This window comes from Serratia sp. LTN-2, assembly GCF_059740205.1.
Genome location: NZ_JCAXDO010000001.1, coordinates 491,362 through 546,878 on the forward strand (window position 1 = coordinate 491,362; position 55,517 = coordinate 546,878).

A 55,517-nucleotide genomic window follows, 5' to 3' on the forward strand; every position below is an offset into this window, starting at 1 on the left:
CATTGCAAAAAACTCCAAAACCCACTTAAAGCACATCGCATCCATAATGCTCCGTACTGGGGAAGGATGAGAAGCTTCGACAAGGTTCGAGTCTCACGCAGTGAGACAACGCGCTTCAGCGCGGCCCGCAGGGTGAGTCGCGCAGCGACGAATCATCCTTCCCCCACCACCATCCATTGCAAAAAACTCCAAACCCCACTTAAAGCACATCACATCCATAATGCTCCGTATTGGGGAAGGATGAGAAGCTTCGACAAGGTTCGAGTCTCACGCAGTGAGACAACGCGCTTCAGCGCGGCCCGCAGGGTGAGTCGCGCAGCGACGAATCATCCTTCCCCCACCACCATCCATTGCAAAAAACTCCAAACCCCACTTAAAGCACATCACATCCATAATGCTCCGTATTGGGGAAGGATGAGAAGCTTCGACAAGGTTCGAGTCTCACGCAGTGAGACAACGCGCTTCAGCGCGGCCCGCAGGGTGAGTCGCGCAGCGACGAATCATCCTTCCCCCACCACCATTCCTTGCACAAAACTCCAAAACCCACTTAAAGCACATCGCATCCGATGCCCTCATATCAATAAAACTCAATTTATCTTTCCTTATTCACCGCTTTCACCCAGACGTTTTGTTTCTTCGCCCCCAGCGCAGCTTGAACTCTGGCCGACAATTCGCTATACCACTGGCTTCTTTAGTGCAGTAAGGAACAGGTGGATGCGAAACAATATTTGCGTTTTTTGTGGCGCCAGCGAAGGCGTCAACCCCGCTTATGCCGAGCAGGCCCGTCAACTGGGGCAACTGCTGGCCGGACAGGGGCGCCGGTTGATCTACGGCGGCGGCAAAAAAGGGTTGATGGGCATCGTGGCGGACGCCGTGCTGGCCGCAGGCGGTGAAGCTGTCGGCATTATCCCTGAGCGCCTGGTTGAAGCGGAAACGGCGCATCGCGGCCTGACCGAGTTGGAAGTGGTGCCTGACATGCATACGCGCAAAGCCCGTATGGCAGCGCTGGCGGACGGTTTTATCGCCCTGCCCGGCGGCATCGGCACGCTGGAAGAGCTGTTTGAAATCTGGACCTGGGGACAGATCGGCTATCACAACAAACCGGTCGGCCTGCTCAACGTTAACGGGTTCTACCGCCCACTGAGCCAGTTCCTCGAACATGTCGCCGATCAGGGCTTCATGCGCCACGACTATCTCGGTACGCTGCACATCAGCGAATCGGCGCAAACGCTGCTGCAACAGTTTGACGACTATCAGCCTAAAAATTACGACCGCTGGGCGAAATAACCGGCTGCGCAGTCAGCGGGCCCGCCGCTGTCTGCGTTACATTTCCCGCCAAACTCTGCTACTATCACAGCACATTTTTCTCGTGAAAACGGCACCGCTCATGAAGTTTGTCTCTTTTAATATCAATGGACTGCGCGCGCGTCCGCACCAGCTAGCGGCAATTATCGAGCAGCACCAGCCCGACGTGATCGGTCTGCAGGAAACCAAAGTTCACGACGACATGTTCCCGCTGGAAGAAGTCAGCCAGCACGGCTACCACGTGTTCTATCACGGGCAAAAAGGCCATTACGGCGTGGCGCTGCTGACCAAAGCGGAACCGTTGGCTGTACGCCGCGGCTTCCCGACCGATGAAGAAGACGCGCAGCGTCGCATCATCATGGCCGATCTGGCGACCCCGCAGGGTACGCTGACGGTGATCAACGGCTACTTCCCACAGGGAGAAAGCCGCGACCACCCGATCAAGTTCCCGGCTAAGACGCGTTTCTATCAGGACCTGCAAAACTACCTGGAGCAACAGCTGTCGGCTGAATCCCCGGTGTTGATCATGGGCGACATGAACATCAGCCCCAGCGATTATGACATCGGCATCGGCGAAGACAGCCGTAAACGCTGGCTGCGTACAGGTAAGTGCTCCTTCCTGCCGGAAGAGCGCGCATGGATGGATCGCCTGCTGAACTGGGGCCTGGTGGACACCTATCGCCACGCCAACCCGGAACGCAATGACGAGTTTTCGTGGTTCGACTATCGCTCAAAAGGCTTCGACGACAACCGCGGCCTGCGCATCGATCTGCTGCTGGCCAGCACCCCGCTGGCTTCGCGCTGCATCGCCACCGGCATCGACTATCAAACCCGCGGCATGGAGAAACCTTCCGACCACGCGCCGGTTTGGGCGGAATTTACGCTGTAACCCATCACCCCGGCGCTCGCCGGGGTTTTACTTTGTGAAGCCAATGAAAATTATCGACGTGGTAGCCGCTATTTTGGAACAGAACGGCCGCATTTTGCTGGCCCAGCGCGGCCCAGGCAGCGATCAGGCCGGTCTGTGGGAGTTTCCCGGCGGCAAGGTTGAGCCGGGCGAGAGCCAGCCAGAGGCGCTGGCGCGCGAGCTGGATGAAGAATTGGGGATTTGCGCCCGTGTCGACGCCTACGTGGGCAGCAATCAGTGGCAGCAAGGCGAACGCGTCATCCGGCTGCACGCCTGGCGAGTCGTGGATTTCTCCGGCGAACTGCAACAGCGTTGCCACTCGGCGCTGGTCTGGGTCACGCCGCAACAGGCACAGGAATTCGCCCTGGCACCCGCCGACGTTCCACTGCTGGCGGACTATATCGCCGCGCAAAGCGATGCACGCTGAGCGCGGCAACAGGTTACATCGTCACTTCTTCAGGCGCACCCAAATCAAGGGGTTGGTGCCGATGGTGTTGGGCTCACGCACACACTGCAGCACTTCCCCCTCCACTTTGAGCACCGCGCCTTCGGAATAGTTTTGATTCTGGTAGACGCAGCAACGGTTGCAGGGCTGCGCCGGCGGCGGATTGACGCCGTTTTTCGCCGTACCCCAGATTTCTGGAGAGACCGGCAACACCACGTCCACATCGCCACGGTTGGCGGCGGCCTGGCCGGAAAACGCCAGCGCAGCGGCGGCCAGCAATCCCATGAGTCCGTGCTTCATTCACTCTTCTCCTGCGCCTTACCGGCGCTTTTTCTGCGTTTTTTGCCCCCGCTGGCAGGCGGCGGTGGCAATCCACGAAACGCCATGCTCGCCCGGCTCTGCTTGGCCTGATAAATCAGCTCTTGCAGCGTGCCGACCAACGGCTGCATAAAGTCCTGATAACGACAGGATTTCTCGCTGATTTGCGTCAGCGTAGCCTCCCAGTTGGCCGTCATATCAGGACGAGCAGCAAGATCCGGCAGCGAGTGAATCAACGCGCGCCCGGTTTCGCTGGAGTGAATATAGCGCCCCTTCTTGTACAGAAACGCCCGCTTGAACAGTAATTCGATGATCCCCGCTCGCGTCGCTTCCGTCCCTAAACCATCGGTCGCTCGCAGGATTTTCTTTAGCGCTTTATCTTGTACGAACCGCGCGATGCCGGTCATGGCCGACAGCAGGCTGGCGTCGGTAAACGGCCGTGGGGGCTGGGTCTGGCGTTCCACCACTTCACCGCGCTCGCACAGCAGCTCATCATCTTTAGCCACCACCGGCAGCGGCGCACCTTCGTTTTCCTCGTCGCGCTCCTTGCTGCCCAACAGCGTACGCCAGCCGGCTTCCGCCAGGAAACGCGCCTTGGCGATAAATTTGCCGCCGGCGATATCCAGCTCGATCACGCATTTGCGGAATACCGCATCCGGACAAAACTGCATCAAGTACTGACGTGCCACCAGCCCATACACGTTCCGCTCATCCTGCGTCAGGTTGACCTTGCCGGCGCGGGCGGTGGGAATAATGGCGTGGTGGGCATCGACCTTTTTATCGTCCCAGCAGCGGTTGCGGCGATCGCTGTCGATCACCGGCTGCGGGTACAGCTCAGGTTGATGTACGCTGATTGCGTTTAGCACCGCGTGACGGCCGGCGAAATGCTCTTCCGGCAAGTAACGGCAGTCGGAACGCGGATAGGTGATCAATTTGTGGGTTTCATACAGCCGCTGGCAAACATCCAGCACCTGCTGCGCACTGAGGTTATAACGCCGGGCCGCTTCGATTTGCAGCGTAGAGAGCGAAAATGGCAGCGGTGCGGTATCTGATTCCCGTTTATCATTATAGGCGGTGACCAGGGCCGGTTGGCCTTCGATGCGCTTAACCACGTGCTCCGCCAACGGCCGATGCAGCAAACGCCCCTCTTCATCCTGATAAGGCTCGCAGGATTCGCTGGGCTGCCACAGCGCCACAAAGCGCTCTTCTTTCGGCGTGACGATGTGCGCTTTGACCTCGAAGAAGTCTTTCGGCACAAAGTTTTCTATCTCTTCGTCGCGCCGCACCACCAACCCCAGCACCGGCGTCTGCACCCTGCCCACCGACAGCACGCCGTCGTAACCGGCATTGCGGCCCAGCAGCGTATAGGCGCGGGTCATATTGATGCCATAGAGCCAGTCGGCGCGCGAACGCGCCAGTGCGGACACGCACAGCGGAATGAAATCACGGTTGTCGCGCAGGCGTTCGACAGCACGCTCCACCGCCTGCGGGTTGAGATCGTTGATCAGACAGCGGCGCACGTTCTGGCGCTTTTCTGCCGTCAAATCCAGATAGTCCAGCACCTCATCCACCAGTAACTGCCCTTCGCGGTCCGGGTCTCCGGCGTGCACCACTTCATCGGCTTCGAGCAGCAACTTTTTAATCGCATTGAGCTGTTTGCTGACCGAAGGGCGCGGCTGCAATCGCCATTTTTCAGGAATGATCGGCAGATCCGCCAACGACCAACGCGCATAGCGGCTGTCATAGGCGTCAGGCTGGGCCTGCTCCAACAGGTGACCGACGCACCAGGTCACCACATCGTTGTTGCCGCAGGCGATATAACCGTCGCCGCGGCGATGCGGCTTGGGCAATACGTCGGCAATGGCGCGCGCCAAACTCGGTTTCTCGGCTATGAACAGTCGCATTATTCACCGTTTTTCTGGCTGAACGTCATCAAGAATTCTCTTACTTCTGCATAGTTCCCGCGGAAGACGATCCGCTGGGCTTTCTTTTCCAACTGATAGCAATACATCGGATCGTAGTACTGCTGCAACAGGGGCGCCAACCATTCGCGGTGCGCGTCGCCCTGGCCGCTGAGGCGCTGTATCCGCAACGCCGCTTCGAGCCGCAGCGTCAACTGCTGGAAACGCTCCAGCCCCAGACGACGGCGTATGGCGAACAGGCCATGGTGCAAATAGTCGTCGTATTGCCGCCAACCCTCTTCTGCGCCATAGGTTTGTTCGAACTGTTCGCGCATGCCGTCGATATATTCAGCTTGCAAGCGCGCGAGGCGAATGTCGAACGGATCGTCGATCACCGCTACCGGCGCCTGCTGCATGCCATTGAACAACGGCAACGGCAGATTGTTGCTGCCGATGATCCGCCCTTCGTCTTCCAGCACCCAACGGCGGCTGCCACCATGCTGTTTTTTCAGCAATAACACAGCCAGACGATTCTCAAAATCGATCTGCGAGCTCTGGCCCGCCAGCGTTCGGCCAAAAGATGAACCGCGATGGCGCGCCGCGCCTTCCAGATCGACGCCGTCGGCCAGTTCGTTGACCAGCAGCGTCTTGCCGCTACCGGTATTGCCGCCGACCAGGGCCATCGGCAGCTCGGCGCTTTGCGCCAGCACGCCGAGCAGATAATTGCGCAGCGCCTTGTAGCCGCCGACGATGCGCGGGTAGTCCACGCCGGCCTCATGCAACCATTGCTGCACCAGTTGCGAGCGCAACCCGCCGCGGAAACAGTAAATATAGCCTTCGGGCCGCTGCGCGCAGGCCGTCAGCCAGGCGGTAGTGCGCTGTTCGCGCAGTTTGCCGTTCACCAGACTGTGGCCGAGCGCAATCGCCGCTTGCTGGCCATGCTGCTTATAGCAGGTACCGACCGCCTGCCGCTCGCTGTCGACCATCAGCGGCAAATTCAGCGCCTGGGCGAAGGCGCCCTGCTGGAATTCAATCGGCGCACGCACGTCAATCAGCGGCACGTCCTGCAGGAAAATGCGTGGGTAATCGTCGCTGTCCGGCCTTCCTTGCACGTTGGACACTACTCGACCTCGATCAGCGGCTTACCGGCCGAGGCCGCATGCAACTCGCCGATGGCGTTGAGCGTGATGCCATGCTGCTCGGCAATCGCCAACACCTGCGCTTCCGCCCCGGGCAGCACCGCCAACAGCAGGCCGCCGGAGGTCTGCGGATCGCACAGCAGTTGGCGCTGCAGATCGCTCATCTCACCCACCAGATGGCCGTAGCTGTCGAAGTTGCGCCCGGTGCCGCCCGGCACGCAGCCCTCGGCGATGTACGCCTCGACGTCCGGCAGTTTCGGCACCCGATCGAACCAGACCGTCGCCTGCAGACCGGAGCCCTGACAAACTTCGCTCAGGTGGCCCAACAGGCCAAAGCCGGTGATGTCGGTCATCGCCGTGACGCCCGCCACTTCGGCAAAGTCGGCGCCCGGTTTATTCAGGCGGCACATCACCTCCGTCGCCAGGCCCTGATGCGCCGGGCGCAGCTTGCTTTGTTTTTCGGCGGTCGTCAGCACGCCGATGCCGAGCGGTTTAGTCAGATAGAGTTTCGCCCCGGCCTGTGCGGCGCTGTTTTTCTTCACCCGCTCGGTATTGACCACGCCGGTGACCGCCAGGCCGAAAATGGGCTCCGGCGCATCGATGGAGTGGCCGCCGGCCAGCGCGATCCCCGCCTGCTGGCAGGCGAAACGGCCGCCGTCGATCACCTGCTGCGCCACCTCCGGCGGCAGTTTGGCGATCGGCCAGCCGAGAATGGCGATCGCCATGATCGGTTTGCCGCCCATGGCGTATACGTCGCTGATGGCGTTAGCGGCGGCGATGCGGCCGAAATCGAACGGATCGTCGACGATCGGCATGAAGAAGTCGGTGGTGCTGATGATGCCGACGCCGTTGCCGATGTCGTACACCGCCGCGTCGTCGCGGGTTTCATTGCCGACCAGCAGGCGCGGATCGACAAATTTTTCCCGCTCGCTGTGCAAGATGGTTTCGAGAACTTTCGGTGAGATTTTGCAGCCGCAGCCAGCGCCATGGCTGTACTGGGTTAAACGGATCGCTGGCGATGTCATAGTCCACTCCCTTCGATAACGGCACTCAAGATAACATAGGGTAGCGCTTGCCGAGGGGATTGATAAGAGCGGGCCGCCGATAAGCGAACGGCCTGCTCAGAAACCATGCAATTTTGCGGGGTTTGGCGCATTTTCACCGCGCCCCGCGGGGAACAAACTCAGAAATAGCTGACGAAAGGCGCGCTGTCCGGCGGCGTCACCTTGGTGGCGGCCTTCAGCTGCGGCGTACCCAGATAGAGGAAGCCGACGATCTCGTCCTGCTCGCGGCAACCGAAGGCTTCGCGCACCAGCGCATGCTCGGTCCAGGCGCCGGTGCGCCAGATACCGTTAAAGCCCTGCGCCAGCGCCGCCATCTGCATCGCCTGCACCGCGCAACCGGCGGAAACCACCTGCTCCCAGCGCGGCACCTTGGTCTCTTCGGTGCAGTGCGCGATGACGGTGATGATCAGCGGCGCGCGGAACGGCGCTTTAGTGGCCTTCTCGATCGCCGCGTCGTCCAGTTGATCCTGCTTCGCCGCCGCCTGTAGCAGCAGGCTGAAACGCTCCAGACCCTGATTCTCGATCATCACGAAACGCCACGGCTGCAGCGCGCCGTGATCGGGCGCACGCAGGCCCGCGTTGATGATATTTTGGCGCACTTCCCCCGCCGGCGCCGGTTCCGCCAAGCGCGAAGCCGAGCGGCGATTCAATAAAAGATCCAGAGCATCCATCGTAAACTCCTGATAACAATTTTCATTCCGGCCACGTTAACATAGCTAAACGACGAGTTACAGCCTCGGCGATAGCGTCCGTGTGCCACGATTTAAAGCTGACATTTACCCGGCCGCTCATTAGGATAGCGGAACATTCTCGACTCTTGTTGGAGAGCACATGCGCACATTGTGGCAAATTATTGCCGGCATTTTCCGGTGGACATGGCGTCTGCTGAATTTTATCAGGGAACTGATCCTTAACCTGTTCCTGGTATTGCTGATCCTGGTTGGGGTCGGCATTTATCTATCCTTCCAAAGTTCTTCCACCTCGACGGCTCCGGCGCGCGGCGCACTGCTGGTCGATTTAAGCGGCGTAGTGGTCGATCAGCCTTCGGTCAACAACCGGGTACGGCAATGGGGCCGCGAACTCTTGGGCGCCTCCAGCAGTCGTCTGCAGGAGAATTCGCTGTTCGACGTGGTGGACAGCATCCGCAAGGCCAAAGACGACAAAAACATTACCGGCATGGTGTTGCAGCTGAATGACTTCGCCGGCGCCGATCAGCCGTCGCTACGTTATATCGGCAAGGCGCTGCGCGAATTCCGCGACAGCGGCAAACCGATCTTCGCCATCGGCGACAGCTACAACCAGACGCAGTACTACCTGGCCAGCTACGCCAACAAGGTCTACCTGTCGCCGCAGGGCGCGGTCGATCTGCACGGCTTTGCCACCAACAACCTGTACTACAAGTCGTTGCTGGACATGCTTAAGGTCACCACCAATATCTTCCGCGTCGGCACCTATAAATCGGCGGTAGAACCGCTGATCCGCGACGATATGTCGCCGGCGGCGCGTGAAGCGGACAGCCGTTGGATTGGCGGCCTGTGGCAGAATTACCTGGAGACCGTGGCAGCCAACCGTCAACTGACGCCGCAGCAGCTGTTCCCGGGCGCGGCCGGCGTGTTGAGCGGCCTGCAGGCTGCCGGTGGCGATACCGCCCGCTATGCGCTGGACAATAAGCTGGTGGATGAGCTGGCGTCGCGCACCGCGATTGAAAATCAGCTGGTCAAAACCTTTGGCTGGGACAAACAGGCGAACGATTTCAACGCCATCAGCATCTATGATTACCAGCCGAAACCGGATGCCAACCAGGGCGGCAAGATCGCCGTGGTGTTCGCCAACGGCGCCATCATGGACGGCCCGCAGACGCCGGGCAACGTCGGTGGCGACACCACCGCCGCCGAACTGCGTCAGGCGCGCCTGGATCCGGCCATCAAGGCCGTGGTGTTCCGCGTCAACAGCCCTGGCGGCAGCGTCAGCGCGTCCGAAGTGATCCGCTCCGAGCTGGCCGCCGTGCGCGCCGCCGGCAAGCCGGTGGTGGTTTCCATGGGCGGCATGGCCGCATCGGGCGGCTACTGGGTCTCGACGCCGGCCGACTACATCATCGCCAGCCCGAGCACGCTGACCGGCTCCATCGGCATTTTCGGCATCATCAATACCTACGAGAAAACCCTGGATACGCTGGGCGTGCACACCGACGGCGTGGCGACCTCGCCGCTGGCCGACATCGCGGTCACCAAGGCGCTGCCGCAGGAGTTCTCGCAGATGATGCAGCTGAACATCGAAAACGGGTATAAGAACTTCCTCGATCTGGTCGCCAAATCGCGCAAGATGACCCCGCAACAGGTTGACCAAATCGCGCAAGGCCACGTGTGGCTCGGCAGCGACGCCAAGGCCAACGGCCTGGTCGATCAGTTAGGTGATTTCGACGACGCGGTGAAGAAAGCCGCCGAGCTGGCGAAACTGCAACAGTGGCAGCTCGACTGGTTCGTCGACACCCCAAGCCTGAGCGATATGGTGCTCAGCCAGTTCGGCGTTTCCATTCACGGCATGCTGCCGGCGGCGATTCAGGCCATGCTGCCCGCCCCGCTGGCGTCGGTCGCCAACGCGGTGAAAGAACAGCCGGGCTTGTTCAATAACCTGAACGATCCGCAAAACCGCTATGCGATCTGCCTGACCTGCGGAGAAGTCCGCTAACAAATAATTCTGCAGCCCGGCCATCGCCGGGCTTTTTTTCTGCCGCCATGCCCCTATAATTCAGCCCATCTTATCTTTGTTAAAATCATGACCATGCAAAAGAAATCCATTTACGTCGCCTACACCGGCGGCACCATCGGCATGCAGCGTTCCGATCACGGCTATATCCCGGTTTCCGGCCACCTGCAGCGCCAGCTGGCGCTGATGCCCGAATTCCATCGGCCGGAGATGCCGGATTTCACCATTCATGAATATGCGCCGCTCATCGACTCTTCGGACATGACGCCGGAAGACTGGCAACACATCGCCGACGATATCAAACAGAACTACGACCGCTACGACGGCTTCGTGATCCTGCACGGCACCGACACCATGGCGTTCACCGCCTCGGCGCTCTCCTTTATGCTGGAAAACCTGGCCAAACCGGTGATCGTCACCGGTTCGCAAATTCCCCTGGCGGAACTGCGTTCCGATGGCCAAACCAATCTGCTGAACGCACTGTATCTGGCGGCCAACCATCCGGTGAATGAAGTCAGCCTGTTCTTCAACAACAAGCTGTTCCGCGGCAACCGCACCACCAAAGCGCACGCCGACGGCTTCGACGCCTTCGCTTCCCCCAATCTGCCGCCGCTGCTGGAAGCCGGCATCCATATTCGCCGCCAGCACGGCATCGACAGTCCGGCGTGTGACGGCGCGCTGCAAGTGCACGACATCACGCCGCAGCCGATCGGCGTGGTCACCATCTATCCGGGCATTTCCGGCGCGGTGGTGCGCAACTTCCTGCTGCAGCCGGTCAAAGCGCTGATCCTGCGCTCCTACGGCGTCGGCAACGCGCCGCAGAAAGCCGAGCTGATCGACGAGTTGCGCGCGGCGTCCGAACGCGGCATCGTGGTGGTCAACCTGACGCAGTGCATCTCCGGGCGCGTCAATATGGAAGGCTACGCCACCGGCAACGCGTTGGCGCACGCCGGGGTGATCAGCGGTTTCGACATGACGGTGGAGGCCGCACTGACCAAACTGCACTATCTGTTGAGCCAGCCGCTGACGCCGGAACAAATCCGCACGCTGATGCAGCAAGACCTGCGCGGCGAACTGAGCATCAACGGTTAATCCACTGACCTAGGGAGTGGCGATGAAAACGGCCTTGTTGTTGATCGATCTGCAAAACGATTTCTGCCCCGGCGGCGCGCTGGCGGTCACGGAGGGCGACGCCGTCATTCCGGTCGCCAATCGGGCGATCGCCGCCTGTTTGGCGCGCGGCGAGCCGGTGGTGGCCAGCCAGGACTGGCACCCGGCCAATCATCGCAGCTTTGCGGTGAACTCCCATGCGCAAGTCGGCACCCTCGGCGAGCTGGAAGGCCTGCCGCAGGTGTGGTGGCCGGTGCACTGCGTGCAAGGGAGCCACGGCGCCGATTTTCATCCCCAGTTGCAGCGGCAACACATCGATGCCGTTTTTCGCAAAGGACAGGATACGGATATCGACAGCTACAGCGCGTTCTTCGATAACGGCCACCGGGCGCAGACCGAACTGCACGATTGGCTGCAATCGCAGGGTGTCCGACAGTTGGCGATCATGGGCCTGGCGACCGATTACTGCGTGAAGTTCAGCGTGCTGGATGCGCTGGCTGCCGGCTATCCAACGCAAGTGATCGTCGACGGCTGCCGCGGCGTTAATCTGCAGCCGGGCGACAGCGAAAAGGCGCTGCAAGACATGGCGCACGCCGGCGCACAACTGGTTACCCTGTCACAGTTCCTCGCCAGCTAAATCCTCTCGGGTGCCATCGGCGCCCTTTTTGCGCGGCGGCGAAAATATCGACGCCGCTCACAATACCGCCCTTCTTCTCCGCCAGCCGCTTGTGACCGACAGACGCTTTTGCTGTTATGACTGCGACGCTTTTGACGTCAATCGGTTATACGCATCCGGGGCCCGCTGAGCCCGGCTTTATTGTGACCGCCGCTGGCGGTACGGTCGGCCTTGCCGACCCAAGGAGACAAACATGAAATTAACCCGAAAACTGCTGCCTTTGCTGGCAGCGGTGCAGTTGGCTATGGCCGGCGTCGGCTCGGCGCAGGCAGGCTATCTCTCCGTCGGCTACTTCAACGGCGGTGGCGACGTCACCGCCGGCCCCGGCGGTGATATCGACAAACTGGACGTGACGCAAATCACCCACCTCAACTATTCGTTTGGCCTGATCTACAACGGTGAGAAGGATGAAACCAATGCGGCGTTGAAAGATCCCGCGCGCCGGCACCAGATCTACCTGTCGCCGAAGGTAACGGCCGATCTGCAACGGCTGCCGGCGTTGCGTAAACAGAACCCCGAGTTGAAAGTCCTGTTGTCGGTCGGCGGCTGGGGGGCTCGCGGCTTCTCCGGCGCGGCCGCCACCGCAGAAAACCGGGCGATATTCATCCGCTCCGCGCTGCAGGTGATTGCACAGCATCAGTTGGATGGCATCGACCTGGACTGGGAATACCCGGTGAACGGCGCCTGGGGGCTGGTGGAAAGCCAGCCGGCAGACCGCGACAACTTCACCCTGCTGCTGAAAGAGCTTCACCAGGCACTGGGTAAAGGTAAACTACTGACCATCGCCGTCGGTGCCAACGTCAACAGCCCGCAGGAATGGGTCGATGTGAAAAGCATTGCCCCTTACCTCAACTACATCAATCTGATGACCTATGACATGGCTTACGGCACGCAGTACTTCAATGCCAACCTGTACGATTCAAAGCGCTGGCCAACCGTGGCCGCCGCCGACCGCTACAGCGCCGATTCCGTGGTAAAACATTATCTTGCCGCCGGATTAAAACCGGCGCAGATGAACCTCGGCATCGGTTTTTATGGCCGGGTGCCGAAACGAGCGACCGAAGCAGGCATCGACTGGGACAAGCCGGACGCCGCCAAACATCCGGTGACGCAGCCTTATTTCAGTGCGCGAGAAACCGCTCTGTTCAACGCGCTGGGGCTGGATCTCAGCAAAGACACTTACTTTAAATACCACGACATCGTCAGTAAACTGCTCAACGATCCGCAGCGCCGTTTCCGCGAGCACTGGGATGACGACGCCAAAGTGCCTTATCTGACGCTGCAATCCGCCACAGGCAAACCGCTGTTCGCTATCTCCTACGAGAACCCGCGTTCGGTGGCCATCAAAGCCGAATACATCAAAAGCCAGGGATTGGGCGGTGCGATGTTCTGGGAATACGGCGCGGACGACAACAACCGGCTGGCGCAACAGCTGGCGGAATCGCTTGGGGTTAAGGGAGAGAAACGCTAAATCGACGGGGCGATGGCGACATCGCCCCGCTTTAGGAACAGCTTACTGCGGTTTGAGTTTGACCAGCGGCTCGGCAACGAACTGCTGCTTCAGTTCTTGCTTGCTCTTCATCACGATCTGCCCGTCGGTGCCAATGCTCATGTGCTGCGGATCGACGTTGTTCATCGACTGCCACAGCATCACCGCCTGCAGGCTGTTTTCCTTCTGCTCAGGTGTCAGCGCCACGCCGTCCGGCCACTTGCCCAGCTCAACCGCCCGCACCAGGCGCTGGTATATCTCGGGCGTCATCGCCGCAATCAGATCTTTCACGTCCATCAGAGCCCTTCTCGCTTACGGATGAATAATTAGCTGAATCGATTTTGTTGGTTAAATTACCACTTAACCGGCCGTTTGGTCGCCATTCTCACCGTCGGTGAAGCTCAGCGAAGCGGAGTTGACGCAGTAACGCTCGCCGGTCGGCTGCGGGCCGTCGGGGAAAACGTGCCCCAGGTGCGCGTCGCAGTGGCCGCAGCGGATTTCAACACGATGCATATTATGAGAGTTATCATCGAGATAACGAATCGCATCGGCGGAAACCGGCTCATAAAAGCTCGGCCAGCCGCAGCCGGAATCGTATTTGGTTTCGGAATAGAACAGCGGCTGGTTACAACACAGACAATGGTACACGCCCTCACGCTTATTGTGCAGCAATTTGCCGCTGAACGGCGCTTCGGTGCCGCGCTGTTGCGTCACATAACGTTGGATTTCATTCAGTTCCGTGACCGGATGACCGGGGGTTGTCTCTTTAGCCATTTGTGCTTATCTCTGAATGTGGATAATGTCAACGAAAACAATGATTAATAATAACAAAAAATTAACACCGCTGCAGGGTTTTTTGGCCTAAACTGTAGCCCATAAAGGCCACGTCACGATGATATGTGATAACGATCACACATCTTGCGCATGCTGACTTTATACTTGGCGGCTTGTCCCCATATAACGGATAAGGCCGAGCGCAAATGGACTGTGCAATAAGCGTGCAAAACCACCCTTCCGGTTTGACTTGCCGCAAGAATTGACACGATTCCGCTTGACGCTGGGTAAGGTTTTTGTAATTTTACAACCAACCTTTTATTCACTAACAAATAGCTGGTGGAATATATGACTATCAAAGTAGGTATCAACGGTTTTGGCCGTATCGGTCGCATTGTTTTCCGTGCTGCTCAAGAGCGTTCTGACATCGAGATCGTTGCAATCAACGACCTGTTGGACGCAGAGTACATGGCTTACATGCTGAAGTATGACTCTACTCACGGCCGTTTCAACGGTACGGTAGAAGTTAAAGACGGCCACCTGGTTGTTAACGGCAAAACCATCCGTGTTACCGCAGAGAAAGACCCGGCTAACCTGAAGTGGAACGAAGTGGGCGTTGACGTGGTTGCTGAAGCGACCGGTATCTTCCTGACCGACGAAACCGCACGTAAACACATCACCGCTGGCGCTAAGAAAGTCGTTCTGACTGGCCCATCCAAAGATGCGACCCCAATGTTCGTGCGCGGCGCTAACTTTGACAAATATGCCGGCCAGGACATCGTGTCCAACGCCTCTTGCACCACCAACTGCCTGGCGCCACTGGCTAAAGTCATCAACGACAACTTCGGTATCGTTGAAGGCCTGATGACCACCGTTCACGCGACCACCGCTACTCAGAAAACCGTTGATGGCCCGTCCCACAAAGACTGGCGCGGCGGCCGCGGCGCATCCCAGAACATCATCCCTTCTTCTACCGGCGCAGCGAAAGCGGTTGGCGTGGTTCTGCCAGAGCTGAAAGGCAAACTGACCGGTATGGCGTTCCGCGTACCAACTCCTAACGTATCCGTTGTTGACCTGACCGTGCGTCTGGAAAAAGCGGCTACCTACGAAGAAATCAAGAAAGCCATCAAAGACGCCGCTGAAGGCTCGATGAAAGGCGTTCTGGGCTATGTTGAAGACGACGTGGTTTCCACCGACTTCAACGGCGAAGTGCTGACTTCCGTATTCGATGCCAAAGCCGGTATCGCACTGAACGACAACTTCGTGAAACTGGTTTCCTGGTACGACAACGAAACCGGTTATTCCAACAAGGTTCTGGATCTGATCGCTCACATCTCCAAGTAATGGCATGATGTTAAGCTGATAATAAGGGCGACATTTTTGTCGCCCTTTTTTATTTGTCTCTCCGGCAAACAATAAGGTAATGAAATGAACGAGAAAATTTTCACCCTGCCCGTTTCCGAACAGATTTCTCCTTACATCAGCCAACGTCAACTCGACGAGCTGGGTGTGGTTGTGGTGTCGCATCCGAAAGTGCGCGCAGCCGTCGCGCTGCAGGGTGCCCATTTGCTGGCCTGGCAGCCCAGCGGCGAGCAGCCGGTGATTTGGCTCAGCAGCAATACCCCTTTCGCTAAAGGCAAGGCCATCCGCGGCGGCGTGCCGATCTGCTGGCCGTGGTTCGGCCCAGCCGGGCAACCTTCGCACGGTTTTGCCCGCAACCAGCCCTGGAGCCTGACGGCGCACGATGAAGATGACAACGGCGTCATCCTGACCTTTACGTTGAAAGACAACGAACAGACCCGCAAACTGTGGCCGCACGCCTTCACGCTGATCGCCCGCTTCAAGCTGGGTGCAGAGTGCGAGATCGAACTGGAATCGCACGGCGATTATCAAGCCACTGCGGCGCTGCACAGCTACTTCCAGGTCGGCGACATCGATCGAGTCAGCGTAGCGGGCCTGGGCGAGCCGTATATCGATAAGGTGGCGGGCGGCGCCGAAGCGCGCCAGACCGGTGAAGTGACCTTCGTCGGCCAAACCGACCGCGTCTATACCCGCCCCGAGGCCTTCAGCCTGATCCGCGATCCGGCGCTCGCTCGCACCATCGAGGTTCACCACCACCATATGAGCGACGTTATCGCCTGGAACCCCGGCGTAGAGCTCTCTTGCAGCATGGGGGACATGCCGAATGACGGTTATAAAACCATGGTTTGCGTAGAGACCGGGCGCGTGAGCAAACCGCTGATCGCCCCCGGCGAACAACCTGCTCGATTGGGCGTCACCTTCCGCAGCCGCAAGAAGGCCTAATACACCGAGCGCGGCGGCGCACTACAGATGTGCAAAAGGGGCGCCAGCGCCCCTTTTTGATGCACGCGATGCACGATAATCGTGCAATGCATGATTAGAAGGTGTAGCTCACACCCGTCATCAACAAACCGGTGTAGGATTTATCCACCATCGGGCTGTCTTTCACTTCATCCGACAACTTCACATAGCGACCGACGAAGAAGGCGTTCCAGCTCTTGTTGATCTGGTAATTGGCGCTCAGCTCGAGGTACGGCGCCCAGCTATCGCCCGGGGTGTAGCTGTCAAGGCCGCTGCGACGGGATTCATTGGCGCTGACGCCGTAGTAATATTTGTTCTGGTTCTTGCTGTTCCACATCACGCCTACGCCCGGTACCAGCGTCAGCGCGTCCAGATCAAACTTGTACAGATAGGCCACATCGCCCACCAGCCCGTTGCTGTTGTTCAGCGTGTCGCCGGTAAAGGTGGTGCGGAGGGTACCCCACTCGGCGTTGTGCGAATAGGCCAGGCCAGCCATCAGCGTGCCGCGGCGCTTGTCGAGACGCTTCATGCGATCGTCGTCGCTGTCGCCCGGACGGTAGCCCCATGGCGTGTAGTAGCCCATGACGCTCAGCTGGTTTTCCTGATCTTTCCACAGGTAGTAACCGGCGGTCAGCGTACGGAAGTAGAAGTCGTCACCTTCATAGTCGATGACGGGCACCGGATAAACGCGGTCCTGATAACCACGATACGCGTCCGGGCTAACCAGCGCGGCAGCGCCGAGTGACCAGGTTCCCGCCTGAGCACTTTGCGCACAAACCATTGCGGAAGCGATAATTGCTAGCGTTTTGAGTTTTGAAATCTTCACTGGTTCTTTTTCCATAAATTACAGGGTTAATAGCCGCAACAGTTTATGTGAAAATTTAGTTACGCGCCTAATCTTTACAATAGAAAACGACCAAGATCGAATAACTTATAGCGGAATTATGAATTAATCATGGCGGAACGATGACGATTCAAGCCGCAGGCCGCGCCAGACAAGGCATTTGGCTCCCAGAGTAATAACTGAGTCATTGATATGACTTAAAAAAAGCTTTTTCTACGGCAGGAAATTTTCCGGCAAGCAAACTAAGCTTAAATCAGAAGGTGAATTTATCCTGAGCCCAGTGGCATACAGCGCAACTCGCGATAATAAGCGCACCAAGTTGGCATACGGGTTGCTGTACTTAGGCGTATTCTCATCTTTCGGGAGCCAGAACACTATCACACGCTCTCTTTAACCTGTGCTAATAACGAAAGGACGGGCATCATGAACATATTTGACCACTATCGCCAGCGCTATGAAGCTGCCAAGGACGAAGAGTTCACACTGCAGGAATTTCTTACCATTTGCCGGCAAGATCGCAGTGCCTATGCCAACGCGGCCGAACGTCTGCTGATGGCTATCGGTGAACCTGTGATGGTCGACACTGCGCTAGAATCACGCCTGTCGCGCCTGTTCTCCAACCGCGTGATCGCACGCTATCCGGCCTTCGAAGAGTTCTACGGCATGGAAGAGGCCATCGAACAGATCGTCTCTTACCTGAAACACGCCGCGCAGGGCCTGGAAGAGAAGAAACAGATCCTTTATCTGCTGGGCCCGGTGGGCGGCGGTAAATCCTCGCTGGCGGAACGTCTGAAGGCGTTGATGCAGCGCGTGCCTATCTATACCCTTAGCGCCAATGGCGAACGCAGCCCGGTCAACGATCATCCGCTGTGCCTGTTCAATCCGCAGGAAGACGCCACGATCCTGGAAAAAGAGTTCAATATCCCCAGTCGCTACCTCGGCACCATCATGTCGCCGTGGGCGGCGAAACGTCTGCATGAGTTCGGCGGCGACATCACCAAGTTTAAAGTGGTGAAAGTGCGCCCTTCCATTCTGGAACAGATCGCCATCGCCAAAACTGAGCCGGGCGATGAAAACAACCAGGACATCTCGGCGCTGGTCGGTAAAGTGGATATCCGCAAACTGGAGAACCACGCGCAGAACGATCCGGACGCCTACGGTTACTCCGGCGCCCTGTGCCGCGCCAACCAGGGGATTATGGAATTCGTCGAGATGTTCAAGGCGCCTATCAAGGTGCTGCATCCGCTGCTGACCGCAACCCAGGAAGGCAACTACAACGGTACCGAAGGCATCTCCGCCCTGCCCTTCAACGGCATTATTCTGGCGCACTCCAACGAATCCGAGTGGGTGACCTTCCGCAACAACAAGAACAACGAAGCGTTCCTCGACCGCGTCTATATCGTCAAGGTGCCTTACTGCCTGCGCGTGTCGGAAGAGATCAAGATCTACGATAAGCTGCTGGATCACAGCGAGTTGACCCACGCGCCGTGCGCGCCGGGCACCCTGGAAACGCTGGCGCGCTTTAGCGTGCTGTCGCGACTGAAAGAGCCTGAAAACTCGAGCATTTACTCGAAAATGCGCGTGTACGACGGCGAAAGCCTCAAAGACACCGATCCGAAAGCCAAGTCCTATCAAGAGTACCGCGACTATGCGGGGGTTGACGAAGGCATGAACGGCCTCTCCACCCGTTTTGCCTTTAAAATCCTCTCGCGGGTGTTCAACTTCGATCACGCCGAGGTGGCGGCTAACCCGGTTCACCTGTTCTATGTGCTGGAGCAGCAGATAGAACGCGAGCAGTTCCCGCAAGATTTGGCGGAGAAATACCTGGAACACCTGAAAGGCTATCTGATCCCGAAATACGCCGAGTTTATCGGCAAAGAGATCCAGACCGCCTATCTGGAATCCTACTCGGAATACGGCCAAAACATTTTTGACCGCTACGTGACCTACGCAGACTTCTGGATCCAGGATCAGGAGTATCGCGATCCCGACACCGGTCAACTGTTCGACCGCGAGTCCCTGAACGCCGAACTGGAAAAAATTGAAAAACCGGCCGGCATCAGCAACCCGAAAGATTTCCGCAACGAAATCGTGAACTTCGTGCTGCGCGCCCGCGCCAACAACAACGGCCGCAATCCGAACTGGACCAGCTACGAGAAGCTGCGCACCGTGATCGAGAAGAAAATGTTCTCCAATACCGAAGAGCTGTTGCCGGTGATCTCGTTCAACGCCAAAACCTCGACGGACGAGCAGAAAAAACACGACGACTTCGTCGATCGCATGATGGAGAAAGGTTATACCCGCAAGCAGGTGCGCCTGCTGTGTGAATGGTATCTGCGGGTCAGAAAATCCTCATAACGCCTCAGGTAAGCGGCATTATCAGGGCCATGTCCGCAGTTATGGCCGTAGCAGCGCAGCCCACGGAGGGGCTGCACATTGCGCTGTCGCGGTCGGGACATGAAGAGTTGGCAACGTCGTTTGGGGGAAGTATGGCCTATTTCATTGACCGACGGCTGAACGGCAAAAACAAGAGCATGGTGAATCGCCAGCGCTTCTTGCGCCGTTACAAGTCGCAAATCAAACAGTCGATTGCCGAAGCCATCAACAAGCGTTCGGTCACCGACGTGGACAGCGGGGAGTCGGTATCCATCCCCACTGACGATATCAACGAACCGATGTTTCATCAGGGGCGCGGCGGCACGCGCCATCGGGTTCACCCGGGCAACGACCATTTTGTGCAGAACGATCGCGTCGAGCGGCCTCAGGGCGGATCGGGCGGTGGCGGCGGCCAGGGTAACGCCAGCCAGGACGGTGAAGGCCAGGATGAATTCGTTTTTCAGATCTCCAAAGATGAGTATCTCGATCTCTTGTTCGAAGATCTCGCCCTGCCCAACCTGAAAAAGAACCAGTACAAACAGCTGACCGAGTTCAAAACCCATCGCGCCGGTTATACCGCTAACGGCGTGCCGGCCAACATCAGCGTCGTGCGCTCACTGCAAAATTCGCTGGCGCGGCGTACCGCCATGACCGCCGGCAAAAGACGCGCGTTGCACGAGCTGGAAGAGGCGCTGACCCAGCTGGAAAACACCGAGCCGGTGCAACTGCTGGAAGAGGAACGGCTGCGTAAAGAGATTGCCGAGCTGCGCAAGAAAATCGAAAGCGTGCCGTTTATCGACACCTTCGACCTGCGTTACAAAAACTACGAGCGCCGGCCGGAGCCCTCCAGCCAGGCGGTGATGTTCTGCCTGATGGACGTGTCCGGCTCGATGGATCAGGCCACCAAAGACATGGCGAAACGTTTTTACATTCTGCTTTATCTGTTCCTGAGCCGAACCTACAAAAACGTCGACGTGGTGTATATCCGCCATCACACTCAGGCGAAAGAAGTGGACGAGCAGGAGTTCTTTTATTCGCAGGAAACCGGCGGCACCATTGTCTCCAGCGCGCTGAAGCTGATGAGTGAAGTGGTCGAAGAGCGTTACGACCCGGCGCAGTGGAATATCTACACCGCGCAGGCGTCTGACGGGGACAACTGGGCAGACGATTCACCGCTGTGCCATGAGCTGTTGGCGAAGAAGCTCCTGCCGATGGTGCGTTACTACAGCTACATCGAAATCACCCGTCGCGCCCACCAAACGCTGTGGCGCGAATACGAGGATCTACAGGCGAAATTCGACAACTTCGCCATGCAGCATATCCGTGAACCGGACGATATCTATCCGGTATTCCGCGAACTGTTTCGCAAACAGACCGTTTGAATAATCTGCAATAACGCCACCACAGCCGGAGAACCACGTTTCCCGGCTGTTTCTTTTTCGCCATGATATATCGCCGAGCCTGAGCGTATAATTTTTGACCGCCACCCGAGAAATAATAAGCCGCGTTATCCCGAATGGCGCTGCCTATTATTCTTTCTTCTGAGGTTATTCCTAAACATTCGCCGTCGCGTCCGCACGGCTTGATGGGAATATTCCCATTCAGTTATCGTTATCTTATCGCTTAAGCCCTTTCCTAAGCGAAATTTGCCTTACTTTATTTTTCTATGGCTTCTCTGTCCGCCGTGGCGGGCTTTTACCGGTCAGCAGGTTAGACATCATGATCGATTACACCCTCTATGGCCTCAACCAGCACGATGTTGACGAATACCATAAGCAAATATGCTGCCTGCTCGGCAAAAGCGTGTTGCTGGCGCTGATCGCCAACAAACCGATAACCAAACAGAACCTGCTCAGCTGTCTTGTTCAGGAGGCGGAAAAGCAACCCGATGATTATTTCCAGCGGTTGCACCGCGCAGCCATCGAAATGATCGGCGTTAACGGACGCTAGGGCGATATGCGCAAGGCGGAAATCTACGCCATTATTGCCACCGTCGTGGTGTTGATTGCGCTGTTAATAATTAGCTACGATAGCGATATCCCTGTTTATCCCTGACGGCCAACCTGCTTGCGCCGGTTTTTCACCCGGCGCAAGCAGGATGCGCAGAAACAATTTGCCGCCAGAGCCGCTTTACAGCCCGGATAACATTCCCGCCCTGGCGTTATTTCGAACCGGCCGCTTCGTCAATCAACCTCGCCACCTCATCGGCGTGGGAGGCCAGCGAGGCGTGACTGGCATTCAAGGTCAACACTTTCCTGGCCTGCAACCGCTGCGCCATTCGCCGCTGATTCTCCGGCGCTATCATGCGATCGTCGCTGGAGAGTTGATACCATGACGGTTTATGTTTCCAGGCGGGGTCGCCGATAGCGTTGCCAAAGGTGCCGGCCAGCGGAGCCTTCTGCGCCACCGCCATCACCAGCGCCTCGTCAGCAGTCAGATCCTGGCAAAAGCTTTCATGGAACTTGTCGGCCTTGATCCACAGGTAACCGTCGCTGTCCGGCGCCAAATTCGCGACTGCCGCCGGAGGATGTTCTTGCGTAATGCCGCCGGGACTTTCACCGGCATCCGGCGCAAACGCGGCGATATAGACCAGCCCAATCACGTTGGGCTGGTTGCCCATTTCCGTGATCACCGCCCCACCGTAAGAGTGCCCGACCAACAAGACCGGCCCCGCTTGTTGCGCGACCATCTTGCGCGTGCGCTCCGCATCTTCGGCCAGTGACGTTAGCGGCATTTCCACCGCATGGATCGCCGAATATCCCCTGCGCGACAACGCGATAATGACTTTACTCCAGTGCGCCGCACCGCCCCAGAATCCATGTACCAGCACGATAGTGGGTTTTAAGCTCATTGCCGACTCCTTTATCTCATAGGGAAGCGCGGTACACCGATAGGCAGGCGCCCTTTACGCAGGCGCCGTACTGCCAGCGACGCTGCGCGCACTCCCCATTTTATATAGTCAGCCTCGCGACGTTCGACAATAGCTACGACGGGTTAACACGCCCGATTTTCCGGCATCGCCGTGAACGGCCGCAGCGGCGCAGGCCGCAATGGCCGAGCGAAAGATGGGATTAAAACTAGGATTTTTACCCATGACGATCTAAAATCTCGCGCAAAAACAAAGAGAAGTAAATTTGAATCACCGGGAAAAGGAATGAAGTTGTGAAGGAAATGATCTCCATCGTATTGATGACGTGCCTGCTGGCGCTGCTGTTTTCGTGGCTGTTCGTCTACGGTCTTAACATTCATTAAACCTACGGCGGCTACCCACGCCCCTTCCTGACTGGCAGGCAGCGCATCCGCACGGTGCGCTCAAAACCGCCGAATCGCGTCATGCTTTCATCCAACAACACGCCCCCTGCAACTGGCAAGAACACGCGCCCACCGAACCCGGCTTCCTCTCACCCAAACCCTTCGCAAATACATCATAAATTTTTATCAATTACAGTTTCACCGCGTTCCTCTGTGACTCACCGCCCCTTTTCTTGCCTAACCGTGTCTCACTCTGGCGAAGGCTTGTTCACCCACCAATGTTACCGGTAACTATATTGTTGATTTCTTTTCGAAATAAACAGAAAGCTGTTAATAACCCTACGTTCTTTATAGAAATAAATTATGTATTCTTATGGATAAAGGTTTGAATTAACGGCCGTGGGTCATTGATTATCGTCCGCCAAGCTCCTAGAATTCGCGCGTAAAAATACAACTGGGATCGGGTTTCATGTCGTCGCTGTGGGTTGCAACGCAATACTGTTATTTTATTGGTCTGTTAGTTTCTATGGTTTTCACCTATCTGGTTAGCAGGGACACCGTCAAGATTCGATGCATCAGTGCATTGACCATCGGGTTGACCTGGCCGTTGAGTCTGCCGGTCGTGTTGCTGTTTTCGCTGTTCTAACGCCTCGCTGCGCTTTCGCTTTAAACAGCCTGCTCATGAAAATAGATTGATCGCCGCGATTGCGGCTGCTGGCGTGGAATAAAAAAACGCCAGCACGAAGGCTGGCATGAAAAAATTGGAAGCAATGTGAGCAATGTCGTGCCGGCTTGGGGGGCACAGAAGGAGACAACCCTTTTCCCCTCACCGGCGACACGGATGATAATACGTCTCATTATTAAATGTAAAGTCATTTCCCTGCGCAACTTTTTCCGTTTGGTAAAATATCAGCCGCGCGGCGTTCGCCAGCGCCGATACATCCGCACCGCCCCCCATACCAGCAACCACAGCAAAATATTCACCCCCAACCACAGCATCAGCAAGTAGCAGAAGGTCTGGTAACCGGGTATGCCCCGATCGGCCAAAAACGGGTTAAAGTGAAAAAATTTGACGATCGCGAACGGATTAAGATTGAAACGGTTGAATACGGCCGCCGTCAACAACGGTGGCAACAGGGTGTAAAACGCCAGGCTGAACAGCAGCAGGATCTTTGTACCCGAAGTGTTTTTATAATCTTTCATATCAATGTATTACGTCTTTCGCTGTGATGTAAAAACCGCCGAACATTCGCACGTCGATCGACCCCGAGCGCGAAAAAGAGTTCCCGGCCAACGCGGAAATAAAGCCGATCCTGTGTTTAATCGTCATTTAGCGCCCGGGTGATATATACCCTGTGGATTTTAAATTACGATGCCGGCGCACCGCCCTCATTCGCAACATTTGCGTGGCGTCATCAGGAGGCCTTAATGAAACCGGACGCACTCTCCCTGCCGCCGAACTCAAAAAAACTTAAAGTGATCTACGGCTGGTATATTTACGTAGTCTATATCCTGCTGGTTTTTAACATCTACATGGCGGTTTACAACGTCTGCGTTCGGCATCCGTTCGAAGCCCCGCTGCTGTCGCTGTTTCACAGCCTGTTCCTCGCGCTGATGCTGCAGCAGGTGCTCAAGAAAAACGTCATTTTCGCCTGGATCTTGCTGAGCTATTTTATTCTGATGCGTCTGTATTACGCCAATGTGCTGCATGTCGAGTTTACGCTGCTGAGCCGCAGCCTGGTACTGCTGATTCTGACGCTGTTGCTGACCGGCTCCGTGGCCGTCGGGCAACTGGCCACGCCCCCGCAGCGGCATGACTGGCTGGCGCGGTTGGGCTGGCGTCAGTGGGCTGCGCTCACGGCGCTGGCGGCGATTCTGACCCCGCTGATTACCACCGACTATCTGGGGTAAACAGGGCGTTATTTGGGGATATGAGGCTCGGATATGTCTACGATGCGGCATATTTTGGTGTAGTTACCCGCCTTCTCACAGATTTTGTCTGTGACGAACACGCTAAGGTAGCCCAGCAACAGCAAGTAGCCGACCATGCACAAAATAAAGATAAGCGTTCTCACCGATAGCGACCAACCAGACAAGAGTATCCCGAGCATCATAACCTGAACGCGGCGCTTTAAAAGGATTTCATGTGCGCACCAGCCGCATCAACGCACGTTCTGTAGTAAGATTAGGCAACCTCACCCACCACCGGAAACGCCGATGCACCATCTGATGTTAGACATTGAAACCCTGGATATAAAACCCAGCGCCGTCATTTTGGTGGTTGCGGCGGTGTTTTTCGATCCCCGCACCGGGGAACTGGGCGCCGAATTCGAAACCGCCGTCAGCAGTCAGAAAGACCAACCGGGCAGAACCATCAGCCTGGATACGGTCGCCTGGTGGGCGAAACAGTCCGATGAAGCGCGCAAGCAGGCCTTCGGCGGCACCGAGAGCCTGAAACGCGTGCTGAGCAGCCTCAGCCGCTTTATCCATATGAACAGCACCGACACGGTGAAAGTCTGGGGCAACGGCAAAGAGTTCGATTGCGCGATCCTCGAACACGCCTTCCAGCAGTTGGAAATGCCCTGCCCGTGGAAATTCTGGAATACACAGGACGTGCGCACAGTGATCACGCTGGCGGAACTGCACGGCTTTAACCCGAAAAAGACCCGCCCATTCGAAGGCATGCCGCATCGCGCGCTGGACGACGCCCGCCATCAGGCCCGCTACGTGGCCGACACCGTCTCGGCGCTCTATTACCGCCCGGCAGCGCAGCGTTGACCGCGCTTTGCCCCTTTTCATTTGCCGCCAGAATCTCTACTCTAGCCCTCTTTGTCACTCGGACGTGCCTTTCTTGTTATGCAAAAGTTTCTGTTTATGCTTCTCAGCCTGGTGCTGCTTGGCCCATTAGGCATCGACCTTTATCTGCCGACCATTCCCGCCATCGCCGTCGGCCTGGGCAGCAGTGAAGCGCTGATACAATCCACCATTTCACTGTTTATTTTGGTGCTCGGTCTCGGCCAGGTCATCGCCGGTCCGTTGGTGGATAACTACGGCCGCAAACCGGTGGCGCTGGCCGGCATTATTCTCTACATGCTCGGTGCGGCGATGGCGGCGCTGGCCAGCAACCCGACCGTTTTCATCGCCTCGCGTCTGCTGCAAGGGGTAGCGGTCTGTTGCACCGCCGTCGTCGCCTTCAGCGGCGTACGCGATCGCCTGAATGGTGACGATGCCGCTCGCGCGTTCGGCTTCCTCAACGGCACGCTGAACATCATCCCGGCGCTGGCGCCGCTGCTCGGCGGTCTGCTCGCCGAGGCCTTCGGCTGGCGCGCGCCTTTCTGGTTCCTGGTCGGCTACGCGCTGCTGGTATTGGCGATCATCGCGCTGTATCTGCCTGAAACCCGCCCCGTCGATACCGTGCCGGTCAAAGGGCTGCCGGTGCGCCAATACGCACGCATCCTCAGCGAACGGCGTTTCCTCTCCTTTGCCGTGGTGAATTCCGGGGCGATGGGCATGGCGTTGACCTACGTTTCCCTGGCCCCCAATGTGCTGATGGGCACCGCCGGCCTGACCCCGCTGCAATTCTCGCTGGTGTTCGGCGCCAACGGCTTCTGGATCATGTTGGTCAGCTTCTTCGCCAACCGCATCATCCACAAAGTCGGCCGCCCGGTTTGCCTGGCGATCGGTGGCATGCTGATGGGATTGGGCTGTCTGGGGCTGCTGCTGGGCGTCATGCTGCTGCCTGCGGCGGCGCAAGCGCATTGGCTGGCATATATGCTGCCAGTCGCCAGCGCCTGCGCCGGATTGGCGTTCGTGATGGGCCCGGCCACCAGCTATGCGCTGGAACCCTACTCCAATGAGGCCGGCGTCGCGTCTGCGCTGGTCGGCTTCGTGCAGATGGCGGGCGGCGCCGCGCTGGGTCTGGTGGCGATGGCGTTGCCGCTGCAACCGAAACTGTCGCTGGCGTTGGTCATGCTGGTAGGCTGCCTGCTGGCGCTGCACGCGCGGCGTCTCAGCAAGCAGATTAAAGGACAGATCAGAAAAGTCGCCTGAGCCCGTCTCAGGCTTCGGTGACGACCGGCACCCGCGCCGCTAACGCCGACAACAGCTCATAACCTAACGTCCCTGCCGCCGTGGCTACTTCGTCCACCGGCAGGCGTTTCCCCCACAGCTCGACTTCGGCGCCCAATTCGGCTTGTGGACAGGGCGTTAAATCTACCGCCAGCATATCCATCGATACTGTTCCCAGGGTGCGCGTCAGTACGCCATCCACCCATACCGGCGTACCGGTCGGCGCATGACGCGGATAGCCGTCGGCATAACCGCAGGCCACCACACCGATACGCTGCGCGCCGGCGGCGCTGTAACGGCCGCCATAGCCGACGCGATCGCCAGACTTCAGTTGCTGAATGCCGATGATTTCACTGCTCAGCGTCATCGCCGGCTGCAACCCCGTCGACGCCACATCACTCCAGCAACCGCTCGGCGAGGCGCCATAGAGAATGATCCCAGGGCGCACCCAGCTGCCGTGGGTCGAAGGATGCCACAGCGTGGCGGCCGAGTTGGCCAGGCAGCGCGGCAGCGGTATATCGGCGGCGGCCGCCTCGATGGTGGCCATCTGCCGGGTCACTCCTTCCGGGCCGTCGGCGGTGGCGAAATGGCTCATCAGCGTCAGCTCGGCGATGTTGGCAACCGCCTGCGCCCTGCGCCACACCTCGTGCAGCCGTTCGGGTGCGAATCCCAGCCGGTTCATACCGCTGTTCACTTTCAAATAGACGTCGAGCGGCGCGCTCAGCCTGGCGTCGGCGATCGCCGCCAACTGCCAGTCGCTGTGCACCGCCGTCGTCAGGCGATAACGGTCGAGCAGCGCCAGATCCTGCGGTTGGAAAAAGCCCTCCAGCAGCAGAATCGGCCCCTGCCAGCCGGACTCACGCAGCAGCACCGCTTCGGCCAGATCCAGCATGGCGAAACCGTCGGTTTGCGCCATGCTGCGCCAAACGTGTTTGATGCCGTGGCCATAGGCGTTGGCTTTAACCACCGCCCAGACTTTGGCGCCGGGGGCGAAACGGCGCACCACCTGCAGGTTGTTTTCAATCGCGCCGAGATGCATCGTGGCGGTTATCGGACGGGGCATCGCTTCTCCTTGGGGCAGCATACAGCGGCCACGCGCGCCTGCGCGTGGCCAGGAAAGTCTATAATCGAATCGGGCGATTAGCGTGCGGGATGCACGTCGCTCAGCGGAACCGCGTGTTGCTGGCGAAACCCGGCGCTGTAGCGCGCCACCGCCAGATCATCGGAAGGGATCGCCGGCGTAATGCCAGACATCAGATCGGACAGCAACTGCCCGGAACCGCAGGCCATCGTCCAGCCCAACGTGCCATGCCCGGTGTTGAGGTACAGATTCTTCAGCGAAGTGCGGCCGACGATCGGCGTTCCGTCCGGCGTCATCGGGCGCAGCCCGGTCCAGAACGTCGCGTCCTCCACTCTGCCGCCGTTCGGATAGAGATCGCGCACCACCATCTCCAGCGTTTCGCGCCGTTTTTGCTCCAGCTGAGTATTGAAACCGACGATCTCCGCCATACCGCCGACGCGAATACGCTGGTCGAAACGGGTAATGGCGATTTTGTACGTCTCATCCAGTACCGTAGAGAATGGCGCCGCCGTTTCATCAGCGATCGGGATGGTCAGCGAATAGCCCTTCAACGGGTAAACCGGGATAGACACCAGGCCGCGCAGCAGCGCCGTAGAGTAAGACCCGAACGCCACCACGTAGCTATCGGCTTTGAACACCTCTTCACCGCACTGCACGCCGGCGATCTTGTCGCCCTCCACCAGCAGGCGATCGACGCTGCGGTTGAACAGGAAGGTCACGCCCGCCTGCTCTGCCATCTTCGCCAATTGCTGCGTGAACAGCTGACAATCGCCGGTTTCGTCGTTAGGCAACTGCAAACCGCCCGTCAGCTTGTGCGCCACCTGCGCCAGCGCCGGTTCGACGCTGGCGAGCTGGTTGGCCTCCAGCAACCGGTAAGGCACCCCGGCATCTTCCAATACCGCGATGTCTTTCGCCGCGTTTTCAAACTGTTGTTGGGTACGGAACAGCTGCAACGTGCCGCCCTGACGCCCTTCGTACTGGATGCCGGTTTCCTGGCGCAGCGCTTTGATGCAATCGCGGCTATATTCCGCCAGGCGCACCATGCGGCCTTTGTTGGTCATGTAGTGTTCGGTATTGCAGTTTTTCAGCATCTGCCACATCCAGCTCAGCTGGAAGCTGCTGCCGTCGAGGCGGACCGCCAACGGCGCATGGCGCTGGAACATCCACTTGATGGCTTTCAGCGGCACGCCCGGCGCCGCCCAGGGGGCAGCATAGCCCGGTGAGATCTGCCCGGCGTTCGCCGCGCTGGTCTCCAATGCCGGGCCGGGCTGACGATCGATCACCGTCACCTCATGCCCCGCTTTCGCCAAATACCAGGCACTGGCTACGCCCACCACTCCACTACCTAAAATTACCACTCGCATCGCTGACTCCAGCTCAAGGCTTCACAAAGCATAATCTTCTGCTCACAGGAAATTAACTCAGTGAAAAAATCCGTCCAACAACTTCATCATCAAACGTGACAATATTCACAATTAATTTATCGTCGATAGGCCAGGCATTTGCAATAGCCGCCAGTAAATAGCGATAAGATGCGGTTCATGGGGGATTATAACGCGAGGTCGACGCTGAATCGCTAGCAGTGCTGTCAGTGACAGCACCAAATAAAGGCGTGATAAGCAACATGGTTTTAACAGAATATAAAAATATCAGCCAACATATAAACAGAATAAAACACCAATAAAATACGAATAACCAACACAACAGACAGAGCCAGACTCTTGCCTCCGCAGCAGAAAAGTCGCGTAAAATTTCAGCCAATAATAGCCACATTGTTGCTATTGAATTGAGCAGCCGCTCACCCCGGCGCCAATCCCCCTCTTTTCATCGCTCAGCACGATATGAACCGTTATGCCGTCGAGCAGATCCTAGAGTTCACATTATCGCTATTCTGGAGTGCCTATTATGTTTATCGCTATCTACCGATTCTCAGTCAAAACCGGACACGAATCAGCCTTTCGCCAGGCCTGGCTTGAGTTGACTCAGGGTATCTATCTGCAGCGCGGCAGTCTCGGTTCGCGCCTGCATCGCGATGCGGGCGGGCAGTTTATCGGCTATGCGCAGTGGCCAAGCCGCGCCGCATGGGAAAGCGCCGGTGCCGTTCAATTGGAGGAACGCTATCGGCAAGCCCGGGAGAGAATGCGCGCAGCGTTGTTGACGGATGAAACGTTATTTGAACTGGAGGTTACGGATGATTATCTGCAAATCAGGCCGTTTGACTGAGCACAAGCCCACCCGTGCGGGCTTGTGACTGTGAGACAGACCGGCGTCAGTGATGCAGCATCTCGTCCACGACCTCTTTGGTCTGTAGCTGGAACGGGTAGTAGGTCGGCCAGTTATCCATTTCTTTCAGCAGCGCCTCCTGCGACGTGTTGCCCATAAAGATATGGAAATGCGCCGATTTGCGCGGGCCGATAATATGATCGCTGAACTGCACGAATTTTGGTGCCTGGCTGTCGGCATCCTGGCATTCGAACAGATAGCGCACGCCCTTTTTACCGGAGACATAAGTCAGGATCTTATGCCCGGCGTACTTATACTGACAGGCGCTGGATTGATCTCCGCGGTGAAACTCCATGACGCCGTTCTCAATGCCGATGGTATCCACATCAGTGGCGTACCCTTTGCGGTAATACGCCTTCACTTCGGCGAAGCTCTTGCTGTTATCCTGCGTCGCTTTCTTCTTGAACACCGGGTCAAGCTCCCCATTGAGCAAATAAGGATAGACGGATTGCCATACCCCCTCCCAGTCGGCCAGGTCGCGATCTTTGACGTCCTTGTCGTCGAACACGCCCGCTTCCGCCCTTTTTTCCACTTCCGTCAGCGGTTTGCCATGTGAATGATGCCCGTGGGCGACCGCCTGTCCGCTTATGAACATCGCCGCCAGCGCCACCGCCAGTTTGCCAAAATGCCTCGCCAAAATGCGCTCCTTGTCCGTCATTGAGAATTGAGAAAAACGGGAAGTTACAATATAACATAACAGTTTTCAATCCTTCTGGCGCTGTAAGCAAGCTATTGCGCCCCCATGCCGCAGGGCTATACTCGGAGAAGAAGCGCGGGGCTTCTGCCGGGACGGACGCGGCGCCGGATCGACCGCCGTTCGCTCCCTTGCGTACCGGCATTTTTATTTCACTGATTTGCAACGGTTAATTATGACTTGAACTATGCTTGTTACAGGGCCTGCCGTTTGAGCGAGGCCCGTGAATAATGAGGGTGCGCTGATGACTACTTCAACACATGAAAAGGTTAAGGATGATAAACGGCTGAGCGATGGACCGGACTGGACGTTCGAACTGCTGCAGGTGTATTTGGAGCAGATCGACCGCGTCGCCAAGCATTACCGGCTCGACACCTACCCCCATCAGATCGAGGTGATCACCTCCGAGCAGATGATGGACGCTTATTCGAGCGTCGGCATGCCGATCAACTATACCCACTGGTCCTTCGGCAAAAAGTTCATCGAAACCGAGCAGCGCTACAAGCAAGGCCAGCAAGGGCTGGCGTATGAAATCGTCATCAACTCCAATCCCTGCATCGCCTACCTGATGGAAGAGAACACCATCACCATGCAGGCGCTGGTGATGGCGCACGCCTGCTATGGCCACAACTCGTTCTTCAAGAACAACTACCTGTTCCGCAGCTGGACTGATGCCAGCTCTATCGTCGATTATCTGCTGTTTGCTCGCCACTACATCAGCCAGTGCGAAGAGCGCTACGGCGTCGATGAGGTGGAACGGCTGCTGGATTCCTGCCACGCGCTGATGAATTACGGCGTCGACAGGTACAAACGCCCGCAAAAGATTTCATTGGTGGAAGAGAAAGCGCGCCAGAAAAGCCGCGAAGAGTATCTGCAGAGCCAGGTGAACACGCTGTGGAAGACCTTGCCGCGCGTCGAGCGCGAAGAGTCGCCGGAGCAGGCGCGCCGCTATCCGAGCGAACCGCAGGAAAATATCCTCTATTTTATCGAGAAGAACGCGCCGCTGCTCGAGCCTTGGCAGCGTGAGGTGTTGCGCATCGTGCGCAAAGTCAGCCAATATTTCTACCCGCAAAAACAGACTCAGGTGATGAACGAGGGTTGGGCCACCTTCTGGCACTACACCATCCTCAATCATCTGTACGACGAAGGCCGGGTGACCGAACGCTTTATGCTGGAGTTTTTGCACAGCCACACCAACGTGGTGTACCAGCCGCCGTACAACAGCCCGTACTATAACGGCATCAACCCTTACGCGCTGGGCTTCGCCATGTTCCAGGACATCAAGCGCATCTGCCAATCACCGACCGAAGAAGATCGCTACTGGTTCCCGGACATCGCCGGCAAAGACTGGCTGGACACGTTGCATTTCGCCATGCGTGACTTTAAGGACGAGAGCTTCATCAGCCAGTTCCTGTCGCCCAAAGTGATGCGCGACTTCCGCTTGTTCACCGTGCTGGACGACGATCGCAACAACTATCTGGAAATCGCCGCGATCCACAACGAAGCCGGCTACCGGGCGATCCGCCAGGAGCTGTCGGCGCAATACAATCTGAGCAACCACGAACCGAACATTCAGATCTGGAACGTGGACCTGCGCGGCGACCGCTCGCTGACCCTGCGTTATATTCCGCAGGAACGCGCGCCGCTGGATAAAAGCCGCCGCGACGTGTTGAAACATCTGCATCGCCTGTGGGGCTTCGACGTGATCCTCGAGCAGCAAAACGAAGACGGCAGCGTAGAGCTGCTCGATCGTTGCCCGCCGCGGCCTACGCCGCAGTAACCGCTGTGCCATAACGACAAAGAGCGCCGAAAGGCGCCCTTTATTATTTCGCTCGCACGCGATCAGCGGCGCGCTTCGGTCAGATCGCTTGGCATGGTGCCCTGCATGCTCTGCCAAATCGCCCCGCTGTCTTTACCGTAATTACGCACGGTATCCATCACCTGGTCGTACATCTTCTCATGGCACAGCGTGGACAGTTTGCTGTAGAAGGTCAGCGCCAGCTTGCGCGCTTCCGGGTTGGAGAAGTAGTAACGGCCAACGCGGGTATACAGCCCTTTCAACCCGTTGAAGATCAGGCCGTAGATCGGGTTGCCGGAAGCGAACGCCAGACCGCGGAAGATTTCATAATCCAGCACATTGAACGCATCCGCCTGATCTTCGACTTCGGCGGCCTTCGCCAGCACTTCCTGCGCCTGCTCCGGATGATTGCGCACCGCGGCGCGAATAAAGATCGACGCGATATTGGTGCGTACCGACAGCAGATTATCGATCAGCTGCGGGACGCTTTTGTGATCGAGACGGGCTACGGTCTCAAGGATGTTGAGGCCAGACGTTTCCCAGAAATTGTTCACTTTGGTCGGTTTGCCATGCTGAATGGTCAACCAGCCATCGCGGGCAAGACGTTGCAACACTTCACGTAATGTGGTGCGCGTGACGCCAATCAACTCCGAAAGCTCACGCTCCGCGGGCAAAATAGAGCCAGGGGGGAAGCGATTATTCCAAATACTCTCAATAATGTACTCTTCCGCGAAACCGGCAGGACTCTGCGCCTTTATGACCATGTGTTTGACGTTCCGTTGCGACGATAAATTCAGTAAAAGTAATCAGCTCATCATACCAGATCACACAGACATGACATAGCGTGAGCGAAAAACAATAAACGAAAGTGTGCATAAAGTGGCAAAAAACGCGCAAAAACACCGGTTGCAAGAAATTTACCGCCGTAAAACAAGCTCCGGTTGCGCCCGCCCCCGCCGCGTTGTTAGGGTACGTGCTACGACTGATTTAAGGATGCATAAAGGACAATGGAAACAACCTTGCGCAGCGCCCTGCTCAAAAACTTCCTGGGGCAATCTCCCGACTGGTACAAACTGACCATTATTATTTTCCTGGCGATCAACCCGCTGGTGTTCTTTTTCGCCAGTCCGTTTATCGCGGGTTGGCTGCTGGTGGTGGAGTTCATCTTTACCCTGGCGATGGCGTTGAAGTGCTACCCGTTGCTGCCGGGCGGCCTGCTGGCGCTGGAGGCGGTAGCCATCGGCATGACCAGCCCGGCCCAGGTCTCGCAGGAAATCGAACATAATCTGGAAGTGCTGCTGCTGCTGGTCTTTATGGTAGCCGGCATCTACTTTATGAAGCAGCTGCTGCTGTTCGTATTTACCAAGCTGCTGCTCAACATCCGCTCGAAAACGCTGTTGTCGCTGGCATTCTGCCTGGCCGCCGCCTTCCTTTCCGCTTTCCTCGACGCGCTGACGGTCGTGGCGGTGGTGATTAGCGTCGCCACAGGGTTCTATTCCATCTATCACAACGTGACCTCAAATCGCCCCGACGGCGACATCGGCGACGACAGCGATTTCACCGGCGAAGAGCGCAAACAGACGCTGGAACAATTCCGCGCCTTTCTGCGCAGCCTGCTGATGCATGCTGGCGTCGGCACCGCGCTTGGCGGAGTCATGACGATGGTGGGCGAGCCGCAGAACCTAATCATCGCCAAGAGCGCGGACTGGGGCTTTATCGACTTCTTCCTGCGTATGGCGCCGGTCACCTTGCCGGTGCTGGTGTGCGGCCTGCTGGTCTGCTGGCTGGTAGAGCGTTTTCGTCTGTTTGGCTACGGCGTGCAGTTGCCGGACGCAGTGCGCGAGGTGCTGAAAGAGTATGACCGCAAGGCCACTGCAGGCCGCAGCAAGCAAGAACGTCTCAAGCTGGTGATGCAGGCGTTGATCGGCGTTTGGCTGGTGTTGGCGCTGGCCTTCCACCTGGCCGAGGTCGGGTTGATCGGCCTGTCGGTGATCATTCTCGCCACCTCGCTGTGCGGCGTGAACGATGAACACGCCATCGGCAAAGCGTTCCAGGAAGCGCTGCCGTTCACCGCCCTGTTGACGGTGTTTTTCACCGTCGTTGCGGTGATCATCGAACAGCACCTGTTCAGCCCGGTGATCCAGTTTGTGCTGCGCGCCGAGCCCGCCTCTCAGCTTTCGCTGTTCTACCTGTTCAACGGTCTGCTGTCGTCGGTTTCCGACAACGTGTTCGTCGGCACGGTTTACATCAACGAGGCGCGTGCCGCGCTGGAGTCTGGTGCCATTGCGCTGAAACAGTTTGAACTGCTGGCGGTCGCCATCAATACCGGTACCAACCTGCCTTCTGTCGCTACCCCGAACGGCCAGGCGGCGTTCCTGTTCCTGCTGACGTCGGCGCTGGCGCCGCTGGTACGCCTGTCGTATGGACGCATGGTGTGGATGGCCCTGCCGTATACGGTGGTGCTGACCGTGGTCGGCCTGCTGTGCGTACAGTTCACGCTGGAGCCGGCGACCGAACTGTTGACGCAGTGGCACTGGCTGACGCTGCCTCCTCTCGACGCTATCGGCCACTGATGCGGCGCCGGCAGAGTAAACCGACTATTTTTACGCGGAAACCGGCCCAGGTGGCTGGCAGCGAAGATGAATTGGTTTACACTGCCGGTTCAATTGCTTACTGCATGGAAGAATCTAGATATGTTGCAATTCTTTAACCGCTGTTCACAAGGACGCGGCGCCTGGCTGCTGATGGCCCTGACAGCGTTGGTGTTGGAACTGGTCGCGCTCTATTTCCAGCACGTGATGCTGCTGCAGCCCTGCGTCATGTGCATTTACGAACGTTGCGCACTGTTCGGCATCCTCGGCGCCTCGCTGGTGGGCGCCATCGCGCCGAAAACCCCGCTGCGCTACGCGGCGATCTTGCTGTGGATCTACAGCGCCTGGGAAGGCGTTCAGCTGGCGTGGAAGCACACCATGATCCAACTGCACCCTTCGCCGTTCAATACCTGCGATTTCTTCGTCAGCTTCCCTTCGTGGCTGCCGCTGGACAAATGGCTGCCGGCGGTGTTCCACGCCTCCGGTGACTGTTCCGTGCGCCAATGGCAGTTCCTGACCCTGGAAATGCCGCAATGGCTGGTCGGCATCTTCGGCGCCTACCTGCTGGTGGCGCTGATCGTGTTGATCGCACAGTTTGTTCGCCCACGCCGCCGCGATCTGTTCGGCCGCTGATCGGTACATAAACCAAAAACGGCGCCTGAAGGCGCCGTTTTTTTTAGGGTATTGCTGTCAAATTCAGAGATAACCCCATTTCAGGTATGTGTGAGGAAATAAACGAGCACGATCAGCGCTCCAGCCACGGCAAACAGACGAACCATTTTCATTGTTATGCTCTCGAACTTGCGGGAGAGCGGCCAAATTACCCAACTTATCGCTTAAAAAGAAGCATCCTGGCTCGATTACGCGCGTAATTTACATAACATTAAACTTCTGTGATACCGGCAGGCAAAAACAGGCGATGTCGGCGCAATCCTCTCGGCTTTCAGGCGACAATAAATTACCGTTATTTATGAACGACTGCGCCTTTGTCACATTCAGAGCACAATATTTTGGTGAACTTTGCCCATAAAATCCTTATAGTATCGGCAAAGTGAGTACTACCGATTTCCCTGGTGTTGTTGTGTGTCTTGCCCCTCATCTATGTAGGGGCTTTTTTCCCCCTTCCCCCTGACTTGCAAAAATTCTCCCTTATCCCGCAATGCTGATAGCGCGCATCGAGTCTCGACTCACCGTTCGCGCACTAATGATTAAAATCGTTCCTGATTCTTTACCTATGCTGATGACGTTTGGATTTCCACACTTTTTCTCTAGTAAGCCGGGCCCAGTCTTTGGCTGACTACAGCAAATGATATCAAGGACACGATCTATGCCGGATACCGCATTGCCTCCCTCGTCTCAGCGCCCGTTCCTGCGTCGCCTGCTGCTTAAAGCAGGGAAAAGATTCCTGCGCTGGAACGGCGAGTTTCAGACTCGCCATTCGCTAATCTCCACCACGCCGCAGATCGGTAATCATGAATTTAATTGGGTGACGTCGCTGGAAGCCCGTTGGCCCGCCATTCGGGAGGAGTTGGATCGCCTGTTGGAGCATCCTGAAGATATTCCCGCATTCCACCAAATATCACCGGATCAGAAACGCATCTCCAAAGGGGATAACTGGAAAACCTTCGGGCTGTTTGTCTATGGGCAACGCGTTGATGAAAACTGCGCCATTTGCCCGCGTACCGCGCAAGCGGTCAGCGAGATCCCCGGCATGCGCACCGCCATGTTCTCTATCCTTAAGCCGCACTATCATATCGTGCCGCACAAAGGCCCGACGCGTGCCGTGGTACGCGCTCATCTGGGATTAATCGTGCCAAAGGATCGGGAAAAGCTGTGGATCCGCGTTGACGATCAAATCCTGCACTGGGATGAAGGCAAAGTGATTTTGTTTGACGACTCTTATGAGCACGAAGTGCGTAATGATACCGACGAGCTGCGCGCGGTGTTGTTTCTCGATATCGACCGGCCGATGGACAAGGTGGGTACGGCGGTGAATAAGCTGCTGTTCAGCCTGATCAAAGCCAGCCCTTATGTGAAACAACCGCTAAAAAACCTGGCGAACTGGCACCGGCGCGATAAAAAAGAGTGAAATGACGGCTTATGCCATGAGCCTCACGCCAGCGGGTTAGCTCAACAACGCAAAGGGGGAGTGCCCAACCACTCCGCCCTCTTGCATCGCGCCCCGCCTTGATCCGCAAGGGTTCCGATTTTACCTGGCCCAGTCCGGCTTGTTGAGGATATGGTCCTGCCAGTCCACCACTTCGCTCTCACGCACCGCGATATGCCGCACCGTGATGCGCTCACCGTGCATCGCCGCCTTGGAGCCGCTCAGCAACGGGTGCCAGGGGAACAGCGGTTTACCTTCGCCAATCAGACGGTAGGCGCAGGTAGGTGGCAGCCAATCGAAGGTGGTGAGGTTCTCGCGCGTCAGTTTGATGCAGTCTTCTTCCAGCTCGAAGCGCCGCTCGTAGTTGCGGCATTGGCAGGATTTGATGTTGAGCTGGTTGCAGGCTACGTTGGTAAAATAAATCTCGTCGGTATCTTCGTCGATCAGCTTATTCAAACAGCATTGCCCGCACCCATCGCACAACGACTCCCACTCTTGTTCTGACATTTCCGCCAGCGTTTTCTGTTGCCAAAAAGCGAGTTGTGACATGTTAGCGTCCGGTTTAGGTAAAGGGAAAAGTCACCTGCGCACAGGTTCGAGGGGGGACTATATAGACATTTTAGCCGCGAGATGCAAGTTTTGCCGCCGACGATGCCGGCGGCGAGGAGAAATCAGATCACCCGGGTGCTGAGGGTTTTGCCGTTCAGGCTGATTTTCAGCATGTCGCCGGAAGCCATCGGGCCCACGCCCTGCGGCGTGCCGGTCAGAATGATGTCGCCGGCGCGCAGCGTGAAGAAACGGCTCATGTAGCTGATAAGCGGCAGGATCGGCGTGATCATGTCACGCGTATTGCCCTGCTGGCGCAGCTGGTCGTTAACGGTCAACGACAGCTCGGCGTTTTGCGGATCGCCGAACTCGGCTACCGGGATAAATCCCGACATCGGGCAGGAACCGTCGAAGGCCTTGGCCTTTTCCCACGGCTGACCGGCTTTTTTAAAGCCCGCCTGCAGATCGCGCAGCGTCAGATCGAGCGCCACGCCGTAACCGGCGATCGCCCGCGCCACGCGGTCTTCGTTGGCCTGTTTCAGCGGCGTGCCGATCAGCACCGCCAGCTCGACCTCATGGTGCACTGAGCCGAACTCTTTAGGGATGGCCACCGGCTGGCGGATATCGCACAGCGCCGTTTCCGGTTTGATAAACACCACCGGCTCGACGGAAACCGCGCTGCCCATTTCCTTGATGTGATCGGCGTAGTTGCTGCCGACGCAAACCACCTTGTTCACCGGGAAATCGAGCAACGAACCCTGCCAGTCTCTATGTTGATACATACCGCTTCTCCCAAACTGTAGAGGCTTGGCGCGCCAAGCCGATTATTGGTGTGCCGAATCAATGTCCGATCGCGTCCGCCATCATACCCACGGCGATAGCGAAATAGTAAGAGCGATTCCAGTGCATCAGGGTGCGGAAATTATCATAGACCAGGAACGTCCGCCCCTGCAGATCGTCCGGCGCGATGATCCAGCCGCGCTGAATGGCGTGCGGCAACGCACTGCCATCCGCACGCCGCACGCCGCGTTGTTGCCAGGCGTTGACGCTGCGCGCCTGCGCGTCTTTCAGCCCCAGTTCGGCCCGGTTGAAACCGGCGGGCAGCTTGACCTCGCGCCCCCAACCGATGCCGGGCTGCCAGCCCTCTTTGGATAAATAGCTGGCGGTAGAGGCAAATACGTCATCGATGTTATTCCAGATATCGATGCGCCCGTCATCATCGCCGTCCGCCGCATAGCGCAGGAAGGAACTCGGCATAAACTGGCATTGCCCCATCGCGCCGGCCCAGGACCCTTTCAGCGACGCATCGCCAACGTGTCCCTGCTCGATTATCTGCAGCGCCGCCAGCAGCTCCTGACTGAAAAAAGCCTCGCGGCGCCCTTCGAACGCCAGCGTCGCCAGCGCAGACACCACGTCTTCCCGCCCCTGAATCTTGCCATAGGCGCTCTCCATGCCCCACAGCGCGATGATATAGCGCCCCGGCACCCGATAGCGCTCGCTGGCCCGCGACCATTGCGTATGGCGCTGCCGGTACAGTTCGCGCCCCTGGCGCACCTTGACGGGCGACATCACCCGCCGCAGGTAGTCGTCCAGGGTTACCTTCTGCTCCGGCTGATTGCGATCGGCCTTGATCACCCGATCGACGAAATGGATTTGCGCAAAAGCGCGGTCGAGCGTGCCCTGACTGATGCCCTGCTCCCGCGCCTGCCGCTTAAGCTGCTCGACATACGCCGGAAACTGCGCCGGATCGCGGCCGCTCGCCGCCAGCGTCGTCCCCTGCGCCGCGTGTGGCGTGCCCGGTATCAACGCACCGCCCAGCGCCAGCCAAACGGCCAGCGCGGTTGTTCTCACCGAACGTGTCATCGCGCCTCCCCTGGCCGCAGCGCCTGCCTCAGGCCTTGTCGCCCGCCAGATGCTGGTTGAGCAGATTTTCAACCGGCGGCGGGAACTGCAGGTAATAGCCTTCGTCTTTCAGCGCCTGCTTCACCTTTTCGATATCCGCCGAAGCCAATTTCTTGCGCTCATCGAGCGAAAGCATCATGGCGAATTGCGGCACGCCGAAACTTTTCATCAGTTCTTCCGGCACACGAGAGAAATCGTCTTTTTTTTCGACATAAAGATAAGTTTGATCGCGTTTCGGGCTTCTATAGATCACACAAAGCATTTTTTTAACTCTATTTAATTGAGGGAGCGTCTTGCCTGGATATAACTCTGACTATAACATGCTTATAGTACATCGGAATATCGCACCCCGAGTGGTATTCCGGGGATTTAAAGTTGCTGAGACTGAGTCAGGATAGATGTCACAATCGCCAATTGAGCTAAAAGGCAGCAGTTTTACCCTATCGGTTGTTCATTTGCATAATTCGCAGCCCGAGGTAATACGTCAGGCGTTACAAGAAAAAGTTGAGCAAGCGCCCGCTTTTCTGAAAAACGCCCCTGTTGTTATCAACGTCGCAACGCTGGATGGCGATGCGAACTGGAAAGAACTTCAACAGGCTGTCGCGGCGGCAGGTCTGCGCGTTGTGGGTATCAGCGGTTGCAGAGATGAGCGGCAAAAGCGCGCGATAGCCCGCGCCGGGCTGCCGCTGCTGAGCGAAGGCAAAGGCCAGAAAATGGCGGCGCCGGAGCCTGCCCCTGCGCCAGTGGTGGCGGATAACGCCCCCGCCAAAACGCGCATCATCAGCACGCCTGTCCGTTCCGGCCAACAGATTTACGCCCGCAACTGCGATCTTATCGTGACCAGCAGCGTCAGCGCCGGCGCCGAATTGATTGCCGACGGCAATATTCACGTCTATGGCATGATGCGCGGCCGCGCACTGGCAGGCGCGTCAGGCGACACGCAATGTCAGATTTTTTGCACCCACCTGGCGGCTGAGCTAGTCTCTATCGCAGGGCAGTACTGGTTGAGCGATCAAATCCCGTCCGATTACGTCGGGCAGGCCGTACGACTCAGCCTGTTGGATAACGCTTTAACCATACAACCTTTAAACTAAGCCCTTTTGACAAGGAATCCATTTCATGGCACGCATTATTGTTGTTACATCGGGTAAAGGGGGCGTTGGCAAGACCACTTCGAGCGCGGCCATCGCTACCGGCCTGGCCCAGAAAGGCAAGAAAACCGTGGTGATCGATTTCGATATCGGTCTGCGTAATCTTGACCTGATTATGGGCTGCGAACGTCGGGTAGTTTATGATTTCGTGAACGTGATTCAGGGCGACGCCACGCTGAATCAGGCGTTGATCAAAGACAAACGCACTGAAAACCTCTATATCCTGCCTGCTTCGCAGACGCGCGACAAAGACGCGCTGACCCGAGAAGGCGTTGAAAAGGTCCTCAACGATCTCGGTGAGATGGATTTTGACTTCGTGGTGTGCGACTCGCCGGCCGGTATCGAAACCGGTGCGCTGATGGCGCTGTACTTCGCCGACGAAGCTATCATCACCACCAACCCGGAAGTCTCTTCGGTACGTGACTCCGACCGTATTCTGGGGATCCTTTCTTCCAAGTCGCGCCGTGCCGAGAAAGGCGAATCGCCTATCAAGGAACACCTGCTGCTGACCCGTTACAACCCGGGCCGCGTCAGCCGTGGTGACATGCTGAGCATGGAAGACGTGCTGGAGATCCTGCGCATTCCGCTGGTGGGTGTGATTCCGGAAGACCAGTCAGTGCTGCGCGCTTCCAACCAGGGTGAGCCTGTCATTCTGGATGCCGAGTCAGACGCCGGTAAGGCGTATGACGATACCGTTTGCCGCTTGTTGGGGGAAGAACGCCCATTCCGCTTCATTGAAGAAGAGAAGAAGGGTTTCCTGAAACGCCTTTTTGGGGGATAAACCATGGCCTTATTAGACTTCTTTCTGTCCCGCAAAAAACAGACAGCCAATATAGCCAAGGAACGGCTGCAGATTATCGTCGCAGAGCGTCGTCGCGGGGACAGTGAGCCCCCGTATCTGCCTGATCTGAAACGCGATATTCTGGCGGTTATTTGCAAATACATTCAGATCGATCCTGAAATGCTGCATGTGCAGTTCGAGCAGAAAGGGGACGATATTTCGGTACTTGAACTTAACGTGACATTACCGGAATCGGAAGAAGCAGCTAAATGATTGCGACGCATTAATTACCCCCTGTATATTTTATGCAGGGGGTAACTGTATGTGCATCCAGTTAATAAGCATCATCGGCAGCAAAAAAGCGATTTTTCCCTTTGGGACAATTCCCAATTAACTTTGCCGCCACCTCGTTTAAAGTAAATTCTGGCCAGATTTACCTTCAACGCATTATTTCCTGCCTATATTCACCCGAGCAGAGTTTCCTTACCCTGCCCTGGTGAGTGCCAGCGATTAATATTCTTTCAGGATCTCCTGCAACGGCGCCATTAATAAATCGCCACGCCAGCCACTGATTAATTCAGGGCGACTCTCGCCGTCCTTCAGTTTCCAATGCCAGTTCAGCAGTTGGTTAATTTGGCGACGGGACGCCAGCAGCTCGCTGCTCAACCCGCTTTGCTCGCTGACGGTGGCGATCGCCGCCTTGATGTCTTTAAACACCTTCTTGTAGCCCGGCTGATCGATAAGGTTGGCCAACGGCGCCGGCAGCTCGCCTTCGTCCAAGGCTTCGGCCTCGGCCACCAGCGCCAGCAGCGTTTTACCGTGATAACGGATCTCCGGCCCGCTCAGACCCAGCGAATCCAGTTCTCCCAGCGAAGAAGGCATATAGCGCGCCACCTGCCACAGGTTTTCCTCCCGCACCACGAAGTTCACCGCCAAATCGCGCTCGCGCGCCTGGCGCAACCGCCACTCCGCCAGCTTCTGCAGACAACCCAGCTGGCGCGGACGCAGCTGCCAGGCATTGCTGATTTCACGATAGGCCAATTCCGGCGCCAGCGTCTCGCTGCGGCGTTGGCACAACAGCAGGCACTCGTTATTGGCCGCCGCGGTCCAACCGGCCTCTTCGGTCTCCTGCACCAGCTGTTTGGCCATCGGCAGCAGATAGAACACGTCGGCCGCCGCGTATACGCACTGTCTTTCGGTCAGCGGGCGCGCCAGCCAGTCGGTGCGCGACTCGCTTTTGTCCAGCTCAACCTTCATGTACTCCGCCACCAGCGTCGCGAAACCGCAGGAGAGCGGCCGACCGGTAAAGGCCGCCAGGATCTGGGTATCGACCATCGGCGTCGGCAGCGTTTTAAAGGCGTTGAGAAACACTTCGAGATCTTCGCTGCCGGCATGCAGGAATTTCACCACGGCGGTATCGGCCAACAGGTCGACAAACGGCTGCCACTGCTTGATCGGCAAAGGATCGATAAGGGAGAGTTGTTCACCGTCGTAGAGCTGGATCAGGCCCAGCTGCGGATAGTAGGTGCGCGTTCTGACAAACTCGGTGTCCAGCGCTATCTGGGCATGCTTTCTCGCCTGCTCGCAGACCTGCTGCAATCCGGCATCGGTAGTGATCAACTGATAATTCAAAACATCATTCTCTTGTAGGATTCAAACACAACAACGCCGGCATTCACCGGCGTTGTCGATAGTCAGGCGCAAAGGCAAAACCTAGACGGCATCGGCCGGCTTCGGCGTTTTTTGCTCCTCGCGCAGTTCTCGCCGCAATATCTTGCCGACGTTCGACTTCGGCAGCTCATCGCGGAACTCAACAATTTTAGGCACTTTATACCCGGTCAGGTGACGGCGGCAATGGGTCAACAGCTCTTCCTTGGTCAGCGAGGCGTCTTTCTTCACCACGCAGATCTTCACCGTTTCACCGGAAACCTCACTGGGCACGCCGATCGCCGCACATTCCAGCACTTTCGGGTGCTGGCTCACCACATCCTCGATCTCGTTCGGATAGACGTTGAAACCAGAGACCAGGATCATGTCTTTCTTGCGGTCGACGATGCGCACAAACCCCTGCTCGTCTACGGTAACCACATCGCCGGTCGCCAGCCAGCCGTCTTTCAGCACTTCGTCGGTGGCTTCCGGGCGCTGCCAATAGCCTAACATAACTTGCGGCCCTTTGACCCACAGTTCGCCCGGTTCACCCGGCGGCACATCCTGACCGTTGTCATCCACCAGTCGAATATCCGTCGACGGCACCGGCAGACCGATGCTGCCGCTGTAGTGTTTCAGATCGTAAGGGTTGCCGGCCACCAGCGGCGCGCACTCCGTCAGGCCGTAACCTTCCAGCAAATGCTTGCCGGTGGTTTTCTCCCATTTCTCGGCCACCGCCTTTTGCACCGACATACCGCCGCCAACCGAGAAGCGCAGCGTGGAGAAATCAAGCTTGTGGAAATCTTCGTTGTTCAGCAACGCATTGAACAGCGTATTCACCCCGCTCATGGCGGTGAACGGATATTTTCCCAGTTCTTTCACCAGCCCTGGAATGTCGCGCGGGTTGGTGATCAGCAAATTGCGCCCGCCCAGGTCGATAAACAGCAGGCAGTTCACCGTCAGCGCGAAAATGTGATACAGCGGCAACGCCGTCACCACCAGTTCCTGCCCTTCACGGAACAGCGGCGAATAGGCGGCTTTGGCCTGCTCGAGGTTGGCCTGCATGTTGCGGTGCGTCAGCATCGCGCCCTTCGCCACGCCGGTCGTGCCGCCGGTGTATTGCAGGAAGGCCAGATCGGCATTAATGATGTCCGGTTTTACATACTGCAGGCGGCGGCCACGCTGCAGCGCGCTGCGGAATGAAATGGCATCCGGCAGGTTGTATTTCGGCACCAGACGCTTGACGTATTTGACCACGAAGTTGACCAGCGTGCCTTTGGCGGCCGAAAGCTGATCGCCCATGCGCGTCAGAATCACGTGCTTGACCTGGGTGTTGAACACCACTTTTTCCAGCGTATGGGCGAAGTTGGACACGATGACAATGGCGCTGGCGCCGCTGTCGTTTAACTGGTGCTCCAGCTCGCGCGGGGTATACAGCGGGTTGACGTTGACCACCACCATACCGGCGCGCAGAATGCCAAACAAGGCGATGGGATATTGCAGCAGGTTAGGCATCATCAGCGCGACGCGGTCGCCCTTCTTGAGGCCCAGTTCATTTTGCAGGTAAGCCGCGAAAGCCCGGCTGCGTTCTTCCAGTTTGCGGAAGGTCATCACCTCACCCATATTGATAAAGGCGGGCTGATCGGCATAGCGCTGCACGGCATGCTCAAACATTTCGATCAACGACGAATAGCGATCGGCATCAATCTCTGCGGGCACATCTGCCGGATACCGTTTTAACCAGACCTTATCCAAGGTATTACTCCTGAAATCATTACTAATTATCATCGCAGCCCTCAAACTCGCAGCCTAACCATAACAATATTTTAACTCAGCAGACCAGTTCGGGTTTTAAACATTATTCAGGTTGCGATGTACGTCACTAATTGTCGGATATTCCTTATCCCAAAAAGCAAAAGGGCGGCCTGAGCCGCCCTGTCAAATTTGTTCACATCAAGCGTATGCTACTCGGTTACGATGGTTTGCACCTGTGCCGGGCCAGGGTTGTACCAGCCATAGCCAGCCCCCCAACCGGGTCCCCACGGACCACCGCGCCAGCCCCAGGGCCCCATCGGCGCCGGCGGCATCACCACCTGCTGCACCAGATGCCAGCGTTTGAAACCGGTGACGTTCATCGTCACGAAGCGATACGGCGTCATGCCGATCCGCCCCTCTTTCAGGCCGGTAATGGGGCCGACAACGGTCACCAGTTGGCCTTTGAAATCAACCGGCTCGAGGAAGCCGTTTACCGTGGCCAGCAAGCGGCCGCGCGAGGGTTCACCCAATATCGGCCGCGCACCGCTGTCGAGCGGCACTGCCGCGATCTCCAGCACCGTACGCCCCTGTTCGTTGGCGACGTTCACCACGGTGCCGCCGAAGCGGGCTTCCGCGCCGGTAAACAGGTTCGGTGCATTTTGTACCGAGGAAAGCTGAGTCACCGGCGAAGGGCTGGAGCCTTTGATCGCATCCGGTACGGTGACGCACCCGGTCAGAACCAGCGCGCCGCAGGCGATGGCCAGCAGCGACAGCTTTTTACTTGCAGTGCGGATTAACATGGTCGCAATCTCCTGAAATGCCTGTAACTTTGACCGCGTTTCATCGTTCAAGTTGCAGGCCTTCATCGCCCGGCATCAACAACAGCACAATACGCCGCGATTACTCACGGCCCGGCAGCTTTTTCCAGGTCACTTCATTGCGCAGGTAGGTCGGCTCGGCGTTTTCTACCGCCACCGCCAGCCCCTGTTGCCAGGCGTGCAGCGCCAGCGGCAGCATGTCTTGCGCCTGCGGCAACAGCATCTGGCCGTCACGCACGCTCAGGGCGGAACCCTTGACCAGATCGGGATAGGTTTGCCAGCCGGTGCCGACGTGGGCCCATTTCCCCTGCAGGCGCTGCGCGCGCTCCAACGCCTGAACCGGCGACAGCACCGCCTCGCCTTCGCTTTCCAGCCAGCGGCCGTCAGCCTGACGCTCGAACTGCCCCCAGTAGACCTCGCCCATGCGCGCATCGATCGCCGCCAGCACGCGTTCAGCACCGCTGACGCGCCAGGCGCCCTGCGCCATGGTTTGCAGCGTGGAAACGCCAATCATCGGCAGCTCGGCGCCCAGCGCCAGGCCCTGAGCGATGCCGATGCCGATGCGCACCCCGGTAAAACTGCCGGGGCCGCGGCCGAAGGCCAGCGCATCGAGCTGGTTGAGCGCCAGACCGGATTCCGCCAGCACCTGCTGCACCATAGGTAAAATACGTTGCGTATGCTCGCGTGGGCACAGCTCAAACAGGGCGTGGATTTCGCCTTGATTCCAGACGGCGACGGAACAGGCTTCCGTCGCGGTATCGATCGCTAAAATTCGCGTGGACATGCCAACCTCTGGCGGGAATAAAACTGGGTTTTTCATACAGGGCGCGCATTGTAGCACAGCCCCGTAAGCCCTTCATCTTTCACGTAGCCGACGTCTCGGCGGCCTGCAGGAAGGCGATGGCCTGCTTCAGATCGCGGGTGCGCGGCGTGGGCGGCAGGCTGTTGAGGAACACCTCGCCATAAGGACGCATCACCAGACGATTATCGCAAATCACCAGCACGCCGCGATCGTCGGTATCGCGGATCAAACGCCCAACGCCCTGCTTCAGGGTGATGACCGCATCCGGCAACTGCACGTCATTGAACGGATCGCCGCCGCGCAGGCGGCAATCTTCAATGCGTGCCTTCAGCAGCGGATCGTCCGGTGACGTGAACGGCAGCTTATCGATGATGACGCAAGACAGCGCATCACCGCGCACGTCCACCCCTTCCCAAAAACTGCTGGTCGCCACCAACAACGCGTTACCGGCGGCAACGAACTGCGCCAGCAACTGCCCTTTGCTGGTTTCCCCTTGCAATAATACCGGCAGCGTCATCGTGGCGCGGAACTCTTCCGCCAGCTCGCGCATCATCTGATGCGAGGTGCATAAGAAGAAGCAGCGGCCGTTGTTGGCTTCGATTAACGGCCGCAGCATGCGCGCCAGCTGGCGCGCTCCGCCCGGTTGATTCGGCGAAGGCAAAAAGCGTGGCACGCACAGCAACGCCTGTTTGGCATAGTCGAATGGGCTCGGCAGCAGCAACGTTTTAGCCTTGGTCAGCCCCAACCGTTCGGTGAAATGGCCCAACCGATCGTTGACCGACAGCGTGGCCGAGGTAAAGATCCAGCTGCCCGGCTTCTCGTCCAGCATTTCGCGGAACCGATCGGCCACCGTCAGCGGCGTCAGCGCCAACACGAAGTGGCGTGAATTGCATTCATACCAATAGCTGTAGCCCGGCTCCGTTACCGCCTTCAGCCGTTTGAGGCGCGCGCGATACAGCGTGGCGCGCTCAAAAGCGGCATCCAGCAGCGCCGAACGCCCCAGCGACAGTTTCATGACGTCATAACACAGCTCCAGCGCGTCATCGAGCAACAACAGAGCGCGCTGCACGTTCGGTTCGCCCAGCACGTCGCGCAGATTGCCGCGAAAGCCCGGCTCCCCCAGATTCAGGCGGAAATCTTGCGTACTCAGGCTGAGACGGTCAGCGCTTTTTTGCAGTTGGGCGGCGTCGCGCACCTCGGTGCGGTAGGCGATGGTGATGTCCTTCGCCAGATCCAGCAACTGGCGGCTGGTGAGCTGCTGGCCGAAATACTGGCTGGCGATGTCGGGAATTTGGTGCGCTTCATCGAAAATCATCACCTCGGCTTCCGGGATCAGCTCGGCGAAACCACCCTCTTTCACCACCATATCCGCCAGGAACAGGTGATGGTTCACCACCACCACATCCGCATCCATCGCGCGGCGGCGCGCCTTGACCACGAAGCAATCCTGATACAGCGGGCAGTCGCTGCCCAGACAGTTGTCATTGGTGCTGGTCACCAGCGGCCAGACGAAGCTGTCTTCCGCCACTTCGCTGCAGGTGCTGATATCGCCCTCTTTGGTCTGCGACGACCACTTGCGCAGCTGCACCAGGTCGATCAGCGTCTGGCCCGCCAACTCGCCGCCGGCCATCGACTGCTGCTCCAGTCGCTCCAGACACAGGTAGTTGGAACGCCCCTTGAGCAGCGCCAGCTTGCCTTTGTACTTCAGCGCCTTGGCGACGGTGGGCAGATCGCGCGCATACAGCTGATCCTGCAACGCTTTCGAACCGGTAGAGATGATCACTTTGCGATCGGCGCGCAATGCCGGCGCCAGATAAGCGAAGGTCTTGCCGGTGCCGGTGCCGGCTTCCACCACCAGTTCCTGCTTGAAATTGATCGCCTCGGTGACGGCTTGCGCCATCTGCCGCTGCGGCTCACGCGGTTTGAATCCCTTGATAGCCTGCGCCAATGCGCCGTCTGTTGCAAAATCGTCTGTCACGCTGTCTCTCTGCCGGTGTCATTCAGCGGTGATTATGCCAAGCCTGCCGCCCGGCTACCACCCACTTTATCGCCGCGCTTTTTCATCACCGGCTGTGCTACCCTTAGCGGGACGATGATATGGAGATAAGCAAATGAATATTGAAAGAATTGATCCCGATAAGCGCTGGTCCGAAGCCGTGGTGCACAACGAGACCGTTTACTACACCAGCGTGCCGGAGAACCTGGACGATGACGCGACCGCGCAGACCGCCAACGCCCTTGCCGCCATTGACGTGCTGCTGGCGCGCGTAGGTTCGGATAAGAGCCGTATTCTTGACGCCACCATTTTCCTGGCCAACACCGCCGACTTCGCTGCGATGAACGCCGCCTGGGACGCCTGGGTGGTCGCCGGCAGCGCGCCGGTGCGCTGCACCGTGCAGGCGCAGCTGATGAATCCGAAGTACAAGGTGGAAATCAAAATCATCGCCGCGCTGTAAGCCTGAGCGCAGACGAAAAAAAACCGCAGGCGGCTATGCCTGCGGTTTTTTTATTGCCCGCTATCAGGACAGTTTGAGGATCACCATCCCCGCCAGCAACAGCGCCAGGCCGATCCAGCCTTTGGCGTTTAACCGCTGGCCGAACATGATCCAGCCCGCAGCGATAGTGGCGGCGATACCGAAACCGCCCCACAGCGCATAAGCGATCGACAGATCGATGCCCTTTACCGCCTGCGCCAGGGCGCTGAACGCGCCGAGTACCGACAGCAGCGACAACAGCCCCAACCAAATTTTACGGAAGCCGTCCGACATCTTCAGGAAGATGTTGGCGACGATTTCCAACACGATCGCCAGACCCAGGAACCCGATGTGGTACAACTCAAACTGTTGCATGGTTGTCACCTCGCGGGCTGACCTGTTTTCGCTCTTTGCGGGTGCCGGATTTCACCAGCATGATGCCGGCGATCAGCGTCGCCAGACCCAGCACCTTCAGCACAGAGATTGGCTCGTCGAACCACAGCACGCTGAACAGGGTGATGAACAGAATGCCGATCCCTTCCCACAGCGCATAGGCCACGCCCAGCGCCACGCGTTTTACCGCGACAGACAGCAACACGTAAGACGCGGTGATCATCACATACATCACGATGTGCCCGCTCATGCCGCCATTGACGCTGGCGTATTTCATCGACAAGGTGCCGATGATTTCGGTCATGATGGCCAAACCTAAAAAGATCCAATAAATCATAATTTTTCTCCCAAACGGCGAATAACGCGCGCCAAGGCATATTTATCCCGATTTATCTCGTCAAACGGCCGGCGTGCGGCGCGCAAGACGCAGAGATCCCTGGGGATAAACTGACCCAAACGCAAAAAGAATGTTTGCCCGGCTGAACGATAGCGTGAAGGCGTAAGCCCGCTACCTGCACCGGTTAAGGGAGAAAGACGCTATAGCTCGCTGCACCAGTGATGCTCACTGGCAAGGATCGCAGACAGGAAGAGTTGGCAAGTAGAGGTTCTGAGGGTAGTTCCGTTAATAGTCATCATAATAGTTCTCTATTATCAGCCGCACACCGTGCGATTTGCCCAATATCCTCATAAAAGTAAAATTTTCAACTGAGATATTTTTACCACAGCCAAAATAAGAAAGCAAACTGCCGTTTTCATAAAAAAGCAGAAAAAAACGGGTTAAAAATAATAAAGTTAATTGCAATGAAAATTAAAAAAGGCCCAACGGAGCGTTGAGCCTTGAGATAATCCAGGATGTGCAAATAAGCGCCAACCTCAGGCGCGGCGCGGGTTACGACGCGGCGCCGCTGACGGCATTGCGCGCCAGTTCGGTGATGCGCGCGTAGTCGCCGCTGTCGAGCGCGTCCGCCGGCACCAGCCAGGAGCCGCCGATGCAAAGCACGCTTTTCAGCGCCAGATAATCGCGATAATTGTTCGGCGTAATGCCGCCGGTCGGGCAGAAACGCACCTGCGGGAACGGACCGCCGATCGCCTGCAGCGCCTTCACGCCGCCGTTGGCCTCCGCCGGGAAGAATTTGAACTCGCGCAGGCCGTAATCCATCCCCTGCATCAGTTCAGAAACGGTGCTGATGCCCGGAATAAGCGGGATCGTCCCCGCCGTCGCCGCCTGCAGCAAGGCTTCGGTCAACCCCGGGCTGATGGCGAACTGCGCCCCCGCCTCGGTCACCTCCCGCAGCTGCTGCGGATTGATCACCGTACCGGCGCCGATAATCGCCTCCGGTACCTCTTTAGCGATAGCGCGAATCGCCTCCAGCGCACAGGCGGTGCGCAACGTCACCTCCAGCACCCGCACGCCCCCGGCAACCAGCGCTTTCGCCAGCGGAACCGCCTGTTCCAGCTTGTGGATCACGATAACCGGCACCACCGGTCCCGCCGTCAGGATCTGTTCGGCGCTGGTTTTCCAGTTTTTCATCGTTATTTCTCCATTACTCGCGGTTAACAATGGCACGCCCCTGCCACAGGGTTCCGCGCAAACGCGCGGACGCCGGCCGTACCGTAAGTGATGTGGCCCACGTGCAGATCGCAGGCAAAAAAAAGCCGGCAGACAGGCTGCCGGCATTGCGCATTACTCGAACTCGTTCCAGGAACGGCCGTCGCGGGTGATCATCGCCACCGAGGCCACCGGCCCCCAGGTGCCCGCCTGATAAGGCTTAGGCGCTTCGTTGTCGGCTTTCCACGCGTCCATGATGGAGTCGACCCACTTCCAGGCCTCTTCCACTTCATCACGGCGCACGAACAGCGCCTGGATGCCGCGCATGGTCTCCAGCAACAGGCGCTCATAGGCGTCCGCCACGTGCTCCTGGTTGAAGGTTTCCGAGAAGCTCAGATCCAGCTTGGTGGTCTGCAAGCGGTGCTTGTGATCCAGCCCCGGCACCTTGTTCAGCACCTGAATTTCGATGCCTTCGTCCGGTTGCAGACGGATGGTCAGCTTGTTCTGCGGCAGCTGCTGATACGAGTCGCTGAACAGGTTAAGCGGCGGGTTTTTGAAGTACACCACCACTTCCGAACATTTGGTCGGCAGACGTTTACCGGTGCGCAGGTAGAACGGCACCCCGGCCCACTGCCAGTTGTCGATATCCACGCGGATGGAGACGAAGGTTTCGGTGCTGCTGCTCTTGTTCGCCCCCTCTTCTTCCAGATAGCCCGGCACTTTCTTGCCCTGGACGAAGCCGGCGGTGTACTGACCGCGCACGGTGGTTTCCCGGACATTGGTCTGATCGATGCGGCGCAGCGAACGCAGTACCTTGACCTTCTCGTCGCGGATGCGGTCGGTGGTCAGATCCGCCGGCGGCGACATGGCGATCATGGTCAGGATCTGCAGCAGGTGGTTCTGGATCATGTCGCGCATCTGGCCGGCCTGGTCGAAGTAACCCCAGCGCCCTTCGATGCCCACCTCTTCCGCTACGGTGATCTGCACCGAGTCGATGGTGCGGTTATCCCAGTTGGACGCGAACAGCGAGTTGGCGAAGCGCAGCGCCAACAGGTTCAACACCGTCTCTTTACCGAGATAGTGGTCGATACGGTAAACCTGGGACTCATTGAAGTACTCAGCCACCTGATCGTTGATCACGCGGGAGGACGCCAGATCGGTGCCCAGTGGTTTCTCCATCACCACACGCGCCGGCTCGTGGTTCAGCTTGGCTTCGCCCAACCCTTTGCAGATGGCGCCGAAGGTGCTTGGCGGCATAGCGAAGTAGTTGATGGTGGTGCGGTGCTTCTGATCCAGCATTTTACCCAGTTTGGTAAAGTTCTTGCTGTCGTTGACGTCCAGGTTGCAGAAGTCCAGGCGCGCGCTCAGCGTGGCCCAGAGTTCGTCATCCAGTTTTTCCTTCATGAAGGTGCCAAGCGCTTCCTTGACCACTTCGGTATAAGCTTTTTTATCCCACTCCGCGCGGCCGACGCCGATGATCCGCGTATCCGGGTGGATGTGTCCGGCTTTCTCTAACTGGTACAGGGAAGGCAGCAGTTTACGGCGCGCCAAATCACCTTTCGCGCCGAAAATAACCAGGTCACACGCCTGGGCTGTAGAGGTTACCGCCATGTTCATCTCCTCGTTGCAGGATATTTGTAATTTTCTTACATTACTAATGTACTCTGTTTGACTACGGCCAGCAAACCCGGTGCAAAAGCAGAAAAAAAGCCCCAAAGATTCCAGTGGTAAGCGCCACTGCGCGGCAGAGCCGTTGCAGGTGGACAAAACTGTAATTTTTCGTCTTTTTTGACGCTCTGTTACCATTATGAAAGTTAGACACAGGTCATATTCTGGTGAAAAAAGCCTGCATACGCCCTGTCGAGACTGCCAACGGTTACCAGCACGTAGTATATTTTCACTAAACCGGCATTGATTTCTCCTTTATTTGAAATCGACATACCCTATCGATTTCAGGTTACAGCCGCTCGTTTGGCGTCTGCTTGCACGGCGTACACGGACGAAATTCGACGCTGTCGCTTGAAAGCCACAGGGATAAAACCATGAGTGACTCTCGTTATATGAATACGCTGGACAAAATCCAGAGCCATCTGGAACTCCTGAGCAAATCTGAAAGGAAAGTCGCCGAGGTGATCCTGGCCTCCCCGCAGACCGCCATTCACTCCAGCATCGCTACGCTGGCGCGCATGGCCGACGTCAGCGAACCCACCGTCAACCGTTTTTGCCGCCGCCTTGATACTAAAGGCTTTCCCGACTTCAAACTGCATCTCGCCCAGAGCCTGGCCAACGGCACGCCTTACGTAAACCGTAACGTCGAGGAAGATGACAGCGTCGATGCCTATACCAGCAAGATCTTCGAGTCGGTGATGGCCAGCCTGGATACAGTAAAGGCAAATTTGGATATTGCCGCAATCAATCGTGCGGTTGACCTGCTCACCCAGGCAAAAAAGATCTCTTTCTTCGGCCTGGGCGCCTCTGCGGCGGTGGCGCACGACGCGATGAACAAATTTTTCCGCTTCAACATCCCGGTGGTCTACTTCGATGACATCGTCATGCAGCGCATGAGCTGCATGAACTCCGGCGAAGGCGACGTGGTGGTGTTGATCTCGCACACCGGTCGCACCAAGAATCTGGTGGAGATGGCCCAGTTGGCGCGCGAAAACGACGCCACGGTGCTGGCCATCACCTCGCGCGATACCCCGCTCGCTCAGGCGGCGACCCTCGCTTTACTGCTCGACGTGCCCGAGGACACCGACGTTTATATGCCGATGGTGTCGCGGATCGCGCAATTAACGCTCATTGACGTGCTCGCCACCGGATTTACCTTGCGCAGAGGGGCTAAATTCAGAGATAACTTGAAGCGGGTCAAAGAAGCGCTCAAAGAATCGCGCTTTGATAAAGGCGTGGTCATTCCCAACAGTTTTGACTCGTAACCTTACGAAGAAAAAATCGCCGTTCAACAGACATTTGAATGGCGGCATCAGAGGCTGTACCCTGTTAACACGCTCATGCGGGTAACCCGGGTGAAATATCAGTGTTGTAAAATTACATTTCACGCCTGGTTTCGTTATCCGACGTTATCGCAACACCAATATTTGCTTCACCAGTCAACGGAGTAATACATGTCCAGACGGCTCAGAAGAACCAAAATCGTTACCACCCTGGGTCCGGCTACAGACCGCGACAATAATCTGGAAAAGATCATTGCCGCCGGCGCCAACGTAGTTCGGCTCAACTTCTCCCATGGCAGCCCGGAAGATCACCAGGCTCGCGCTGACAAAGTGCGCGAAATCGCTGCCAAACTGGGGCGTCACGTCGCTATCCTCGGCGACCTGCAAGGGCCAAAAATCCGCGTATCCACCTTTAAGGAAGGCAAGATTTTCCTCAACGTGGGCGATAAATTCCTGCTGGACGCCAACCTGTCCAAAGGCGAAGGCGACAAAGAAAAAGTCGGTATCGACTATAAAGGCCTGCCTGCCGACGTGGTGCCGGGCGACGTCCTGCTGCTCGACGACGGCCGCGTTCAGCTGAAAGTGCTCGAAGTTCAGGGCATGAAAGTATTTACCGAAGTGACCGTTGGCGGCCCGCTGTCCAACAACAAGGGCATCAATAAACTCGGCGGTGGCCTGTCGGCCGAAGCGCTGACCGAAAAAGACAAGGCGGACATCGTTACCGCCGCCAAGATCGGCGTCGACTACCTGGCGGTTTCCTTCCCGCGCACCGGCGAAGACCTGAACTACGCCCGCCGTCTGGCGCGCGACGCAGGCTGCAACGCCAAGATCGTATCCAAGGTTGAGCGCGCCGAAGCGGTGTGCAGCGACGAAGCGATGGACGACATCATTCTGGCCTCCGACGTGGTGATGGTCGCCCGTGGCGATCTGGGCGTCGAAATCGGCGATCCGGAACTGGTCGGCATTCAGAAGAAACTGATCCGCCGCGCCCGCACCCTGAACCGCGCGGTGATCACCGCGACCCAGATGATGGAGTCGATGATCACCAACCCGATGCCGACCCGCGCCGAGGTCATGGACGTGGCCAACGCCGTGCTGGACGGCACCGATGCCGTCATGCTGTCGGCGGAAACCGCTGCCGGCCAATACCCGGCGGAAACCGTCGCGGCCATGGCGCGCGTTTGTCTCGGCGCCGAGAAGATCCCGAGCATCAACGTTTCCAAACACCGTCTGGACGTGCAGTTCGACAACATCGAAGAGGCGATCGCCATGTCTTCGATGTATGCGGCCAACCACCTGAAAGGCGTCACCGCGCTGATCGCCATGACCGAATCCGGCCGCACCGCGCTGATGATGTCACGCATCAGCTCCGGCCTGCCGATCTTCGCCATGTCCCGTCATGAACACACGCTGAACCTGACCGCACTGTATCGCGGCGTAACGCCGGTGTACTTCGACAGCCACAAAGACGGCGTGATCGCCGCCAACGAAGCCGTCA

54 protein-coding genes and 3 other RNA genes (1 of these 57 running past the window's edge) are annotated in these 55,517 nt (G+C 57.7%); 30 read left to right on the forward strand and 27 right to left on the reverse strand.

Annotation, left to right across the window (positions count from 1 at the left end):
- Positions 1–45 precede the first annotated feature (45 nt).
- From AC6BYQ_RS02205 to AC6BYQ_RS02230, 6 genes are all read left to right on the forward strand, one after another.
- A non-coding RNA gene (locus AC6BYQ_RS02205) (RtT sRNA) lies at positions 46–172 on the forward strand.
- 47 nt (positions 173–219) lie between these two features.
- A non-coding RNA gene (locus AC6BYQ_RS02210) (RtT sRNA) lies at positions 220–346 on the forward strand.
- Positions 347–393: 47 nt separating this feature from the next.
- Positions 394–520, forward strand: a non-coding RNA gene (locus AC6BYQ_RS02215) — RtT sRNA.
- Positions 521–714: 194 nt separating this feature from the next.
- A complete protein-coding gene (locus AC6BYQ_RS02220) occupies positions 715–1,287 on the forward strand; it encodes an LOG family protein (RefSeq protein WP_019452752.1) in 573 nt (190 codons plus the stop codon).
- Positions 1,288–1,387: 100 nt separating this feature from the next.
- A complete protein-coding gene (gene xthA, locus AC6BYQ_RS02225; RefSeq protein ID WP_019452753.1) occupies positions 1,388–2,194 on the forward strand; it encodes an exodeoxyribonuclease III in 807 nt (268 codons plus the stop codon).
- Between the two features lie 43 nt (positions 2,195–2,237).
- The gene (locus AC6BYQ_RS02230; RefSeq protein ID WP_498056319.1) at positions 2,238–2,639 is read left to right on the forward strand and encodes a pyrimidine (deoxy)nucleoside triphosphate diphosphatase; all 402 of its coding nucleotides are present in this window, start codon (positions 2,238–2,240) and stop codon (positions 2,637–2,639) included.
- A 21-nt stretch (positions 2,640–2,660) separates the two neighbouring features.
- Here AC6BYQ_RS02230 and AC6BYQ_RS02235 read toward each other — a convergent pair whose 3' ends face one another.
- The 5 genes from AC6BYQ_RS02235 to AC6BYQ_RS02255 form a co-directional block, all read right to left on the reverse strand.
- Entirely contained in the window at positions 2,661–2,957 is a 297-nt protein-coding gene (locus tag AC6BYQ_RS02235) for a YnjH family protein (RefSeq protein ID WP_063918458.1), read from the reverse strand.
- Positions 2,954–4,879, reverse strand: coding sequence for a DNA topoisomerase III (locus AC6BYQ_RS02240; protein ID WP_019452756.1), 1,926 nt, complete (start codon positions 4,877–4,879; stop codon positions 2,954–2,956). The genes AC6BYQ_RS02235 and AC6BYQ_RS02240 overlap by 4 nt, the downstream gene beginning before the upstream one ends.
- On the reverse strand, positions 4,879–5,997 hold the full coding sequence (gene mnmH / locus AC6BYQ_RS02245; RefSeq protein ID WP_019452757.1) for a tRNA 2-selenouridine(34) synthase MnmH: 1,119 nt from the start codon (positions 5,995–5,997) through the stop codon (positions 4,879–4,881). The genes AC6BYQ_RS02240 and mnmH overlap by 1 nt, the downstream gene beginning before the upstream one ends.
- A complete protein-coding gene (gene selD / locus AC6BYQ_RS02250) occupies positions 5,997–7,040 on the reverse strand; it encodes a selenide, water dikinase SelD (RefSeq protein ID WP_498056225.1) in 1,044 nt (347 codons plus the stop codon). The genes mnmH and selD overlap by 1 nt, the downstream gene beginning before the upstream one ends.
- Before the next feature lie 158 nt (positions 7,041–7,198).
- Positions 7,199–7,750: an NAD(P)H nitroreductase gene (locus AC6BYQ_RS02255; RefSeq protein ID WP_498056226.1), complete on the reverse strand. Its 552-nt coding sequence runs from the start codon at positions 7,748–7,750 to the stop codon at positions 7,199–7,201.
- A gap of 160 nt (positions 7,751–7,910) precedes the next feature.
- On the opposite strand from AC6BYQ_RS02255, the gene sppA reads away from it, so the two are divergent.
- The 4 genes from sppA to chiD all read left to right on the forward strand — a co-directional run bounded on the left by sppA (position 7,911) and on the right by chiD (position 13,042).
- The gene (sppA, locus tag AC6BYQ_RS02260; RefSeq protein WP_019452760.1) at positions 7,911–9,767 is read left to right on the forward strand and encodes a signal peptide peptidase SppA; all 1,857 of its coding nucleotides are present in this window, start codon (positions 7,911–7,913) and stop codon (positions 9,765–9,767) included.
- Between the two features lie 93 nt (positions 9,768–9,860).
- Positions 9,861–10,877 carry an asparaginase gene (ansA, locus tag AC6BYQ_RS02265; protein WP_025159798.1) on the forward strand — a complete coding sequence of 339 codons (1,017 nt, stop codon included), beginning with the start codon at positions 9,861–9,863 and terminating at the stop codon, positions 10,875–10,877.
- A gap of 22 nt (positions 10,878–10,899) precedes the next feature.
- Positions 10,900–11,532 (forward strand): bifunctional nicotinamidase/pyrazinamidase, encoded by a 633-nt coding sequence (pncA, locus tag AC6BYQ_RS02270; protein ID WP_074054038.1) that lies wholly within the window; start codon positions 10,900–10,902, stop codon positions 11,530–11,532.
- Between the two features lie 232 nt (positions 11,533–11,764).
- Positions 11,765–13,042 carry a chitinase ChiD gene (gene chiD / locus AC6BYQ_RS02275; protein ID WP_498056227.1) on the forward strand — a complete coding sequence of 426 codons (1,278 nt, stop codon included), beginning with the start codon at positions 11,765–11,767 and terminating at the stop codon, positions 13,040–13,042.
- Between the two features lie 42 nt (positions 13,043–13,084).
- Here chiD and AC6BYQ_RS02280 read toward each other — a convergent pair whose 3' ends face one another.
- Positions 13,085–13,357: a YeaC family protein gene (locus AC6BYQ_RS02280; RefSeq protein ID WP_198636043.1), complete on the reverse strand. Its 273-nt coding sequence runs from the start codon at positions 13,355–13,357 to the stop codon at positions 13,085–13,087.
- Positions 13,358–13,420: 63 nt separating this feature from the next.
- Positions 13,421–13,834, reverse strand: a complete 414-nt coding sequence (gene msrB, locus AC6BYQ_RS02285; protein WP_019452764.1) for a peptide-methionine (R)-S-oxide reductase MsrB — start codon at positions 13,832–13,834, stop codon at positions 13,421–13,423.
- A gap of 348 nt (positions 13,835–14,182) precedes the next feature.
- Between msrB and gapA the strand changes: the two genes are divergently transcribed.
- Together gapA and AC6BYQ_RS02295 are read left to right on the forward strand one after the other, a co-directional pair.
- Positions 14,183–15,178: a glyceraldehyde-3-phosphate dehydrogenase gene (gene gapA / locus AC6BYQ_RS02290; RefSeq protein WP_004932222.1), complete on the forward strand. Its 996-nt coding sequence runs from the start codon at positions 14,183–14,185 to the stop codon at positions 15,176–15,178.
- A gap of 84 nt (positions 15,179–15,262) precedes the next feature.
- Positions 15,263–16,138, forward strand: coding sequence for a D-hexose-6-phosphate mutarotase (locus AC6BYQ_RS02295; protein WP_498056228.1), 876 nt, complete (start codon positions 15,263–15,265; stop codon positions 16,136–16,138).
- A gap of 94 nt (positions 16,139–16,232) precedes the next feature.
- On the opposite strand, the gene AC6BYQ_RS02300 is transcribed toward AC6BYQ_RS02295, so the two are convergent.
- Positions 16,233–16,997 (reverse strand): MipA/OmpV family protein, encoded by a 765-nt coding sequence (locus tag AC6BYQ_RS02300; protein WP_498056229.1) that lies wholly within the window; start codon positions 16,995–16,997, stop codon positions 16,233–16,235.
- A gap of 426 nt (positions 16,998–17,423) precedes the next feature.
- On the opposite strand from AC6BYQ_RS02300, the gene yeaG reads away from it, so the two are divergent.
- The 3 genes from yeaG to AC6BYQ_RS02315 all read left to right on the forward strand — a co-directional run bounded on the left by yeaG (position 17,424) and on the right by AC6BYQ_RS02315 (position 21,326).
- The gene (gene yeaG, locus AC6BYQ_RS02305) at positions 17,424–19,358 is read left to right on the forward strand and encodes a protein kinase YeaG (RefSeq protein WP_019452766.1); all 1,935 of its coding nucleotides are present in this window, start codon (positions 17,424–17,426) and stop codon (positions 19,356–19,358) included.
- Between the two features lie 131 nt (positions 19,359–19,489).
- Positions 19,490–20,758 carry a YeaH/YhbH family protein gene (locus AC6BYQ_RS02310; RefSeq protein ID WP_498056230.1) on the forward strand — a complete coding sequence of 423 codons (1,269 nt, stop codon included), beginning with the start codon at positions 19,490–19,492 and terminating at the stop codon, positions 20,756–20,758.
- 337 nt (positions 20,759–21,095) lie between these two features.
- Entirely contained in the window at positions 21,096–21,326 is a 231-nt protein-coding gene (locus AC6BYQ_RS02315) for a hypothetical protein (RefSeq protein WP_019452768.1), read from the forward strand.
- A 211-nt stretch (positions 21,327–21,537) separates the two neighbouring features.
- Here AC6BYQ_RS02315 and AC6BYQ_RS02320 read toward each other — a convergent pair whose 3' ends face one another.
- Positions 21,538–22,227, reverse strand: coding sequence for an alpha/beta hydrolase (locus AC6BYQ_RS02320; protein WP_063918466.1), 690 nt, complete (start codon positions 22,225–22,227; stop codon positions 21,538–21,540).
- 870 nt (positions 22,228–23,097) lie between these two features.
- Between AC6BYQ_RS02320 and AC6BYQ_RS02325 the strand changes: the two genes are divergently transcribed.
- Complete coding sequence (locus AC6BYQ_RS02325; RefSeq protein ID WP_025159799.1) at positions 23,098–23,274, forward strand: GhoT/OrtT family toxin; 177 nt, start codon at positions 23,098–23,100, stop codon at positions 23,272–23,274.
- A 263-nt stretch (positions 23,275–23,537) separates the two neighbouring features.
- Here AC6BYQ_RS02325 and AC6BYQ_RS02330 read toward each other — a convergent pair whose 3' ends face one another.
- Positions 23,538–23,831 carry a hypothetical protein gene (locus tag AC6BYQ_RS02330; protein ID WP_063918467.1) on the reverse strand — a complete coding sequence of 98 codons (294 nt, stop codon included), beginning with the start codon at positions 23,829–23,831 and terminating at the stop codon, positions 23,538–23,540.
- Positions 23,832–24,056: 225 nt separating this feature from the next.
- On the opposite strand from AC6BYQ_RS02330, the gene AC6BYQ_RS02335 reads away from it, so the two are divergent.
- The 3 genes from AC6BYQ_RS02335 (at position 24,057) to AC6BYQ_RS02345 (ending at position 26,678) form a co-directional block, all read left to right on the forward strand.
- Complete coding sequence (locus AC6BYQ_RS02335) at positions 24,057–24,539, forward strand: hypothetical protein (RefSeq protein WP_063918468.1); 483 nt, start codon at positions 24,057–24,059, stop codon at positions 24,537–24,539.
- A 306-nt stretch (positions 24,540–24,845) separates the two neighbouring features.
- Complete coding sequence (locus AC6BYQ_RS02340; protein WP_498056231.1) at positions 24,846–25,406, forward strand: 3'-5' exonuclease; 561 nt, start codon at positions 24,846–24,848, stop codon at positions 25,404–25,406.
- A 78-nt stretch (positions 25,407–25,484) separates the two neighbouring features.
- Positions 25,485–26,678 (forward strand): multidrug effflux MFS transporter, encoded by a 1,194-nt coding sequence (locus tag AC6BYQ_RS02345; RefSeq protein WP_498056232.1) that lies wholly within the window; start codon positions 25,485–25,487, stop codon positions 26,676–26,678.
- 7 nt (positions 26,679–26,685) lie between these two features.
- Here AC6BYQ_RS02345 and dadX read toward each other — a convergent pair whose 3' ends face one another.
- Together dadX and AC6BYQ_RS02355 are read right to left on the reverse strand one after the other, a co-directional pair.
- Positions 26,686–27,759: a catabolic alanine racemase DadX gene (gene dadX / locus AC6BYQ_RS02350; protein ID WP_025159800.1), complete on the reverse strand. Its 1,074-nt coding sequence runs from the start codon at positions 27,757–27,759 to the stop codon at positions 26,686–26,688.
- Positions 27,760–27,836: 77 nt separating this feature from the next.
- The gene (locus tag AC6BYQ_RS02355) at positions 27,837–29,141 is read right to left on the reverse strand and encodes a D-amino acid dehydrogenase (protein ID WP_025159801.1); all 1,305 of its coding nucleotides are present in this window, start codon (positions 29,139–29,141) and stop codon (positions 27,837–27,839) included.
- Positions 29,142–29,682: 541 nt separating this feature from the next.
- Here AC6BYQ_RS02355 and AC6BYQ_RS02360 point away from each other — a divergent pair.
- Positions 29,683–30,000 carry an antibiotic biosynthesis monooxygenase family protein gene (locus AC6BYQ_RS02360; RefSeq protein WP_019452779.1) on the forward strand — a complete coding sequence of 106 codons (318 nt, stop codon included), beginning with the start codon at positions 29,683–29,685 and terminating at the stop codon, positions 29,998–30,000.
- A gap of 46 nt (positions 30,001–30,046) precedes the next feature.
- On the opposite strand, the gene zinT is transcribed toward AC6BYQ_RS02360, so the two are convergent.
- Positions 30,047–30,697, reverse strand: coding sequence for a metal-binding protein ZinT (gene zinT / locus AC6BYQ_RS02365; RefSeq protein WP_063918472.1), 651 nt, complete (start codon positions 30,695–30,697; stop codon positions 30,047–30,049).
- A 301-nt stretch (positions 30,698–30,998) separates the two neighbouring features.
- Between zinT and AC6BYQ_RS02370 the strand changes: the two genes are divergently transcribed.
- Positions 30,999–32,534, forward strand: coding sequence for a SpoVR family protein (locus AC6BYQ_RS02370; protein WP_019452781.1), 1,536 nt, complete (start codon positions 30,999–31,001; stop codon positions 32,532–32,534).
- 62 nt (positions 32,535–32,596) lie between these two features.
- Here AC6BYQ_RS02370 and fadR read toward each other — a convergent pair whose 3' ends face one another.
- Positions 32,597–33,316 (reverse strand): fatty acid metabolism transcriptional regulator FadR, encoded by a 720-nt coding sequence (gene fadR, locus AC6BYQ_RS02375; RefSeq protein WP_025159802.1) that lies wholly within the window; start codon positions 33,314–33,316, stop codon positions 32,597–32,599.
- Between the two features lie 243 nt (positions 33,317–33,559).
- Between fadR and nhaB the strand changes: the two genes are divergently transcribed.
- From nhaB to AC6BYQ_RS02390, 3 genes are all read left to right on the forward strand, one after another.
- Positions 33,560–35,125: a sodium/proton antiporter NhaB gene (gene nhaB / locus AC6BYQ_RS02380; protein WP_063918474.1), complete on the forward strand. Its 1,566-nt coding sequence runs from the start codon at positions 33,560–33,562 to the stop codon at positions 35,123–35,125.
- A 120-nt stretch (positions 35,126–35,245) separates the two neighbouring features.
- On the forward strand, positions 35,246–35,776 hold the full coding sequence (dsbB, locus tag AC6BYQ_RS02385; protein WP_004932277.1) for a disulfide bond formation protein DsbB: 531 nt from the start codon (positions 35,246–35,248) through the stop codon (positions 35,774–35,776).
- A gap of 694 nt (positions 35,777–36,470) precedes the next feature.
- Positions 36,471–37,232: an aspartyl/asparaginyl beta-hydroxylase domain-containing protein gene (locus AC6BYQ_RS02390; protein WP_498056233.1), complete on the forward strand. Its 762-nt coding sequence runs from the start codon at positions 36,471–36,473 to the stop codon at positions 37,230–37,232.
- A 120-nt stretch (positions 37,233–37,352) separates the two neighbouring features.
- Here AC6BYQ_RS02390 and ycgN read toward each other — a convergent pair whose 3' ends face one another.
- The 4 genes from ycgN to AC6BYQ_RS02410 form a co-directional block, all read right to left on the reverse strand.
- Entirely contained in the window at positions 37,353–37,799 is a 447-nt protein-coding gene (ycgN, locus tag AC6BYQ_RS02395; RefSeq protein ID WP_025159803.1) for a cysteine cluster protein YcgN, read from the reverse strand.
- A 122-nt stretch (positions 37,800–37,921) separates the two neighbouring features.
- Positions 37,922–38,578 carry a fumarylacetoacetate hydrolase family protein gene (locus AC6BYQ_RS02400; RefSeq protein ID WP_025159804.1) on the reverse strand — a complete coding sequence of 219 codons (657 nt, stop codon included), beginning with the start codon at positions 38,576–38,578 and terminating at the stop codon, positions 37,922–37,924.
- A 58-nt stretch (positions 38,579–38,636) separates the two neighbouring features.
- Positions 38,637–39,659, reverse strand: a complete 1,023-nt coding sequence (locus tag AC6BYQ_RS02405) for a lytic murein transglycosylase (RefSeq protein ID WP_498056234.1) — start codon at positions 39,657–39,659, stop codon at positions 38,637–38,639.
- A gap of 28 nt (positions 39,660–39,687) precedes the next feature.
- Positions 39,688–39,960: a YcgL domain-containing protein gene (locus AC6BYQ_RS02410; RefSeq protein WP_004932294.1), complete on the reverse strand. Its 273-nt coding sequence runs from the start codon at positions 39,958–39,960 to the stop codon at positions 39,688–39,690.
- A 136-nt stretch (positions 39,961–40,096) separates the two neighbouring features.
- On the opposite strand from AC6BYQ_RS02410, the gene minC reads away from it, so the two are divergent.
- The 3 genes from minC to minE are packed head-to-tail and all read left to right on the forward strand — an operon-like array spanning position 40,097 to position 41,903.
- Complete coding sequence (minC, locus tag AC6BYQ_RS02415; protein ID WP_498056235.1) at positions 40,097–40,792, forward strand: septum site-determining protein MinC; 696 nt, start codon at positions 40,097–40,099, stop codon at positions 40,790–40,792.
- Positions 40,793–40,817: 25 nt separating this feature from the next.
- Positions 40,818–41,630 (forward strand): septum site-determining protein MinD, encoded by an 813-nt coding sequence (minD, locus tag AC6BYQ_RS02420; RefSeq protein WP_004932300.1) that lies wholly within the window; start codon positions 40,818–40,820, stop codon positions 41,628–41,630.
- Positions 41,631–41,633: 3 nt separating this feature from the next.
- Positions 41,634–41,903, forward strand: coding sequence for a cell division topological specificity factor MinE (gene minE, locus AC6BYQ_RS02425; RefSeq protein ID WP_004932303.1), 270 nt, complete (start codon positions 41,634–41,636; stop codon positions 41,901–41,903).
- 237 nt (positions 41,904–42,140) lie between these two features.
- Here the strand turns inward: minE and rnd are convergent, their stop codons facing one another.
- The 5 genes from rnd to yoaA all read right to left on the reverse strand — a co-directional run bounded on the left by rnd (position 42,141) and on the right by yoaA (position 48,630).
- Positions 42,141–43,262 (reverse strand): ribonuclease D, encoded by a 1,122-nt coding sequence (rnd, locus tag AC6BYQ_RS02430; RefSeq protein ID WP_154746331.1) that lies wholly within the window; start codon positions 43,260–43,262, stop codon positions 42,141–42,143.
- Between the two features lie 81 nt (positions 43,263–43,343).
- Complete coding sequence (gene fadD / locus AC6BYQ_RS02435; protein WP_498056236.1) at positions 43,344–45,032, reverse strand: long-chain-fatty-acid--CoA ligase FadD; 1,689 nt, start codon at positions 45,030–45,032, stop codon at positions 43,344–43,346.
- Positions 45,033–45,241: 209 nt separating this feature from the next.
- Positions 45,242–45,832 carry a Slp family lipoprotein gene (locus AC6BYQ_RS02440; protein WP_063918637.1) on the reverse strand — a complete coding sequence of 197 codons (591 nt, stop codon included), beginning with the start codon at positions 45,830–45,832 and terminating at the stop codon, positions 45,242–45,244.
- Between the two features lie 100 nt (positions 45,833–45,932).
- Positions 45,933–46,634 (reverse strand): tRNA (adenosine(37)-N6)-threonylcarbamoyltransferase complex dimerization subunit type 1 TsaB, encoded by a 702-nt coding sequence (gene tsaB, locus AC6BYQ_RS02445; RefSeq protein WP_498056237.1) that lies wholly within the window; start codon positions 46,632–46,634, stop codon positions 45,933–45,935.
- Positions 46,635–46,713: 79 nt separating this feature from the next.
- Entirely contained in the window at positions 46,714–48,630 is a 1,917-nt protein-coding gene (yoaA, locus tag AC6BYQ_RS02450; protein ID WP_063918479.1) for a DNA repair helicase YoaA, read from the reverse strand.
- Between the two features lie 133 nt (positions 48,631–48,763).
- Here yoaA and AC6BYQ_RS02455 point away from each other — a divergent pair, with 133 nt between their 5' ends.
- The gene (locus AC6BYQ_RS02455; protein ID WP_019452795.1) at positions 48,764–49,108 is read left to right on the forward strand and encodes a RidA family protein; all 345 of its coding nucleotides are present in this window, start codon (positions 48,764–48,766) and stop codon (positions 49,106–49,108) included.
- Positions 49,109–49,171: 63 nt separating this feature from the next.
- On the opposite strand, the gene mdtI is transcribed toward AC6BYQ_RS02455, so the two are convergent.
- From mdtI to zwf, 4 genes are all read right to left on the reverse strand, one after another.
- Positions 49,172–49,501 (reverse strand): multidrug/spermidine efflux SMR transporter subunit MdtI, encoded by a 330-nt coding sequence (gene mdtI / locus AC6BYQ_RS02460; protein ID WP_074054019.1) that lies wholly within the window; start codon positions 49,499–49,501, stop codon positions 49,172–49,174.
- The gene (gene mdtJ, locus AC6BYQ_RS02465) at positions 49,488–49,856 is read right to left on the reverse strand and encodes a multidrug/spermidine efflux SMR transporter subunit MdtJ (RefSeq protein ID WP_019452797.1); all 369 of its coding nucleotides are present in this window, start codon (positions 49,854–49,856) and stop codon (positions 49,488–49,490) included. Before mdtJ ends, mdtI begins: the two co-directional genes overlap by 14 nt.
- Before the next feature lie 552 nt (positions 49,857–50,408).
- A complete protein-coding gene (locus AC6BYQ_RS02470) occupies positions 50,409–51,050 on the reverse strand; it encodes a bifunctional 4-hydroxy-2-oxoglutarate aldolase/2-dehydro-3-deoxy-phosphogluconate aldolase (RefSeq protein ID WP_432525084.1) in 642 nt (213 codons plus the stop codon).
- 153 nt (positions 51,051–51,203) lie between these two features.
- A complete protein-coding gene (gene zwf, locus AC6BYQ_RS02475) occupies positions 51,204–52,679 on the reverse strand; it encodes a glucose-6-phosphate dehydrogenase (RefSeq protein ID WP_019452799.1) in 1,476 nt (491 codons plus the stop codon).
- Positions 52,680–53,128: 449 nt separating this feature from the next.
- Between zwf and AC6BYQ_RS02480 the strand changes: the two genes are divergently transcribed.
- Together AC6BYQ_RS02480 and pyk are read left to right on the forward strand one after the other, a co-directional pair.
- Positions 53,129–54,001 carry a MurR/RpiR family transcriptional regulator gene (locus AC6BYQ_RS02480; RefSeq protein ID WP_019452800.1) on the forward strand — a complete coding sequence of 291 codons (873 nt, stop codon included), beginning with the start codon at positions 53,129–53,131 and terminating at the stop codon, positions 53,999–54,001.
- Between the two features lie 189 nt (positions 54,002–54,190).
- Positions 54,191–55,517, forward strand: the 5' portion of a protein-coding gene (gene pyk, locus AC6BYQ_RS02485) for a pyruvate kinase (RefSeq protein WP_019452801.1). Its footprint extends 116 nt past the window's final position; 1,327 of the gene's 1,443 nt are visible here — the first part of the coding sequence; it begins with the start codon at positions 54,191–54,193; the stop codon falls past the right edge of the window.

What these genes read in the sequence shown, in the direction of transcription:
- ansA (WP_025159798.1), top strand. Translation starts at nt 9,861, where the DNA reads ATGCAAAAGAAATCCATTTACGTCGCCTACACCGGCGGCACCATCGGC.
- xthA (WP_019452753.1), top strand. Translation starts at nt 1,388, where the DNA reads ATGAAGTTTGTCTCTTTTAATATCAATGGACTGCGCGCGCGTCCGCAC.
- fadR (WP_025159802.1), bottom strand. Translation starts at nt 33,316, where the DNA reads ATGGTCATAAAGGCGCAGAGTCCTGCCGGTTTCGCGGAAGAGTACATT.
- AC6BYQ_RS02255 (WP_498056226.1), bottom strand. Translation starts at nt 7,750, where the DNA reads ATGGATGCTCTGGATCTTTTATTGAATCGCCGCTCGGCTTCGCGCTTG.
- minD (WP_004932300.1), top strand. Translation starts at nt 40,818, where the DNA reads ATGGCACGCATTATTGTTGTTACATCGGGTAAAGGGGGCGTTGGCAAG.
- AC6BYQ_RS02390 (WP_498056233.1), top strand. Translation starts at nt 36,471, where the DNA reads ATGCCGGATACCGCATTGCCTCCCTCGTCTCAGCGCCCGTTCCTGCGT.
- AC6BYQ_RS02240 (WP_019452756.1), bottom strand. Translation starts at nt 4,879, where the DNA reads ATGCGACTGTTCATAGCCGAGAAACCGAGTTTGGCGCGCGCCATTGCC.
- AC6BYQ_RS02300 (WP_498056229.1), bottom strand. Translation starts at nt 16,997, where the DNA reads ATGGAAAAAGAACCAGTGAAGATTTCAAAACTCAAAACGCTAGCAATT.
- AC6BYQ_RS02410 (WP_004932294.1), bottom strand. Translation starts at nt 39,960, where the DNA reads ATGCTTTGTGTGATCTATAGAAGCCCGAAACGCGATCAAACTTATCTT.
- mdtJ (WP_019452797.1), bottom strand. Translation starts at nt 49,856, where the DNA reads ATGATTTATTGGATCTTTTTAGGTTTGGCCATCATGACCGAAATCATC.
- pncA (WP_074054038.1), top strand. Translation starts at nt 10,900, where the DNA reads ATGAAAACGGCCTTGTTGTTGATCGATCTGCAAAACGATTTCTGCCCC.
- nhaB (WP_063918474.1), top strand. Translation starts at nt 33,560, where the DNA reads ATGGAAACAACCTTGCGCAGCGCCCTGCTCAAAAACTTCCTGGGGCAA.
- AC6BYQ_RS02230 (WP_498056319.1), top strand. Translation starts at nt 2,238, where the DNA reads ATGAAAATTATCGACGTGGTAGCCGCTATTTTGGAACAGAACGGCCGC.
- AC6BYQ_RS02330 (WP_063918467.1), bottom strand. Translation starts at nt 23,831, where the DNA reads ATGAAAGATTATAAAAACACTTCGGGTACAAAGATCCTGCTGCTGTTC.
- minE (WP_004932303.1), top strand. Translation starts at nt 41,634, where the DNA reads ATGGCCTTATTAGACTTCTTTCTGTCCCGCAAAAAACAGACAGCCAAT.
- AC6BYQ_RS02405 (WP_498056234.1), bottom strand. Translation starts at nt 39,659, where the DNA reads ATGACACGTTCGGTGAGAACAACCGCGCTGGCCGTTTGGCTGGCGCTG.
- ycgN (WP_025159803.1), bottom strand. Translation starts at nt 37,799, where the DNA reads ATGTCACAACTCGCTTTTTGGCAACAGAAAACGCTGGCGGAAATGTCA.
- AC6BYQ_RS02470 (WP_432525084.1), bottom strand. Translation starts at nt 51,050, where the DNA reads ATGAAAAACTGGAAAACCAGCGCCGAACAGATCCTGACGGCGGGACCG.
- zwf (WP_019452799.1), bottom strand. Translation starts at nt 52,679, where the DNA reads ATGGCGGTAACCTCTACAGCCCAGGCGTGTGACCTGGTTATTTTCGGC.
- AC6BYQ_RS02280 (WP_198636043.1), bottom strand. Translation starts at nt 13,357, where the DNA reads ATGGACGTGAAAGATCTGATTGCGGCGATGACGCCCGAGATATACCAG.
- AC6BYQ_RS02345 (WP_498056232.1), top strand. Translation starts at nt 25,485, where the DNA reads ATGCAAAAGTTTCTGTTTATGCTTCTCAGCCTGGTGCTGCTTGGCCCA.
- tsaB (WP_498056237.1), bottom strand. Translation starts at nt 46,634, where the DNA reads ATGTCCACGCGAATTTTAGCGATCGATACCGCGACGGAAGCCTGTTCC.
- mdtI (WP_074054019.1), bottom strand. Translation starts at nt 49,501, where the DNA reads ATGCAACAGTTTGAGTTGTACCACATCGGGTTCCTGGGTCTGGCGATC.
- AC6BYQ_RS02480 (WP_019452800.1), top strand. Translation starts at nt 53,129, where the DNA reads ATGAATACGCTGGACAAAATCCAGAGCCATCTGGAACTCCTGAGCAAA.
- minC (WP_498056235.1), top strand. Translation starts at nt 40,097, where the DNA reads ATGTCACAATCGCCAATTGAGCTAAAAGGCAGCAGTTTTACCCTATCG.
- AC6BYQ_RS02325 (WP_025159799.1), top strand. Translation starts at nt 23,098, where the DNA reads ATGTCGTCGCTGTGGGTTGCAACGCAATACTGTTATTTTATTGGTCTG.
- AC6BYQ_RS02360 (WP_019452779.1), top strand. Translation starts at nt 29,683, where the DNA reads ATGTTTATCGCTATCTACCGATTCTCAGTCAAAACCGGACACGAATCA.
- sppA (WP_019452760.1), top strand. Translation starts at nt 7,911, where the DNA reads ATGCGCACATTGTGGCAAATTATTGCCGGCATTTTCCGGTGGACATGG.
- AC6BYQ_RS02315 (WP_019452768.1), top strand. Translation starts at nt 21,096, where the DNA reads ATGATCGATTACACCCTCTATGGCCTCAACCAGCACGATGTTGACGAA.
- AC6BYQ_RS02370 (WP_019452781.1), top strand. Translation starts at nt 30,999, where the DNA reads ATGACTACTTCAACACATGAAAAGGTTAAGGATGATAAACGGCTGAGC.
- AC6BYQ_RS02440 (WP_063918637.1), bottom strand. Translation starts at nt 45,832, where the DNA reads ATGTTAATCCGCACTGCAAGTAAAAAGCTGTCGCTGCTGGCCATCGCC.
- AC6BYQ_RS02220 (WP_019452752.1), top strand. Translation starts at nt 715, where the DNA reads ATGCGAAACAATATTTGCGTTTTTTGTGGCGCCAGCGAAGGCGTCAAC.
- dadX (WP_025159800.1), bottom strand. Translation starts at nt 27,759, where the DNA reads ATGCCCCGTCCGATAACCGCCACGATGCATCTCGGCGCGATTGAAAAC.
- AC6BYQ_RS02310 (WP_498056230.1), top strand. Translation starts at nt 19,490, where the DNA reads ATGGCCTATTTCATTGACCGACGGCTGAACGGCAAAAACAAGAGCATG.
- AC6BYQ_RS02355 (WP_025159801.1), bottom strand. Translation starts at nt 29,141, where the DNA reads ATGCGAGTGGTAATTTTAGGTAGTGGAGTGGTGGGCGTAGCCAGTGCC.
- AC6BYQ_RS02340 (WP_498056231.1), top strand. Translation starts at nt 24,846, where the DNA reads ATGCACCATCTGATGTTAGACATTGAAACCCTGGATATAAAACCCAGC.
- AC6BYQ_RS02320 (WP_063918466.1), bottom strand. Translation starts at nt 22,227, where the DNA reads ATGAGCTTAAAACCCACTATCGTGCTGGTACATGGATTCTGGGGCGGT.
- msrB (WP_019452764.1), bottom strand. Translation starts at nt 13,834, where the DNA reads ATGGCTAAAGAGACAACCCCCGGTCATCCGGTCACGGAACTGAATGAA.
- AC6BYQ_RS02335 (WP_063918468.1), top strand. Translation starts at nt 24,057, where the DNA reads ATGAAACCGGACGCACTCTCCCTGCCGCCGAACTCAAAAAAACTTAAA.
- dsbB (WP_004932277.1), top strand. Translation starts at nt 35,246, where the DNA reads ATGTTGCAATTCTTTAACCGCTGTTCACAAGGACGCGGCGCCTGGCTG.
- yeaG (WP_019452766.1), top strand. Translation starts at nt 17,424, where the DNA reads ATGAACATATTTGACCACTATCGCCAGCGCTATGAAGCTGCCAAGGAC.
- selD (WP_498056225.1), bottom strand. Translation starts at nt 7,040, where the DNA reads ATGACATCGCCAGCGATCCGTTTAACCCAGTACAGCCATGGCGCTGGC.
- gapA (WP_004932222.1), top strand. Translation starts at nt 14,183, where the DNA reads ATGACTATCAAAGTAGGTATCAACGGTTTTGGCCGTATCGGTCGCATT.
- chiD (WP_498056227.1), top strand. Translation starts at nt 11,765, where the DNA reads ATGAAATTAACCCGAAAACTGCTGCCTTTGCTGGCAGCGGTGCAGTTG.
- AC6BYQ_RS02235 (WP_063918458.1), bottom strand. Translation starts at nt 2,957, where the DNA reads ATGAAGCACGGACTCATGGGATTGCTGGCCGCCGCTGCGCTGGCGTTT.
- AC6BYQ_RS02295 (WP_498056228.1), top strand. Translation starts at nt 15,263, where the DNA reads ATGAACGAGAAAATTTTCACCCTGCCCGTTTCCGAACAGATTTCTCCT.
- AC6BYQ_RS02455 (WP_019452795.1), top strand. Translation starts at nt 48,764, where the DNA reads ATGAATATTGAAAGAATTGATCCCGATAAGCGCTGGTCCGAAGCCGTG.
- AC6BYQ_RS02400 (WP_025159804.1), bottom strand. Translation starts at nt 38,578, where the DNA reads ATGTATCAACATAGAGACTGGCAGGGTTCGTTGCTCGATTTCCCGGTG.